Source organism: uncultured Brevundimonas sp. (assembly GCF_963974615.1).
GTDB lineage: Bacteria > Pseudomonadota > Alphaproteobacteria > Caulobacterales > Caulobacteraceae > Brevundimonas.
In genome coordinates, this window is sequence record NZ_CAXBDH010000009.1 from 55760 (window position 1) to 111931 (window position 56172).

A 56172-nucleotide genomic window follows, 5' to 3' on the forward strand; every position below is an offset into this window, starting at 1 on the left:
GACGCTGCGGTATCCGCCGCCTGCGAGGAGGCCGTGGCCCAGCTCGAGGCTGCCGGTCGTGACGTATTGTACGACGACACCGACGAACGCCCGGGCGGCAAATTCGCCACCGCCGACCTGATCGGCATACCGTGGCAGCTGACCATCGGACCCAAGGGTGTGGCCGAGGGCATGGTCGAGCTGAAGCGCCGTGACACCGGCGAGAAGATAACCCTGCCGCTGTCGCGAGCGATGGAGCTGATCGGCTGATGACGGATACGATCCCGGCCGCGCGGCCATCGAAACCCGCCGGGGCCTTCTCTTCATGGGAGATCGGGCTGGCGCTCCGCTATCTGCGCGCCCGGCGCAAGGAGGGCGGGATCGCCCTGATCGCCATCATCAGTTTCGTCGCCATCAGCCTGGCGGTCATGGCGCTGATCATCGTCATGAGCATCATGGCCGGGTTCCGCAGCGAACTGCTGAGCCGGATGCTGTCGTTCAACGGCCATATGTATGTTCAGGGTCAGGTGCTGGCCTCACCGGATCGGGACGCCGCCGTGGCGCGGCTGAAGGCCCAGCCGGGCGTGGTCAGCGTGACGCCGTTGATCGAGTCGCAGAGTCTGCTGCGTGCGGCGGGTCAGACCACCGGAGCCATGGTGCGCGGTGTGCGGGCCGGGGACCTCGGGTCCATGGCCTATGTGTTCCAGAGCCTGACCCCGGAGGCCCGGGCCAGTTTTGGTCAGGGCGACTGGGGCGGCGACAAGGTGCTGATCGGCAAGTCGCTGGCGGAATCGCTGGGCATCGGCGTCGGCGATCCGGTGACCCTGTATTCACCTGACGGCGCCGGTTCGGCCTTCGGCAATCTGGGCGGTCTCGAGAAGACCTATACGGTCGGGGGCGTGTTCAGTTCGGGCACCGCCGATTTCGACCGGCTGTTCGTGTTCATGCCGCTGGAACAGGCACAGCTGTTCTTCGGCAAGGAAGGCCTCTGGGACGTGATCGAGATGAAGGTCGACGAGCCCGACAATGTCGCAAACTACCTCGAGCCTGTGCGGCAGGCGGCCGGGCCCGGCGCGATCGTCACTGACTGGCGTGACCGTCTGGCCGCCTTCTGGGGCGCGCTGAAGGTCGAGCGCGTGGCGATGAGCATCATTCTGGGGCTGGTGGTCGCCATCGCCGCCCTGAACATCATTTCCGGCATCGTCATGCTGGTGAAGAACAAGACGCGTGACATCGCCATCCTGCGCACGGTCGGGGCCAGTCAGGCCTCGATGCTGCGGGTCTTCTTCGTGGCCGGGGCCGCTATCGGCATCGCCGGGACCGCGACCGGCCTGTTTTTCGGTCTGGTCTTCTGTCTGAACATCGGCGCGATCCAGCATTTCCTCGAAGCCCTGCTGGGTGTGCAGCTGTTCAACCAGGAGGTCTATATGCTGGACGCCATCCCGGCGCTGGTCGATCCGGTCGACGTCTTCTGGGTCGCGATCTGGTCCCTGTTCATGTCCTGTGTCGCCTCGCTGTTGCCGTCCTGGCAGGCGGCCAAGCTCGACCCCGTGGAGGCCCTGCGTTTTGAATAGTCCGCGCAAGAAGACCGCGGTCGCGCCGGCCGTGGCCGGGACCCCCGTGCTGTCGATCCGCGACATGACCCGCACCTATGACACCGCCGGCGGCGGCCTGACCGTGCTGAAGGGGGTCAATGTCGATGTCATGCCGGGCGAGATCGTCGGCCTGATCGGGCCGTCGGGCTCGGGCAAGTCCAGCCTGCTGCACGCGGCGGGTCTGCTGGAGCGGCCGACCGGTGGCCATATCCTGATCGACGGCGAGGACGTCGGTGGTCTGGACGAACGGGCCCGGACGCGGCTGCGCCTGTCGCGCATCGGCTTCGTCTATCAATTCCACCATCTGCTGGCCGAGTTCGACGCCCGCGACAACGTCGCCCTGCCGATGCGGATCGCCGGCTATTCGCTGTCGGAGGCGCGACGTCTGGCTGAAAATGCCCTCGGGGACCTGGGTCTGGCCGAACGCATCACGCATCAGCCGGGCCAGATGTCGGGCGGTGAACAGCAACGCGTGGCCCTGGCCCGGGCCCTGGCCAACCGGCCGCGCCTGCTGCTGGCCGACGAACCGACCGGCAATCTCGACCCGACCACCAGCCAGGCGGTGTTCGAGGCGCTGCGGGTGATGGTGCGCGAGACCGGGGTCGCGGCCCTGATCGCCACCCACAACATGGAGCTGGCCGGCCATATGGACCGGGTCTTCGCCCTGAAGGACGGCCATCTTGAAGAGCGCCCGGCCGAGAGCCACGCCTATTAAGCCGCCGCACGCCGGGGTGTCCCGGCAGCAGGACCTGACATGACCGAGGCGATCGAGAGTCAGCTGGAGGCGGGGCGACAGGCCCGGGCCGACGGCCGGATGATGGACGCCCGCAACGCCTTTGCCAGGGCCACGGCCCTGAGCCGTGAGTCGGGCGCGCCTTCGCTGCAGGTCCTGGGCCTGCGCCATCTGGCCGAGATCGATCTGGGCGCGCGCCGACCCGAGGCCGCCCTGGCCCATGCCGACCAGGCCGCCGCCCTGTACCGGGCCCATGGCGACAGCGACCCGCTGGATCTGGCCATGGTGCTGAAACTGGCGGCGCTGGCGCTGGATGAGTTGCGCCGCAGTCCCGAGGCCGCCGACCGCTGGAACGCGGCGCGCGACCTGTATCAGGCAGCCGGGGATGCCCAAGCCGCCGCTGAGTGCGATGGCCAGCCCGAGGGCCGGGGGCAATAGGCACCCGTCAGGCGCGTTACCCCCGGTCCGGGCTGGAAATTCGGGGTGCCAACCCTGCCACCCTGCCAACACAGAAACGTCTCTGGAATCCGACCTTTACGGAACTGTCGCCGGTCGGATTCCTGAAAACCCTGCCAGATTATCGGAAATTGACCCGCCAAAACGCCGCTGATGTCGCCACGTCCGTCGTTCAATTGTCAAAGACCGACACGAGGTCAGTCGACCCCCGTCGCCCTGACATGGGACCGGCGGGAGCCGAAACAAGACCACAAGCGGAATAAATTCCTAAGACGGTGCCGGAGTCCCATCCGATGGCTGGCCGTCGGTGCGGCTGGAGCCTGGGCGCGCCTATTTCTTGCCGGGCGGGGTGGTGAAGGGCGAGGCCCCGGCGGCGACGGCCGGCTTGGGCTTCTCCGCCTTGGGTTTGCGGGTTTCCTTGTTGCTGCGCACTTGACCCTTGGCCATGACCGCTCTCCAGACGCCGCCCGCCGGAACGGCGGGGGAGGGACGTCAGTCGCCAGGATACAGCATTCGCGGGACCGGGGGCGGACATTCCGATGGCACTTGGGTGGATCTGGAATGGCAAGGCGTGGAGCCCGCCGGCGCACCTGAACTATCGGATCGGAGTGGGGTAAGATATGGTGGTCGACGCCATCGTCGACACACCACATATTGTGCCAATGACCCAGTTCGAACTACCATTTGAAGGGCCGTTTTCGGTCAGCGACGTGCCAGCCCTTTGGACGCCGCGGGAGATTTGGGTGCGCTTAACCGCCCATATGATGCAGCACTTCGCGGAAAGCCGGCGCATCGATTACAAGGGCGGAAGCCGTATCGATTTCAGTGATATGGCGAAGTATCTTAGCGCTTTTTCGAATACCCCGGACGGCGGAGTTCTTCTGTTTGGTGCGGATAGTAACGGCGCGCCCACCGGATGTTCCACCCTGTCCTCCGACCAGCAAAATCGTATTGAGTCGTGCCACACTTCGTTGTGCCCAGAAGCTCGACCGCAGTTCCGTCGAATCGAGGTCACCGTCGACGATAGGCGCGACTTCTGCATCGCAGTGTACATCCCGTACATTGGCCGACTGGTCGAGACGAACAAACAAGAAGCATGGATCCGGTACGGTGACTCGATCCACAAAATGAGCGACGAGGAGAAACAAGACTTTCGTTCGACGCGGCAGGAGCTGACATTCGAACTAGGCTCGGCACCCTATCTCTACCCCGATGAGTTCGACGCTTCGCTCATTCAAGATTTCTGTGATGGTTTCCGCAATCGTGAGCGCCGCGAGGATTGGGGGAACGAGGAAATCCTCAAGGACCGCTTCTTACTGGCGGAGGTCGACGGCAAGGTTGTCCCGACCAACGCGCTTGTGCTTCTTGCGGCAAAACAACCACGAAAAAGTATTCCTGGATGCAGGGTCAGGGTCCAGCGTTTCGCCAACGAGACCGAGGGCACAGGCAACGAGTATGCGCCCCTTCGTGATAGGTTTTTCGAGGGCAATGTCGTCGCTGTAATCAAGGCTGCCGCCCAAGAACTTGATGAGCTGGTCTATGACGTGACTTGGCTGAACAAGGACGGAAAGTTCGAAACGACGCCAGAGTATCCCCGCTGGGCTTGGTTCGAAGCCTTGGTCAACGCCTGTGTGCACCGATCCTATAGCTTTTCCGGAACCGAGATTACGGTGAAGCTCTTTGCAAATCGCATGGAAATTGAGAGCCCCGGCGGCTTCGTTCCTCCGGTGAACGAGCGGAACTTGTACCAGACTCGTGCTGCCAGAAATCACCACTTTATGGATGCGATGCGGTACCTCGGCTACGTCCAGATGGCACGAGAGGGAACACGCCGGATCAAAGAGAGCATGGAGAAATACAGCTTGCCGGAGCCGCAGTTCCGACAGGAGGCGCTGCATGGAGTAGTTGTTCGAGTCACGCTCTTCAATGATCATATAACTAGGAAGCGGGCCTCAGACCGTGATGTTGCGCTGTTTTTCGGCGTGGAGGTCTGGAAGACTCTTCAAGAGCACGAGATCGCTCTGGTGGCTCACGCCTACAGAAACCGCAGCATCCACGTTTCTGATGCGTCCCGCATTACGGGCCGGACGTGGGCGACCTCCAAAAAAGACTTAGAGCGATTGGTCCGTAAGGGCGTCCTGGAATTTGTGACGGGCAAATACGCTCGCGACTACAAGTCTCACTATGTCTTGAAGGAAAAGCCGGATGCTGGGGCGACCCAGCCCCCAGCCTGATAGGTTCCCCGACCTACCCCTTGCATCAGCGTCTGAGGAGAACGAAGCCGTGTACGAGAACAGGGTGCTTAAGGCGGCGATTACGCCGGAACCCGACTATGGCAAGTCCTCCTAAAGTGACGGCCTTCGCCCTGATCTATGTCGTAGGCGTCGTTGTGGTGTTTGTAGTCCACCTCATCATTGTGCCCAGTCGAGACTTTGCGTTGATCAATTACGCGTTCTGGACGGCTGCAGGCTGGCCGATATTCGCGCTGGGTTTGGCTCTAGGATTTGTCCTCTCGCGATTGATGCCGGACAAAACACCGTAGTTTGTCAAATGCGGATATGCCGTGGCTTGACGGGAACAAAACAGCAACATAGAACATACCCGGAACAAGCTAGATGGGGATAAGGTCATGGCGCGTTGGGTTCGGGATATGCTGTCGCTTGCATCATGCGGCGGCTTTGTCTGGATGGTCTGGCATGCGGCGCTGCTGGTCGCCTGAGCGCCGGATCGCCGGTTCCTGCACAGGCGGGGGCCGGAATTCGCCACGAAGGCGCGGGTGACGGCCAGAATCCCTGCATAGTCGGTGGCGGTCGCGTTTGCGGCCAAGCCATGGTGTCCCCGTCGTCGCGGGGATGAGCGGAGTTTGATTTGGCCGACCCGGTATCCCCCGAAGCTCCGCTGAGCGCCGACGGTTTCGTGCATCTGCGCGTGCGGTCGGCCTATTCGCTGCTGGAAGGCGCGATCAAGGCGGGCAAGGTCGGGCGGATGGCGGCCGATAACGGCATGCCGGCGGTGGCCGTGGCCGACCGGGCCAATCTGTTCGGGGCGCTGGAATTCAGTCAGGCGGCGCGTGACGCCGGGGTGCAGCCGCTAATCGCCTGCGCCCTGCCGGTGCTGGGTCTCGGCGGCAAGATCGCCGACCGCTGGGCCAAGACCCCGACCGTGGTGCTGATCTGCCAGAACGAACAGGGCTGGCTGAACCTGTGCGCCCTGTCGTCGGCGGCGTTTCTCGAGTCGGCTGAACTGCCCGAGCCGGGCGTGCCCTGGACGATGGTGGTGGAGAAGGCCGAGGGACTGCTGCTGCTGTCCGGCGGACCGGACGGACCGGTCGACCCGTTGTTCGTGCAGGGCAAGGCGGCCGAGGCCGGGGCGGCCCTGGCCGAGATGCAGGCGGTCTTCGGTGACCGTTTCTATGTCGAGCTGCAGCGCCACGGCCTGCCCAGCGAGGGCGCGGCGGAACGCGGGCTGGTCGACTGGGCCTATGGGGTCGATGTGCCGCTGGTGGCGACCAATGACGTCCACTATGCCCGGGCCGCCCAGGCCAAGTCGCACGACGCCCTGCTGTGTATCGCCGACGGGGCCTTCACCGGTCAGGAGGATCGCCGCCGCATCACCGGCGAACACTGGTTCAAGACGGCCGAGGCGATGCGGACCCTGTTCGCCGACCTGCCCGAGGCCTGTGACAACACCATCGACATCGCCCGTCGCTGTGCCTTCATGGTCCAGACGCGGGCCCCGATCCTGCCCAGTTTCGACACCGGTGACGGCCGTTCCGAGGCCGACGAACTGGCCTGGCAGGCGCGTGAGGGACTGAAGGCGCGGCTGAAGACCGTGACCCCGGCCTTCCCGGAAGAGGACTACTGGACCCGGCTGGAGTGGGAGGTGTCCATCATCCAGCAGATGGGCTTCCCCGGCTATTTCCTGATCGTGTCAGACTTCATCAAATGGGCCAAGTCGCACGGCATTCCGGTGGGGCCGGGGCGGGGCTCCGGGGCCGGGTCGCTGGTCGCCTGGGTGCTGACCATCACCGATCTGGACCCGCTGCGGTTCGGCCTGCTGTTCGAGCGCTTCCTCAATCCCGAGCGGGTCTCCATGCCCGACTTCGACATCGACTTCTGCCAGGAGCGGCGCGAGGAGGTGATCGACTACGTCCAGCAGCGCTATGGCCGTGACCGGGTGGCCCAGATCATCACCTTCGGTACCCTGCAGGCGCGGGCGGTGCTGCGTGACACTGGCCGGGTGCTGCAGATGCCGCTGGGCCAGGTCGACCGTCTGGCCAAGATGATCCCGGCCAATCCGGCCAATCCGGTGACCCTGGCCCAGGCCATCGCGCTGGAGCCGCGCCTGCGCGAGGCGCGCGACGACGACAAGGCCGTGGCCACCCTGCTGGAGACGGCGCTGGAGCTGGAGGGGCTGTACCGCAATGCCTCGACCCACGCCGCCGGCATTGTCATCGGCGACCGGCCGCTGGTCGAGCTGACGCCGCTGTACCAGGACCCGCGCTCGGACATCCCGGCCACCCAGTTCAACATGAAATGGGTCGAGGCCGCCGGGCTGGTGAAATTCGACTTCCTCGGTCTGAAGACGCTGACGGTGCTGGACCGGGCGTCGGGCTATCTGAAGCGGCGCGGGGCCGATCAGGACTTCAACCTGCTGCCGCTGGACGACGCCCGCACCTATGAGCTGATGGCCTCGGGGCAGACGGTCGGGGTGTTCCAGCTGGAATCGCAGGGCATGCGCGACACCCTGCGCAAGATGCGCTGTGGCGCGATCGAGGAGATCACCGCCCTGATCTCGCTCTACCGGCCCGGGCCGATGGAGAACATCGACGTCTATATCGACCGCAAATTCGGCCGCGCCGAGGTCGACACCCTGCACCCGTCACTGGCCGGCGTGCTGAAGGAGACCTACGGCGTCATCATCTACCAGGAACAGGTGATGCAGATCGCCCAGATCCTGGCCGGCTACAGCCTCGGCGAGGCCGACCTGCTGCGCCGGGCCATGGGCAAGAAGAAAAAGGAGGAGATGGACTTCCAGAAGGCCCGCTTCCTCAAGGGCGCGGCCGAGAAGGACGTCCCCGAGGCCCAGGCCGACTTCATCTTCGAACTGGTGGCCAAATTCGCCGGCTACGGCTTCAACAAGTCGCACGCCGCCGCCTATGCGATGATCAGCTATCAAACCGGCTGGTTGAAGGCGAACCACCCGGTCGAATTCTTCGCCGCCTCGATGAGCCTGGACCTGTCGAACACCGACAAGCTGGCGGTGTTCTATCAGGACGCGCGCAAATTCGAGGTGCCGGTGCGGGCTCCTGACGTCAACGCCTCCTCGGCCGATTTCGACGTGGCCTACGAGGACGGTACCGGCGCGGTTCTCTATGCGCTGGGGGCCATTCGCAATGTCGGGCTCGAGGCCATGCGCCATGTGGTCGAGGAGCGCGAGACGGGCGGGCGGTTCGCCGATATCTTTGACTTCCTGGAGCGGGTCGATCCGCGCGCGGTCAACAAGCGGGCGCTGGAGGGACTGGCCAAGGCCGGGGCCTTCGACAGTATCCACCCCAACCGCGGCCAGCTGTTCGAACAGGCCGATGTGCTGATGGCCTATTGCCAGAGCGTGGCGGCCGAGCGGGCCTCGGCCCAGGTCAATCTGTTCGGCGGTGACCAGGTCGGGGCCGGGCGGCCGCGGCTGAAGACCCGTGAGCCGTGGGTCGGTCCCGAGAAACTGGATCACGAATTGTCGGCGGTCGGCTTCTATCTGTCCGGCCACCCGCTGGAGGACATGACCCCGGCGCTGAAGCGCAAGCGGGTCACCTTCGTGGCCGAGGCGGCGCAGCTGGCCGAGAGCGGCCATGAGGCCTTCATGATGGCCGGGGTCGTGCGTCGCCGTCAGGAACGGGCCAGCCAGCGCTCGGGTGAGAAATTCGCCTTCGTCACCTTTTCGGACCCGACCGGCGAATTCGAATGTCTGTTCCCGCCGGAGCAGTTGCGGCGCTGTCGCGAGGTGCTGGAGGTCGGGGCCTCGGTGCTGGTGCGGGTGCGGGCCAAGAGCGCCGACGGCGAAGTGCGCTTCTTCGGCGACGACGCGTCACGGCTCGACACCCTGCTGGACGACACCAGTATCGGCCTGCGCATCCATGTCTCGGCCCGGGGCGCGGACCCGGTGGCGCTGAAGGCGCGGCTGGACCGGGCCAGGGCGTCCGGGAAGGGGGGCGAGGTTTCGCTGGTCGCCTCGCTGGAGGGGCGGCGTGAGGTCGAGCTCAAGCTGCCCGGTCGCTACCGGCTCGACGGGGCCCTGCGCGGGGCGCTGAAGTCGGCCCCGGGCGTGTTGATGCTGGAAGACGCCTGACGCTGACCCGGTTCCAGCCTTGGGTCCTTGCCTTTCGGGCCGATCCCGACTAGAAGCCGCGGCACTTCTCACGCAGGCGTGGTGGGGTTCGGGGAGACATCCCGTTCCGTGCCGTTCCGAGGAGCCATCCGGCTCTTTCACCGCCTGCGCAAGGTTGATCGGAAAAAGGACTTCCAAACATGGCTCTGCCAGAATTCTCCATGCGTACCCTGCTCGAAGCCGGCGCGCACTTCGGCCACCAGACGCACCGGTGGAACCCGAAGATGGAGCGCTACATCTTCGGATCGCGCTCGAACATCCACATCATCGATCTGTCGCAGTCGATGCCGCTGATGCACCAGGCGCTGGTCGCCGTGCGTGAAGTCGCGGCCAAGGGCGGTCGCGTCCTGTTCGTCGGCACCAAGCGCCAGGCCGCCGGCCCGGTCGCCGAGGCCGCAACCCGCTGCGCCCAATACTATATGAACAACCGCTGGCTCGGCGGCACCCTGACCAACTGGCGCACCGTGTCGGGCTCGATCGCCCGCCTGCGCGAGCTGGACGGCCTGCTGGAGTCGGGCGGCGAAGGCCGGGTCAAGAAGGAACTGCTGAACCTCGAGCGCGAGCGCGACAAGCTCGAGCTGAGCCTCGGCGGCATCAAGGACATGGGCTCCGTGCCGGATATCATGTTCGTGATCGACACCAACAAGGAGGCGATCGCCATCCTTGAGGCCCGCAAGCTGAACATCCCGATCATTGCCATCCTCGACACCAACTCCGATCCGGACGGCATCACCTATCCGATCCCGGGCAACGATGACGCCGCGCGCGCCATCCAGACCTATTGCGACCTGATCGCCGACGCCGTCCTCGACGGTCTGGCCGCCGGTGCCTCGCAGCAGGGCGTGGATCTGGGTGCGTCGGAAGCGCCGGTCGAGCCGATGCTGGCCGAGGCTGCCGCCCCGGTCGCCGCTGACGCCGCTCCGGCCGGTACGGAAGCCGTGGCTGAGGAAATGATCGCTGCTGCGGAAGCTCCGGCTGCCGAAAAGCCTGCGACTGAAAAACCTGCTGCCAAGAAGCCTGCGGCCGAGAAGCCGGCGGCTGAAAAGCCTGCTGCTGAAAAAGCTGCGGCCGAAAAACCCGCCAAGGCCAAAACCAAGGCCAAGGTGGACGCTGAGGCGACCGAAGCTCCGGCCGCCGCCGAGACGACTGAAGAGCCGGCCAAGGCCGAGGACGCGAAGGCCTAAACAGCCCCGCATTCTACCGCCGGCAAAATGACTATGCGGCCGGGCCTCAACGGGTCCGGCCGTTCCCGCATACAAATACTCAGGAGCCCAAAATGGCCGAGATCACCGCCGCCCTCGTCATGGAACTTCGCGCCAAGTCCGGCGTCGGCATGATGGATTGCAAGAAGGCCCTTCTCGAGAACGACGGCGACATTTCCGCCTCGATCGACTGGCTGCGTGCCAAGGGTCTGTCCAAGGCCGCCAAGAAGGCCGACCGCGTCGCCGCCGAGGGCCTGGTGGCCGTGGCCTCCAAGGAGGTCGGAGCCGGTGAAGTCGGTGCCGCCATCGAGTTCAACTCGGAAACCGATTTCGTCGCCCGCAACGACCTGTTCCAGAACGCGGCCAAGAAATTCGCCCAGCTGGGCCTTGAGCACGCCACGCTGGAAGGCCTGCACGGTGCCGAGCTGGAAGCCGGCAAGTCGGTCCAGGATGAAGTGACCAGCATGATCGCCACCATCGGCGAGAACATGCAGCTGCGCCGCGCCGCCCGCCTGTCGGTCGACGAGGGTGTGGTCGCGTCCTACGTCCACAATGCCGTGACCCCGGGTCTGGGCCGCATCGGCGTGCTGGTCGCGCTGCACGGCGGTGGCGACAAGGACAAGCTGCGTGAACTGGGTCGCAAGATCGCCATGCACGTCGCCGCCACCGCGCCGCTGTCACTGAACACCGACGACCTGGACCCGGCCGCGATCGAGAAGGAACGCGCTGTCCTGACCGAAAAGGCCAAGGAAGAGGGCAAGCCCGAAGCCATGATCGACAAGATCGTCTCGGGTCAGATCGCCAAATTCCAGAAGGACGTGGTGCTGTCCAAGCAGCCGTTCGTGATGAACCCGGACGTGACCATCGAGCAGCTGGTCGCTGACGCCGGCAAGGAACTGGGCGCGCCCGGCCTGCACCTGGCCGGCTTCGTCCGCCTGGCCCTGGGTGAGGGCGTGGAAAAGGTCGAAGGACCCGATTTTGCGTCCGAAGTGGCCTCGATGACCGGTGGTCAGGCCTAAATCAGACCAAAAGACGTGACTATCCGGGCGCGTTCGGCTTTGAAGGCCGGCGCGCCCTTCGTCTATGATGCGTCGAATCCCTGAACGCCCAGCCCGCTGAAAGTTCCGCCATGCCCGCAGCCAGCTCTCCGCCGAAATACAAGAAGGTGCTGCTGAAGGTGTCCGGCGAGGTGCTGATGGGCGAGCAGGGCTATGGTATCGACATGAATACGGTCGATCTGGTGGCCCAGTCGATTGCCAAGGCGGTCAAGGACGGGACCCAGATCGCGCTCGTCATCGGCGGCGGTAATATCTTCCGGGGCCTGTCGACGGCAGCCAAGGGCATGGAGCGCGCCAGCGCCGACTATATGGGCATGCTGGCGACGGTGATGAACGCCCTGGCCATGCAGAACGCGCTGGAAAAGATCGGCGTCGACACCCGGGTGCAGAGCGCCATCCCGATGGCAGCCATTGCCGAGCCCTACATCCGTCGCCGCGCAGTACGGCACCTCGAGAAGGGGCGGGTGGTGATCTTCGCCGCGGGCACCGGCAACCCCTATTTCACCACCGATACCGCCGCCGCCCTGCGGGCCGCGGAAATGGGCTGCGACGCCCTGCTGAAAGGCACCAGCGTCGACGGCGTCTATTCGGCGGATCCCAAGAAGGACAAGTCGGCGACCCGCTATGACCGCCTGACCTATCAGGACGTGCTGTCGCAGAACCTGCGGGTCATGGACGCCGCCGCCATCGCCCTGATGCGCGAAAGCGGTATCCCGATCGTGGTGTTTTCGATCCGCACCGAAGGGTCGCTTCACAAGACACTGAACGGCAAGGGCGTCTTCACCGTTATCAGCGACGACAAAACCGCCGCCTGACCGGCTGGCTCACGACATTCCGGAGAAACCACCATGGCTCAACCCGACCTCAAGACCTACCGCGACCGTATGGAGAAGGCCGTCGTGGCCCTGAAGGAAGAGTTTGCGGGCCTGCGCACCGGCCGCGCCAACGTCGGCCTGCTGGATCCGGTGCAGGTGCAGGCCTACGGCTCGACCTCGCCGCTGAACGCCGTGGCAGCGATCAGCGTGCCCGAGCCGCGCATGATTTCGGTCAATGTCTGGGACAAGACCATGGTGGCAGCGGTCGAGAAGGCCATCCGGTCGGCCAGCCTGGGCCTGAACCCGATCGTGGACGGCCAGACCCTGCGCATTCCGGTGCCGCCCCTGACCGAGGAGCGCCGCAAGGAACTGGCGAAACTGGCCGGGAAATATTCCGAACAGCAGAAGATTTCCGTGCGCAATGTGCGACGCGATGCCAACGATGACCTCAAGAAGGCCGAAAAGGCCGGTGAGATCAGCCAGGACGATCAGAAAAGACTGGAAACAGAGGTCCAGAAGGACACGGACGCCGCCATCAAGCGGATCGATGAAGCCTTGAGGGTCAAGGAAGTCGAGATCATGCAGGTCTGACGGCGCACGACAGATTGGAACAATCATCCGCCATGACGGTCGAACCGACGACCATGCCGCGTGTTGCCGACGGGTCGATCCCGGGCGGGCCGCGGCATGTCGCCCTGATCATGGATGGAAACGGTCGTTGGGCCCAACAGCGCGGTCTGCCCCGCACCATGGGACACCGGGAAGGCGTCAGGGCGCTCAAGCGAACCATCCAGGCGGCCCCCGACTTCGGTATCGAGTGTCTGACCGTGTTCGGCTTCTCGACCGAGAACTGGAGCCGCCCGGCCGAGGAAGTCTCGGACCTGATGGGGCTGGTGCGCACCTATGTGGCCAATGACCTGAAGCGGCTCGAGCGGGCGGGGGTTCGCCTGCGGGTGCTGGGTCGCCGTACCGGTCTGCCGGACGATATCGCCGCGATCGTCGAGCGCGCCGAGCAGACGACAGCCCATAATGACCGTTTCCTGCTGCAGGTCGCCTTCAACTATGGCGGTCGTGCCGACATCGTCGATGCGGCCCGGAAACATCTGGATCGCGTCCTTGCCGGCGAGACCGGCGAGGCCCTGACCGAGGACATCCTGGGGGCGGGCCTGTCGACCGTCGGTGCGCCGCCGGTCGATGTCATCGTCCGCACCTCCGGCGAGCAACGCCTGTCCAATTTCCTGCTGTGGGAGGCGGCCTATGCCGAGCTGATCTATCAGAACGTGCTCTGGCCGGACTATGGTCCCGAGGCACTGGCGGATGTCGTGACCCAGTATCGCAATCGCGACCGCCGGTTCGGCGGGGTGGAGAGTGCAACGGCTCGGGTGGTCGGCTGATGGCAGTCAAGGTCGGTGACATCGGTATCAGGGCCGCCTCGGCCTTTGTTCTGGGGCCCGCGGCCGTGCTCGCGACCTGGGCCGGCGGAATCTGGTTTCTGGGCCTGATGTTGCTGGCCTCCGGTCTGCTGGCCGTCGAATGGGCGGCGATGAGCGCGGCCCGGACCTGGCGGGTGATGGCCGGAGCCGTCGCCTTCGGCCTCGTGGCCGCCGCCGTCACCGCCTTTGCCGGACAGCTGTCCCTGGCCCTGCTGATGCTGGTGTTCGGCTCGTTCGCGGCGGCCCTGTTCGCGCGCAGCCGAGGCGAGGAGGCGCTGGACGCCGCCTATGGGGTTCTCTACCTGGGCTGGCCCATCGTGCTGCTGATCTGGTTGCGGGATCTGGGTCCGACCGTGGGACTGTACTGGACCGTGCTGGTCTTCGCTGTGGCCTGGTCGTCCGACATCATGGCCTATTTCGTCGGCAGTCTGATCGGCGGACCCAAGCTGTGGCCGAGATTTTCACCCAACAAGACCTGGTCCGGGTTTGTCGGCGGCCTGATGGCCGGCACGATCGCCGGTGCCGTGATGGCGGCATGGCTCGATATGGGGATATTGACCGCCTTCTGGGGCGGCGTGCTCGGCCTGGCCGCGGCCCTGGCCACCATGGCGGGCGACCTGTGGGAATCGGCGTTGAAGCGGCGGTTCGGGGTCAAGGACGCCGGGACATTGATCCCCGGACACGGCGGGCTGCTGGATCGGGTCGACGGGCTGATGTTCGCCGTGGTGGTGATCGCCGCGGGCCGACTGATCGTGATCTTGCTGGAGCGGGCGGGATGATCCGCCGGCGTGTCAGTATCCTGGGGTCGACGGGGTCGGTCGGTACCTCGACGCTCGCGTTGATGGACGCGGCCGAGACCACCGGGAGCGGACGCTTCGAGGTCGAGGTGCTGACCGGTGGAGCCAATATCGGGCGTTTGGCGGAACAGGCCCGACGCTGGCGTCCGGCCCTGGCGATCACAGCCTATCCCGAACGCCTGGCAGATCTGAACGACGCCCTGGCGGGCACCGGCATCGCCACTGCGGCGGGCGATGCGGCAGTGGTCGAGGCGGCGCAGCGGCCGGTCGACTGGGTCATGGCCTCGATCGTCGGTGCGGCCGGGCTGCGCTCGGCCTGGGCGGCGGCGGGTACCGGAGCGACCCTGGCCCTGGCCAACAAGGAGAGTCTGGTCTGCTGTGGTTCGGCCCTGATCGAGCGTGTTCGGCGTTCCGGCGGGCAGTTGATTCCGGTGGATTCGGAACATTCCGCCATCTTCCAGGTATTTCCGGCCGGGGCCCCCGAGCGCGTGGCCCGGCTGATCCTGACAGCATCCGGGGGCCCGTTCCGCACTCTGACCCGGGCGCAGATGGCCAGAATCACGCCCGAGCAGGCCATCGCCCACCCGAACTGGAGCATGGGCTCCAAGATTTCGGTCGACAGCGCGACCATGGCCAACAAGGGGCTGGAGGTCATCGAGGCGGCCTATCTGTTCGACATGCCGTCCGATCGCATCGATGTGGTCGTTCACCCGGAATCGATCGTTCACAGCCTGGTCGAATATATCGACGGCTCGACCCTGGCGCAGCTGGGTCCGCCGGAGATGAAGACACCGATCGCCTGCGCCCTGGCCTGGCCTGACCGGCTGGCCTGGCCGGCCCCGCGACTGGATCTCGCGGCCCTGGGACGTCTGACCTTCGAGGCCCCCGATCCGGTGCGTTTTCCGGCCCTGGATCTGGCCCGGCAGGCGCTGCAGGCCGGGGATGGTGCGCCGACGATTTTCAACGCCGCCAACGAGGTCGCGGCCATGGCCTTTCTTGACCGACGTCTGGCCTTTCTCAATATTGCCGCAGTCATCGCCGACACCCTTGATGGCGTGACGAACTCGGGGGTGGGTTCCGGATCCGACAATGCCTGCGACGCGGCCCTGGCCGTGGATGCCGAGGCGCGGCGGGTCGCGGAGACTATCATCGGCAGGCTCGCCAGGGCGGCCTGATCCTCAGACTGCGGCTACGGAACGGGAGACACCATTGCGATGCTGAATGTGCTGGGTCAGGTGCTGATCTATGTCGTGCCGTTTCTGCTGGTGCTGACGATCGTCGTCACCATCCACGAGCTCGGCCATTTTCTGGTGGCCCGGGCCTTCAAGGTGAAGGTCGACCGGTTCTCGATCGGGTTCGGCCGCGCCGTGCTCAGCCGGACGGACCGGCACGGGATCGAATGGCGTCTGGGCTGGCTGCCGCTGGGCGGTTACGTGAAATTCTCGGGTGACCTCGACAGTTCCGCAGTGCCGGACCAGGCTGGTCTTGACGACCTGCGCCAGGAGATCGTGGCCGAACAGGGAGCCGGGGCCGAAAAGGCCTATTTCTATTTCAAGCCGATTTGGCAGCGCGCCCTGATCACCGCGGCGGGACCGTTTGCCAATTTCGTGCTGGCGATCACCATCTTCACCGTCCTGTTCAGCGCCCTGGGAGTCAGCGTCGTTCCCGCCCGCGTCGCCGAGGTTTTTCCCGACAGCGCGGCATCCCGGGCCGGGTTCCAGGTTGATGACCGGGTGATCAAGGTCGGGGGTCGAGAGATCAGCGACTTCCGCGACGTCGGTCAGTTCGTGGCTCTCAGCTCTGGCTCTCCACTGGACTTCGTGGTCCTGCGCAACGGGCATGAAATCACTCTGACCGCGACCCCGGTGCGCACTGTTCGTGACGATCCGATCTCGGGCCCGGTGCGTGTCGGCTATCTGGGGCTGGGCTGGAACCCTCGGCCGGGCGAGGTCGCCTATATCCACTATCCGCCCCATAAGGCGCTGGGTCAGGCGGTTATGCAGACCGGTGACATCCTGGGTACGACCCTGACCTATCTGGGACGAATCGTTACCGGCAAGGAGTCCGGCGATCTGCTGAGCGGACCACTCGGCATCGCCAAGGCGGCCGGAGGCGTCACCAAACGTGCGGCGGCGGCCACGACCGACCGCGGATTGCAGCTGGCCAACGTCAGTCTGATGCTCATTCAGTTCGCCGCCATAGTTTCGATCGGAATTGGCTTTCTAAATCTGTTGCCGATCCCCGTGCTCGATGGTGGCCACCTGCTGTTTTACGGCTATGAAGCTGTTGCCCGCAGGCCAGTCCCCGCCAACGTTCAGGAGGTCGGGTACCGAGTCGGCCTTGCTTTGCTGGTAGGTTTGATGTTGTTCGCAACGTGGAACGACTTGCAAAAGCTGAGCCTGTTCAAATTCCTCGGCGGGCTCGCCTCATGAGCCAACGCCAGCCCCCGATGGTTTCCCGTATGATCCGAAAAGATGCAAACCTCGTTTCCCGCCTGGGTGCTCGTGTTCTGAGCTCTCGACGCTGGGCTCCCAGCCTGGCCGCCCTGGCCGTGGCGGCGGGCCTTGGCGGGCCTGCGCTGGCCCAGACCGAGCCCGAGGTTGCCCCGGCTGCCGGAGCCCCCGCCCCGGAAGAGCGGGCGGTGATCAACCGCATCATCGTGCGCGGCAACCAGCGTATCGATCAGTCGACCGTCCTGTCCTATCTGCCGATCCAGCCCGGTGATGCCGTCGATCCGGTGATGCTGGACGTCGCCGTCCGGACACTGAACCGCACAGGCCTGTTCGCCGACGTTCAGCTCGGCGTGGCCCAGAACGGCGATCTGGTGGTCGAGATCGTCGAAAACCCGATCATCAACCAGGTGGTGTTCGAGGGAAACAGCGCCTTCGCTGAAAAGAAGTTGCGCGACGAGGTCACCATCCAGCCGCGCGGTATCTATACGCGCGCCAGAATCCAGGAAGACGTCGGCAAGCTGGTCGAGCTCTATCGCCTGTCGGGCCGGATCTCGGCGACGGTGACGCCCAAACTGGTTCAGCTCGAGCAGAACCGGGTCGATGTCGTGTTCGAGATCAATGAGGGGCCGGTCACCGGTATCCGGGCCATTACCTTCCTCGGCAACCGCGCCTTTTCCGACAATGACCTGCGCGAGGTCATGGTGACCCGGCAGTCGGTCTGGTGGAATTTCTTCAATACCAACGACAACTACGATCCGAACCGGCTCGAATACGATCGCGAGCAGCTGCGGAAATTCTATACCAACCGCGGCTATTATGATTTCCGCGTCCTGTCCTCGGTGGCCGAACTGGCCCCGGACGACAGCGCCTTTGGCGTGACCATGTCTGTTGACGAGGGTGATCGCTACAATTTCGGCGAGGTCAAGGTCGTCACCGACAGCGACCGTCTGAACGGCGACTTCCTGAAGCTGCTGGTGCCGATCCATACCGGCGACCTCTATGAGAGCGACAAGATCGAGACGGCGGTCGATGCCCTGACCTTTGCCGCGGGATCCGCCGGCTACGCCTTTGTCGAGATCAATCCCAGCTACCAGACCAATCCGGATACGGACACGGTGGATGTGACCTTCCACGTGTCCGAAGGTCAGCGCGTCTATGTCGAGCGTATCAATGTTCTCGGCAATACCCAGACCATCGATCCGGTCATCCGCCGTGAGCTGGCCCTGACCGAGGGGGATGCCTTCAATCGCACCCTGCTGGAACGGTCGCGCAACAATCTGCGGGGCCTCGGCTTCTTCAAGGACGTGACGGTCGAGGAGGTGCGCGGTTCCGAGGCGGATCGCTCCGTCGTCAACGTCACCGTCGAGGAGCAGCCGACCGGCGAGCTCTCGGTCGGAGCCGGATTCAGTTCGGTCGACTCCTTTGTGGTCAACCTGGGTGTCACCCAGAGGAATTTCCGTGGCCGCGGCCAGAATGTGGTGGGCCGGGTCGAGTGGGGCTCCCTGCGGCAGCAGGTCGACTTCCGCTTCACCGAACCCAAATTCCTCGGTCGTGATCTGCGCGCCGGCTTTGATGCCTTCCACTCGCGCTATGATCTCAGCAAATATTCATCCTATGACTACCGTTCGACCGGCGCAGGCCTGCGGATGACCTATCCGCTGAACGCCTATACGTTGTTCAGCACGCGATACTTCATTAAAGCTGATGAAATTATTGTTCCGACAGGCTTTTGTGCCGGAACGGGATCGTCGGCTCTCTGTGATCAGGTCGGATCGTACATCAACTCCTCGGCCGGCTATACCTTGCTGGTCAACCGCACCAATGACCCCGTGCGTCCGACGCGGGGCTGGTCGGGGTCGCTGCGGCAGGATTTCGCCGGTATCGGCGGTGACGTGAACTATGTGAAGACCGAGGCCGACGTTTCGGCCTATTACGGCATCACGCCGGACTGGGTCGTTACGGCCCAGGCTTCGACCGGTTATGTCTCGGGCTGGGCCGGTGATCCGATCCGGATCAACGACCGCTTCTTCAAGGGCGGTAACAGCTTCCGCGGCTTCAAGACGGCGGGTATGGGCCCACGGGATCTGAACACGACGGATGCCCTCGGGGGCAATTTCTACATGATCGGCACGGTCGAGCTCACCGTGCCCAACTTCCTGCCGGAACAATACGGTATCCGCACCTCGCTTTTCGCCGATGTCGGTACCCTGGGCCTGCTGGATAATCGCTATTCCATCAATCCGGACGGCACACCGTCATCGCGCATCGTTGATGACCTGGCACTTCGGGCCTCGGCTGGTGTGAGTATCCACTGGAAATCACCGATGGGACCGATCCGCTTCGATCTCAGCCATATTCTCAGCCGGGAAGATTACGACAAGACCGAGACTTTCCGCTTTTCGACCTCGACCCAGTTCTAACCACGGCTCAGTCCGTTCGCTTTAGTAAGGCCTCAGATGAAACTGTTCGCTATCGGCGCTTTCGCCCTCGCTTCGCTCACCGCTTCCGCCGCTGTCGCCCAGAGCGCCGGCCCGGCCAATCCGGGTCCCGTGATTCCCGGCGTCTGCGTCTATTTCAACCAACGTGCCCAGGCACAGTCCACCGTCGGCCAGGCCGTCCAGGCCCGGATGATGCAGCTGTCCCAGGAGGCCGAGGCTGAACTCGCGCCTTACGGAACCTCGATCCAGGCTGAAATCACGGCCCTGCAGCAGGCCGGTGCCAGTCTGTCCGAGGCCGAGCGTAATCAGCGCAGCCAGGCCCTGCAGCAGCGTATCCAGGAAGCGCAGCAGCTCGAGCAGACTCGCGAGGCCGAGCTTCGCTATACCCAGGCGGAACAACGTCGCCTGATGTCGGTTGCGATCGAACCTATCATGGTGGCTTTGTACCAGGAGCGTGGTTGTGGCCTGCTGCTGAGCCGTGAAAGCGTGTTCATCATGAACCCGGCCATGGATATCACCGACCAGGTGATCCAGCGTCTCAACACAGCCCTGCCGACGCTGCGATTCAACCGCCTGCCGGTGCCGGTCCAGCAGCCGGCCCAATAGAGCCCGGTGCGGGCGCCCTGTGATGCCCGACCCGCGCTTCTTTGAAGCCATGCCTGCCCTGACGGTCGCCCGGCTGGGCGACCGGATCGGGGCAACCGTCGCACGTGGCGGTGACGCTCTGCTGCAGGCCGTGGCCCCTCTGGCCGCGGCCGGCGGCTCCGATCTCGCCTTTCTGGCGGACCGGAAATTCCTTGAGGCCCTGAAAGCCACGGCTGCCGGTTGCGTGATCGTGCCGGCCGCCGCGGTGGACCATGTTCCGGCCAGTACAGCCGTGATCATCTCGCCCGAGCCCCAGGCGGCCTGGGCGCGCGCCTCTCTGCTTCTTCATAGTCCGATCGGTATCGGGGCCGGTCCCCGGGCCCTGCTCGAGGACGATGATGTCATCGTCGAGCCCGGCGTGGTGCTGGGCCAGGGCGTCAGCATCGGCCGCGGCACCCGGATCGGAGCCAATACGGTCGTCGGCCCCGGGGTCCAGATCGGTCGCAACTGCCAGATCGGATCCAATGCCACGATCGGCTTCGCCCTGATCGGTGACCGGGTCCGCATCATGGCCGGAGCGCGGATCGGCGAGCCGGGCTTCGGCGCGGCCGGGTCCAGCGCCGGACCGGTCGATGTGCCCCAGCTGGGTCGGGTCATCCTGCAGGACGGGGTCAGTGTTGGGGCCAATACCTGTATCGACCGCGGGGCCTATGACGACACCGTCATCGGCGAGAACACCAAGATCGATAATCTGGTGATGATCGGCCATAATTGCGTGATCGGCCGCAACTGCCTGATGGCCGCGCACACGGGCATTTCCGGCTCGGTGACGGTCGGGGACAATGTGATGTTCGGCGGCAAGGCCGGGATCGGTGACCACATCCGTATCGGTGACGGTGCACGCGTGGCCGGGGGAGCCGGGGTCCTGGCTGACATCCCGGCGGGCGAGACCTGGTCCGGATATCCGGCGAAACCGATCCGCCAGTCCTTGCGCGAGGCGGTCTGGCTCGCCAGACAGGTATCGCGCAAGGCGAGTCCCGCGCCAAAGGACCAGGCGGAATGACCGAAGAAACCCCTATCTCGATCGACTATGCCGAAGTCATGCGGCGCCTGCCGCACCGCTATCCCTTTCTGCTGATCGACAAGGCCGAGGATTTCGTCGCCAATACCTCGATTACCGGCATCAAGAACGTCACCCACAACGAGCCCTACTTTCCGGGGCATTTCCCGATTGATCCGGTCATGCCCGGGGTGATGATCGTTGAGGCCATGGCCCAGACCGGCGCGCTGCTGATGTCCAAGACGCTGGATGTGGCGGTCGAGGGCAAGGTCATCATGTTCATGTCGATCGACGGCGTGCGCTTTCGCAAGCCGGTGCGGCCGGGCGACCAGCTGCGGATGAAGGTGGTGGTCACGCGTCAGCGCGGCGACATCTTCAAATTCCGCGGCGAGACCTTCGTCGATGGAAAACTGACCGCCGAGGCCGATTTTGCTGCGATGGTCGTCACCGTGGCTGAGCCGTGACCATCCATCCGACCGCCATCGTCGACGCCTCGGCGATTCTGGCCGATGGGGTGAAGATCGGTCCCTGGTGTCTGGTCGGCCCGGGCGTGACCCTGGCCGAGGACGTGCATCTGCTCAGCCATGTGGTGATCCAGCAGGACACGACGGTTGGCGCGCGTAGCGTCATCCATCCGTTCGCCGTGATCGGCGGCGATCCGCAGCACGGCGGCTACAAGGGTGAGCCGGTACGGCTGGAAATCGGGGCCGACGCCCTGATCCGCGAACATTGCAGTTTCAACCGCGGCACGCCCCAGGGCGGCGGCGTCACCCGGATCGGCACCAACGGCCTGTTCATGACCGGGGCCCATGTCGGCCATGACGCCGTGGTCGGCGACCATGTGACCATGGCCAACAACGCCACCCTGGGCGGCCATGCGAAGATCGGGGACAAGGTTTTCCTCGGCGGCCTGTGCGCCATCCACCAGTTCGGTCGGGTCGGGCAGGGGGCCATGATCGGCGGTCTGGCCGCGGTGACCCGCGACGTTATCCCCTATGGCTCGGCCTGGGGCAATCATGCGCGGTTGCACGGGCTCAATCTCGTGGGACTGAAGCGCAAGGGCTACGGCAAGGACCAGATCCGTCGCCTGCTGGCCGCCTTCCGCGACCTGTTTGAGGCCGATGGCGTGTTCGCCGAGCGTCTGGATCGGGTAGCCGACACCTATGCCGATCTGCCCGAGATCATGGAGATCGTCGCTTTCATCCGTGAGGACGCGCGGCGTCCGCTGTGCCTGCCGGGCGAATGACCGGCCGGGTCCCGGCACCGGTTAGCCGTCTTGGCCTGATCGCGGGCGGCGGGGCCTTGCCGCTGGCGCTGGCAGCCCGCTGCGAGGCCGAGGGCCGCCCGGTGTTTGTGGTCCGGCTGAACGGCTTCGCCGACCCGCATCTGGCCCGCTATCCCGGGGTTGAGGCCGGTCTGGCCGAGATCGGCCGCATCCTGTCGGCTCTGAAGGCGGCGGAATGCCGCTCGGTCTGTTTCGCGGGCATGGTCAACCGGCCGGATTTCAAGACTTTGAAGCCTGATCTCAAGGGCGCGACCCTGTTACCCGGGATCATCGCGGCGGCGACGCGGGGGGACGATGCCCTGCTGCGCAAGATCCTGTCGGTGTTCGAGGCCGAGGGCTATGCCGTCGAGGGGGCGGACGACATTCTGGGTGGCGAGAGCCTGCAGGCGGGGGCGCTGGGTGCCGTTACCCCGACAACGGATCAGATGTCAGACCTCAGGAAAGCTCTACACGTAGCGGAAAAGGCCGGAGAACTCGATATCGGCCAAGGGGCGGTCGTTTGCGACGGTCTGGTGCTGGCCGTCGAGGCCCAGGAGGGCACTGACGCGATGCTGATGCGCGTGGCCGGGCTGCCTGCCGATCTGAGAGGACAGGCCAATGCGCGGCAGGGAGCCCTGGGCAAGGCCCCCAAGCCGATCCAGGATCTGCGCGTGGACATGCCGGTGATCGGGGTCCGGACGCTGGAGCTGGCGGCGGCGGCGGGACTGGCCGGCGTCGGCGGGGTGGCGGGAAAATTGATCCTGATCGACCGGCCGCGCCTGATCGAGACTGCGGATCGGCTGGGTCTGTTCGTCTGGGGCGAGGACCGGGGGTGACCCGGCCGCTGAAGATCATGCTGGTGGCGGCCGAGGCCTCGGGCGATGCGCTGGGCGCAAGTCTGGGCGTGGCGCTGAAGGCCCGGCTCGGGGACAGGCTGACCCTGGTCGGGGTTGGCGGGCCGAAGATGACCGCGTTGGGGATCGAGAGTCCGTTCGACATCGCCGAACTGTCGATCCTGGGCTGGCTCGAGGGACTGAAGGCCTATGGTCTGGTCCGCAAGCGGGTCACGGACACCGTGGCCCACGCCCTGCGCGAACGTCCGGACGCCGTGGTGCTGATCGACAGTTGGGGCTTCACCATCCGCGTGGCCGGGGCGTTGAAAACTGTCCTGCCCGGCGTGCCGCTGATCAAATATGTCGGGCCCCAGGTCTGGGCCTCACGGCCGGGCCGGGCGAAGACCCTCGCCGCGTCCGTCGACCATCTGCTGGCCCTCTATGCCTTTGACGCCCCGTGGTTCGAGCGCGAGGGATTGCCGACCACCGTGGTCGGATCCCAGGCCCTGCACGTCGACATGGGCCGGGCTGACGGCGCGCGGTTCCGGAAGGCGCGCGGGATCGCCGCCGACGCGCCCCTGCTGCTGGTGCTGCCGGGCAGTCGGCCGTCCGAGATCAACCGGATGACGGAGGTGTTCGAACAGGCTGTGGCACGGCTGAAGACCGGTCGGTCGGGGTTGGAGGTGGCCGTGGTGGCGGCGGGTACCGTCGCCGATGATGTCGCCGCCCGTATCGCCGCCTGGCCGTTTCGCGCCCATCTGGTGCAGGAGGCCGACAAATACGACGCCATGCGCGCCTGTGACGTGGCCCTGGCGACCAGCGGCACGGTCTCGACCGAACTGGCCCTGGCCGGGGCCCCGATGGTCATCGCCTACCGCTTTACCCCGCTCAGCTATGCGATCATGAAGCCGTTCTTCACCGGCAAATACGCGACCCTGTTCAACCACGCCGCCGACGCGGAGATCGCGCCCGAACTGATCCAGAACGACGCCACGCCGGACAAGCTGGCGGCGGCGGTCGGACGATTGCTCGATGACCCCGCCGCCCGCGCGGATCAGGCCGCGCGGCAGACGGCGGCGCTGGATTTGATGGGCCGGGATGCGGCCGACCCGTCCGAGCTGGCGGCGGATGCAGTGCTGCAGGTGATCGCGGGCAGGGCCTGAGCCGGATTACAAAGGTGCCATCCCGCGCGTACGCTGTTGGCGCTCCGGCCTGCGACGGCCATACTTGGTTCGAACCGGAGCCAGTCTTTCACTGGCCCATCCGAACGGGACCTGACGCGATGACCCATCTGAAGCCGCTGAAGAAGAGCGAAACCATCGAGGTCCGGCTGCCGCATGCCACCAAGACCGCTTTTATGGCCCGCTGCCGGGACGAGGGACGGACGGTGAGCGAGGCGATGCGAGCCTTCATGGAGTGCGAGATCGGCGGAAATGGTCGCTCAGCGCGCACGCGTGGGTGGCACGCGCTGGCGGCCCTCGTCGCCGGTTTGGCGTTGGGTGCGGTCGCGGTGCCTTCGCTGGCGCAGTCGCAGCCGGCGTCGCGCGCCGCCTTTGATCGCCTCGACCGTAACCAGGACGGCGTGGTCAGCTTCGACGAGTTCCGGCGCTAGCGCACCGACCTGAAGAACCGGCCGGGTTGAAGATTGAGCCAGGTCCAGGGTTTGAACAGGCCTGCGCCGGGCTTCCACGATGCGACCACCAGTTCGGCCTTGCCGACGATGTTCTCTGCCGGCAACAGGCCGACGCCGACCGAGGCCGGCCAGCGGCTGTCCAGTGAGTTGTCGCGATTGTCGCCCATCATGAAATACTGTCCTGCGGGCACGACGAAGACGTCCGTGTCGTCTCCGGGCAAGCCGGAACCGCCGTCATAGGTGACCCAGGCGTGCCCGTCCGCCAGGGTCTCGCGAACCTCCAGCACCCGGCGGGACGGCATGTCGTGATCCCCAACGACCGCCAGCGGCGTGCGCGGGATGACGCGGCCGTTGATGGAGACCACGCCGCCCAGGACCTGCACGTGGTCGCCGGGCAGGCCGATGACGCGCTTGACCCATGTTTGCTGCGGATCGCTGGGTCGCCGGAAGACAACCACGTCGCCGCGCGCGGCGGCACGACCGAACAGGCGACCATCGGGCAGGGGGGGATTGAAGGGCAGGGACGCGCGGCTCCAGCCGTAGGCGAATTTCGACACCACGACATAGTCGCCGATCACCAGCCCGGGCTCCATCGAGGAGGACGGAATGGTGAAGGGCTGAAAGGCGACGGTCTGGAAGGTGATTGCGGCCAGCAGGCCGATTGCGATCACCTTCGCGTTTTCCACGACCTCCTGCACCAGATTACGGAACGGTGGGGTGGACGGGGTTTCGGCGGGTGGAGTGGCTTCCGGGGCGTGGGTCATGGGATCAGCAGAGCGGGGTCCGCCGGCCGGTGCCAGCGAAGAGCTGTCTGGACAGTCGGAAATCGTGTCCGGACATGACCAACGCCGAAGCGGGGGGCTCCGGGGTTGGTCATTCGGGTGATCGGATTGATCAGCCCCGCGACTGGATTGGCGTGTAGTCGCGTTCGGTCGGGCCGGTATAGAGCTGGCGCGGGCGGCCGATCTTCTGGGTCGGGTCGCCGATCATTTCCTGCCACTGGGCGATCCAGCCGACGGTCCGGGCCAGTGAGAACAGCACGGTGAACATCGAGGTCGGGAAGCCCATCGCCGACAGGGTGATGCCCGAATAGAAGTCGACGTTCGGGAACAGCTTGCGCTCGATGAAATACTCGTCGTTCAGCGCGATCCGCTCCAGCTCCTTGGCCACCTGGAACAGGGGGTCGTTGGGGTCGCCGACGGCGGCCAGCACTTCGTCGGCCGATTCCTTCATCACCTTGGCGCGCGGATCGTAGTTTTTGTACACGCGGTGGCCGAAGCCCATCAGTTTGTATTTCTTGGCCTTTACGCCCTCAATGAACTCCGGGATCTTGTCCGGAGTGCCGATCTCTTTCAGCATGTTCAGCGCTTCTTCGTTGGCCCCGCCGTGCGACGGGCCCCACAGGCAGGCGATGCCGGCGGCGATACAGGCGAACGGGTTGGCCCCCGACGAACCGGCCAGACGCACGGTCGAGGTCGAGGCGTTCTGCTCGTGGTCGGCGTGCAGCATGAAGATGCGGTCCATGGCCTTGGCCAGTACCGGATTGACCACATAGTCCTCGGCCGGAACGGCGAAGCACATGCGCAGGAAATTCTCGGCATAGCTGAGGTCGTTGCGCGGCGACACGAAGGGCTGGCCGACGTGATATTTATAGGCCCGCGCGGCGATGGTCGGCATTTTGGCGATCAGGCGGATGGCCGAGATGTTGCGCTGGACCGGATCATGGATGTCTAGGCTGTCGTGATAAAACGCCGACAGTGCCCCCACGGTCCCGACCATGATCGACATCGGGTGGGCGTCGCGACGGAAGCCCTCGAAGAAGCGGTCGAACTGTGAATGCAGCATCGTGTGCATGGTGATGCTGCGTTCGAAGGCCTCGAGCTCGGCGGCCGTCGGCAGCTCGCCGCGCAGCAGCAGGTGGCAGACCTCGATGAAGTTGGACTGTGACGCCAGCTGGTCGATCGGATAGCCGCGGTGCAGCAGGGTACCCTTGTCGCCGTCGATGAAGGTCAGGGCACTTTCGCAGGCCGCCGTCGAGGTGAAACCGGGATCATAGGTGAAGGCGTCGGTCGCCCCGTAGAGCTTACGGATGTCGATCACGTTGGGACCGGTGGACCCGGCCAGAACCGGCAGTTCGACGTTCACGTCGCCGTAGGTGAGTGTCGCGGTTCCCGCGGGTTTGGCTTGTTCAGTCATTGCAGCCCCTTTGTGCAGTCCGGCTCGCGAGGGGTGTCGCGCGCCGGATTCAATTGTTCAGTGTCAGATAGTGTGTTGCAACGCATCATCCAAGCGCCCGAGGCTTTCCTCGCGCCCGAGGGCGGCCAGAATTTTGGCGATGTCGGGTGCGGAATGGCCGCCGGTCAGGGCAGCACGGGCCGGCGGGCCGATCTTGCCGAAGCCGACACCTTCCTCTTCGGCGAAAACCTTGAGCTCGGCCTCGAGGGCGAAGACGTCCCAGCTTTCGAACAGGGCCAGCCGGGTGCGCAACCGCCCGATTCGCTCGCCGGCCTCTCCGGCCAGCTGGGTCCGGCCGCGGTCATCGATCACCAACGGCCGGAGCTTCAGCACGAAGGCAGTCTGGTCGGCCAATTCAAGCGTGGTTTTGGCGCGATCCTTGATGAAGGGCAGGGCCCGGACCAGGCGGTCCTCGTCGTGTTCGGACAGGACGTGGTCGCGCGCCAGATGGATATCCAGCGTCAGCTTGGCCAGTCGCTCGTCGTCGGCCAGGCGGATCCAGTGGGCGTTGACGTGGGCCAGTTTGTCGAAATCCAGACGGGCCGGGGCCTTGCCGACGCCGGGCAGGTCGAACCACTCCAGGGCCTGGGCGTCGCTGAAGAGTTCGTCGTCGCCATGGGCCCAGCCCAGTCGGGTCAGATAGTTGCGCATGGCCTCGGGCAGATAGCCCATTTCGGCATATTCATGCACGGCCTGGGCCCCGTGCCGCTTGGACAGCTTGGCTCCGTCGGGACCGTGGATCAGCGGGATATGGGCGAACACCGGCCGGGGCCAGTCCATCGCGTCATAGATCAGTGACTGGCGCGCGGAATTGTTCAGGTGATCGTCGCCGCGAATGACGTGGGTCACGCCCATGTCGTGGTCATCGACGACCACGGCGAGGTTGTAGGTCGGTGCACCGTCGGAGCGCAGCAGTACCAGATCGTCGAGATCGCTGTTGGCCCAGCTCACCTGACCCTGAACCTGGTCCTCGACCGCGACCGAACCGGGCAGGGGGCGGCGGAACCGCACCACGTGGGGCAGGGCGGGGTCGCCTTCGGCCGCTTCGCGATCCCGCCACGGCGATTCGAAGGTGCGGCGTTCGGCCTTGGCTGCATCGCGCAGGGCACCGGTCTCTTCGGCCGTGGTCCAGTCGCGGTAGGCATGACCGGTTGCGACCAGTTGTGTCACCACTTCGCGGTGCCGGTCGGCGCGGCTGAACTGGAATACGGGGTCCTCATCCGGGAACAGGCCCAGCCAGCTGAGACCGTCGAAAATGGCTTCAACGGCGGCGTCGGTCGAACGCTCGCGGTCGGTGTCTTCCACACGCACAAGAAATTTCCCGCCACGACTTTTCGCGTAAAGGTAGTTGAAAAGTGCCGTGCGCGCGCCGCCTATATGCAGATAGCCGGTCGGCGAGGGCGCGAAGCGGGTGACGATGGCAGGGGAAGAGGTCATTCAGGGCGTATCCAGCAGAGCCGTCCTTATAGCGCCGGAAGCCGGAAATCACAGGGCCGGTTCCCGGATTCACGCGCTGTTGAGCGCGCAGGTCGAGGCCCAGGCCCAGCGTTGGCGACTCTGGGCCCCGGTCGCTTTCGGCGGCGGTTGCGCGATCTATTTCACCCTGCACCGGGAGCCGGTCCTGTGGCTGACGGTCGTTCTGGCTGTCGCAGCCTCGGGCCTGTGGCTGGGCGCGCGCCGGGTCGGTCTGGGGCGGGTCTGGAGCGTTCCCCTGATGCTGCTGGCCTGTCTGTCGCTGGGGCTGACCACAGCGCGGATACGTACGGAACGGGTGGCCGCCCCGATCGCGCCGGCCATGTCGGAACCGACCGTGATCGAGGCCTGGGTCGTCGATGTCGACAGTCCCGGCGAGCGCGGAGCCCGGATCGTCATCGCCCCCGTACGGGTGCGGGGGCTGGCCGCTGATGCGACACCGGTGCGGATGCGGGCCACGGTTCGGGGCGAGCCGCCACCACCGGGGGCGGCCGTCCGGCTGTTCGCCATCCTCAATCCGCCGCCGGCACCGGTCAGCCCGGGGGCCTATGATTTTGGACGCAACGCCTGGTTCCAGGGGCTGGGTGGTGTGGCCTTCGGGCTGGGCGAGACACGACCGGCGCGGTTGGACGATGCCCCGTGGCGGCTGCGCCTGACCATGGCGATCAACGGCATGCGCTACCGACTGGCGCAGCGGATCGTGGCGCGGCTGGGTGAGCGGACCGGTGGGGTGGCGGCGGCAATGACCACCGGCCACGAGACCTGGATCCGGCGTGCCGATCTGGACGTGATGCGCGACTCCGGCCTGGCCCATATCCTGTCGATCTCGGGTCTGCACATGGCCATCGTCGGCGGCTTCGCCTTCTTTCTGGTCCGGCTCCTCGTCGCGGCCTGGCCGTGGCTGGCGTTGCGGGTGTCGGGCAAGAAGGTGGCGGCGGTGGCCGGTCTGTGCGCGGTCGGCACCTATCTGATCGTGTCCGGGGCCCCGCCGCCGGCCGAGCGGGCGGCGATCACCGCGTCCATCGCCTTTGCCGCCATCCTGCTGGACCGTCAGGCCATCACCATGAACGCCCTGGCCGCCGCTGCCTTCGTGGTGCTGATGCTGCAGCCCGAGGCCATCGTCACGCCCGGGTTCCAGATGTCGTTCGCCGCCACCGCCGCCCTGGTGGCCCTGTCCGAGGTCTGGCCGCGGCGGATCCGCGAGCTGTCGGCACCCTGGATTATTGTGACGGCCCAGCGGGCGGGGTCGTGGATCGTCGCCGCCTGTGCCGCCAGTCTGGTCGCCGGAATGGCCACGGGGCCGTTTGCCATGCAGCATTTCAACCGCACGGCCATCTATGGCCTGCTGGCCAATCTGCTGACATCGCCGATCGCCGACTTCCTGATGATGCCGACCCTGGCCATGGGGGCGGTGCTGGAGCCACTGGGGCTGGGTGGTCCCTTTCTGTGGGTCGCGGGCCGGGGCATCGATCTGATGCTGGAGATCGGTACCCGGGTTTCAGACCTGCCGGGGGCCGTGCAGACCGTGGCCAGTGCGCCGGACGTGGCTCTGCCGGTGGCCTTTCTGGGCGTGCTGTTCATCTGCCTGTGGCGCGGGAGGCTGCGCTGGCTGGGTCTGCCGCTGGCCTCGGCGGTGCTGATTTGGCCGCGGGCCCCGGTGCCGGACATCTGGATCGGCGACGGGGGTACCAATGCCGCCTTCGTACAGAACGGAACCGCGGTGATTATGCGACCCGGTATCCGTCCGTTCGGCACCGACCTGTGGTCGCGGCGGCGCGGGCTGGTTCCGGTCGAACGACCCGAGGAGGGCTGGCAGTGCGATCGCTATACGTGCCGCCCGGAGATCAGCGGGCCCCTGGCCCTGAGCTGGGGTCGGCGACCTTCGGATACAGCGACGCTGGAAGCCCTGTGCCGTTCAGCCGAAGTGGTTAGCCTGCGGGCGGTGGCGGCCCGGCTGCCGACGGCGTGCGGCGGGCGGCTGGTGCTGGACGGCACCGACTATGGGCGCGGTGGCGCGGTTGAACTGTGGCGCGAGGGGGCACCGTCAGACGGTCGCTGGCGGGCCGTGTGGTCGGCGCAGGTGCGGGGCCGGCGGCCGTGGAGCGCGCGGCCGGATCCCGACTTCAGTGATAGCGGCGGATGAGCCCGACCAGCTTGCCCTGAACCTCGACCTGGTCGGGACCGAAGATGCGGGTCTCATAGGCGCGGTTGGCGGGTTCCAGGGCGATGGACTGGCCCTTCTTTCTCAAGCGCTTGAGGGTCGCCTCCTCACCTTCAACCAGAGCCACGACGATCTCACCGGACGAGGCGGTATCGACCGATTTGATGATGACCAGATCGCCATCGAGGATGCCGGCCTCGATCATCGAGTCCCCCTCGATTTCGAGCAGATAGTGTTCACCGGCTCCCAGCAGGGATTCGGGCACCGGATAGCGGGCGGTCTCATGCTCGATGGCGGCGATGGGCGTGCCGGCGGCGATCTTGCCCATCAGCGACAGTTCGCGGACGTCGTTGGCGACCTCGAGCGACTGGGGCCGGCCGCCGCCCTCGATGACGTCGGGACGGAAGGGGGCGCGGCCGCGCACCGGGGCCCCGGTCGTGGCCTGTTCCGGCATCTTGACCACTTCCAGCGCCCGGGCGCGGTGGGCCAGGCGGCGGATGAAGCCGCGTTCCTCCAGCGCAGTTATCAGCCGGTGAATGCCGGATTTCGACGCCAGATCAAGCGCTTCCTTCATCTCGTCGAAGGAGGGCGAGACGCCCGTTTCCTTGATGCGTTCATGGATGAACATCAGGAGTTCGTGCTGTTTGCGCGTGAGCATGGAGGCGAATCGTCCAGAACAAGGCGTGAACCGTTGCCGATGTTCTGTAAGTGTTCTTGCCTAATGTCAACTTAACGGGGGGACGGGGTCGTGGCGGCCGTTGTCAGGCCAGCAGCGCCCGCGTCGCGGCTGTCACGTTCGCTTGACGCATCAGGCTTTCGCCGACGAGGATGGCGCGGGCACCGTCGGCGGTGACCCGGGCGACGTCGTCGGGGGTGAAGATACCGCTCTCGGCCACCAGCAGGGCCTGTGGCGGCGCGAGAGTGGCCAGACGGGCCGTCGTGTCCAGATCGACCTCGAAGGTCCTCAGCGAGCGGTTGTTGATGCCGACCAGATCGCCGCCCAAGGCGACGGCCCGGGCCATTTCGGCTTCGTCATGGGTCTCGATCAGGGCGTCCATGCCGAAGTGGCGGGCCTCGGCCAGCAGGTCGGCGGCGAGGCCGTCGTCGATCATGGCGAGGATGATCAGGATGCAGTCGGCTCCTAAGGCGCGGCTCTCGGCCACCTGCCAGGGATCGACGAGGAAGTCCTTGCGCAGACAGGGCAGGGTCACGGCGGCGCGGGCGGCGACCAGACAGGCGTCATCGCCCTGGAAGCTGGGGCCGTCGGTCAGCACCGAGAGGCAGGCGGCCCCGCCGGCCTGATAGGCGCGGGCGAGGGCGGGCGGATCAAAGTCGGCGCGGATCAGGCCCTTCGAGGGGCTGGCCTTCTTGATCTCGGCGATCAGGGCAGGGCGGCCGGGCGCAGCGGTGCGGGTCAGGGCGGCGCGGAAGCCGCGTGGGGGCGAGGCGGCGGCGGCGCGGGCCTCGATCTCTGGCTGGGGCGTGGCGGCCATACGGGCGGCCACGTCGTCGCGCTTGTAGGCGGCGATCCGGTCCAGCACGTCGGTCATGCCGGTTCGTCGGTCTCGATCGGGGTGTTGGTGATCCGGGCCAGGGCCTCAAGGGCGGCAGCTGCGCGGCCGTCGTCGATGACGGCGGCGGCCTGACCCACGCCGTCGGCCAGATCGGCGGCGCGGTCGGCGACCACGAGGGCGGCAGCGGCGTTCAGCAGCACGATGTCGCGATAGGCCCCGGCCTGTCCGTCGAGCAGGGCGCGCAGGGCTGTGGCGTTGGTTTCGGGGTCACCGCCGCGCAGGGCCGCGATGTCGGCGCGGGGCAGGCCGGCATCCTCGGGCGTGACGGTGAAGCGGCGCACGGCCCCGTCCTTCCACTCGGCCACCTCGGTCGGGCCGGTCGTGGTCAGCTCGTCCAGACCCTGTCCGTGCACGGTCCAGGCCCGGGTGGCCCCCAGACGACCCAGCACCTCGGCCAGCGGCTCAAGCAGGCGCGGATCATAGACACCCATGACCTGACGCCTTGCAGACGCAGGATTAGAAAGTGGGCCCAGAAGATTGAAAACCGTGCGGAAGCCGATCTCGGCCCGGACCGGCCCGACGTGACGCATGGCCCCGTGGTAGGCGGGGGCGAACAGGAAGGCGATATTGGCCTCATCGAGCGACAGACGCTGCTGGGCCGGGGTGGCGGCGAGGTTGACGCCCAGCACAGACAGCACATCCGATGACCCGGAGCTCGAGCTGAGAGCCCGGTTGCCGTGTTTGGCCACCTTGAGCCCGGCTCCGGCCAGAACCAGGGCGGCGGCGGTGGAAATGTTGAAGGTGTGCTGGCCGTCGCCGCCAGTGCCGCAGGTGTCGATGACATCATACGGATGGTCCAGCGTCAGGGCCGCGTCGCGCATGGCCCCGGCGAAGGCGGCGATCTCGCCCACCGTCTCGCCGCGCATGCGCAGGGCGGTGACAGCGGCGGCGACCTGGGCCGGGCTGGGCTCGCCTCTCAGACAGGCGGCGAAGAAGGCATGAGCCTCGTCGGTCGACAGAATCTGGCCGTCGACCAGTTTCGCCAGCAGCGGCTTGAACCCGTCGGCCATCGCGTCAGACCACGGCCAGGCGTTTGACCCCGGCGAGGTCGAGGAAATTGGCCAGCAGGTCGTGGCCGTGTTCGGTGGCGATCGATTCCGGGTGAAACTGCACCCCGTGGATCGGCCGGGTCTTGTGAGCCAGGCCCATGATCTCGCCGTCGGCGGTCCAGGCGGTGACCTCGAGCACGTCGGGCAGGGTGTCCCGGCGCACGGCGAGGCTGTGATAGCGGGTGGCAGTGAAGGGGGAGGGCAGGCCGCGGAACACGCTCTGTCCGGCGTGTTCGATCGGCGAGGTCTTGCCGTGCATCAGGCTTTTGGCGCGGATCACCTCGCCTCCGAAGGCCTGACCCATGGCCTGATGGCCGAGGCAGACGCCGAAGATCGGCATGGTGTCGGGGGCCGAGGTCAGTAGGGACAGGCAGATGCCGGCCTGGTCCGGCGCGCAGGGGCCCGGTGACAGCAGCACCGCCTCGGGTTTCAGGGCCCAGGCCTCGTCGACGGTCAGATCGTCATTGCGCACGACGCGCGTCTCCGCGCCCAGTTCCGCGAGGTAGTGGACGAGGTTGTAGGTAAAGCTGTCGTAGTTATCGACGACGAGGATCATCCCGCGCTTCTAGACCATTTTTGTTTCAGGTCGAATCGATCTGAATCCAAAAAATGGTCCAGATTCAAACTGGAGCGAAATCTGAGCCGAGTTGGACTGCGTCCAACTCAGCCGATTTCGCTTCAGGGCTACAGGGGCGCGTCGCCAAGCGTCTGGGTGGCCGGTAAGGCTTCGTTAACCGTCCCGGGCTGCAATCAGGGCACAGGAACGGGGGTAATCATGGCTGATTCCAAGATCAACAAGGCGCGCGGCCTGCTGCAGCCGGCGACGGCGTCCCACAACCCCTGGGCCACATTCATTGCGGCCGCGCTGGCGGCGACGGCGGCGGTGCTCATGGCCGGCGTGGTGGTTCTGGGACCGGGCGTCCAGTTCACCGATCCGGCGATGCTGCAGGACACTGTGCGCTAGACCCACCGCCGACCCGTCACCACACGGGGCCTATCGATTACCCGAGGTATAGCGCCAGGCGTCGGCGGCGGCGTTCATCGGGGCCCGCGCCTTGGCCAGGGTTTCGGCATATTCGGCGGCCGGGTCGCTGTCGGTGACGACCCCGGCCCCGGCCTGGACGAAGATCCGGTCGTCGGTGAACATCGCGGTGCGCAGGACGATGCAGATGTCCGCCTCGCCCCCGGCCGAGATATAGCCGACCCCGCCGCCGTAGCCGACGCCGCGCTTTTCGCTCTCCAGCTCGTCGATGATGGCCATGGCCCGCACCTTGGGCGCGCCGGACAGGGTGCCGGCGGGCAGGGCGGCCAGCAGGGTGTCGACCGCGTCCAGCTTCGGATCGGCCCGGCCGCGCACGTCCGAGACGATATGCATGACCTGGCTGTAGCGTTCGACGGTGAAGCTCTCGGTGACCTCGACCGTGCCGGGCACCGAGACCCGGCCGACGTCGTTGCGGCCGAGATCCAGCAGCATCAGATGCTCGGCCCGTTCCTTGGGGTCGGCCAGAAGTTCGGCCTCCAGCGCCTTGTCCGCCTCGGGCGTCGCCCCGCGCGGACGGGTGCCGGCCAGCGGGCGGATGGTGACCGCCCCGTCCTTGAGCCGCACGAGGATTTCCGGGCTCGATCCGGCCAGCTGGAAATCGACGAAGTCGAGATAGAACAGATAGGGCGACGGGTTCTGGCGACGCAGCGAGCGATAGAAGGCGAACGGATCCCGGGTCCATGGGGCCGAGAAGCGGTGGCTGAGCACGACCTGGAAGATGTCGCCGGCCTCGATATAGGTCTTGGCCGCAGCTACCATGCCGGTGAAGGCGCTTTCGTCGACCGGGGAGTGAAAGTCCGGTGCCGGGACCTCGACCGGCGTCGCGCGCGCAGCCAGCGGAGCGCGCAGTTCGGCCTCGAAACCGTCCAGCCGGGCGACCGCGGTATCATGCGCCTCGCGCGCCGTCTGGCCGCTGTCGGGATAGGCGGCCGAAACCAGCACGATTTCGTGCCGGACTGAGTCGAAGATGGCCACCAGGGACGGTCGGGTCAGGACGGCGTCGGGCAGGTTCAGAGGGTCCGGATTGGCGGCACCCAGCGGTTCCAGCAACCGCACCAGGTCATAGCCGAACACGCCGAACAGGCCGGCCGCCATCGGCGGCAGGTCGTCGGGCAGGTCGAAGCGGGACGCGGCGATCAGGGCCCGCAGGGAGTCCAGCGCCGGTCGGGTGTCGCGGGTAAACCGGCCGTTGGCGAGCGCCTCGCCACGGGCACTGTCGGCCTGACCGTCGCGGCAGCGCCAGACCATGTCCGGATCCCGGGTGACGATCGAATAGCGGCCGTTGACGGCTCCGCCTTCGACGGATTCGAGCAGGAAGGCATAGGGCCGGCCGTGCCCGACCTTCAGATAGGCCGAGACCGGGGTCTCGAGGTCATCGACGAGCCGACGGACCACCACCTGTGGCGACCCGGCCTCCCACCCGGCGACAAAGGTCGTGAAACCTTCCGCGCCTGTTCCGGTGGTCATTGCGCCGGGACGGGGGTCGCAGCGGGGGCGGGCTCGGCCGGAAGACCCAGAGCCAGACGGGCCTGGGCCACGTCATAGGTCGCCTTCGAGCGTTCCGCCGCAGCTGTGAAGGCCTGTTCGATCATGGCCTGGACCAGTTCCTGGGTCATGCGCGGGCGGACCTGTTCGGCGACCGGAGCTGCGAGCGCGGCGACAGCGGCGTGGATCTGGTCGACCCGGCCGACGACATAGGTCGATTCCGTCTGCGGCAGGGCGTAGACCTGACCGCGCCCCTGACCGAACAGGCCGGACATACCGCCCTGGCCGAGGGCTTCCTGGCTCTGACGGTCCTGTTTCATGCCCGCGTGAGTCCGCAGTGAGGCCCCGGCTGCGCTGGCCACGGCGGCGATATCCTCACCGGCCCGAATGCGTCCGGCCAGTTCCTCAGCCTTGGTCACCAGCAGACGATTGTTTTCCCGCAGGATCCACTGGGTTTCCAGCGGACCGCGGATTTCGGCCAGGGGGGGCATGGCCGCCGGGCGGATGTCGTCGAGACGCAGAACGAAATACTGACCCTGACCGGCATCGATCACGTCGCTTTCGCCGCCCTTGGACAGCGTCCAGGCTGCGGTGAAGATCTGCGGCGGGGCGTTCAGCGGCTGACCATCCGGCAATTTGCCGTCCTGGGTGAAGGGCGGCAGTTGGACCATGCGGGCCCTCACTTCTTCGGCCGCGGCCTCGAGGGTCTTGCCGGCACTGCGGGCCTTTTCATAGCGTTCGACACGATCATAGACGGCGCTCTTGGTGTCTTCCTCGCGGAGCTCGGCGACGATGGCGTCACGTACGCCGTTGAGCGTCGCCGCGCGGCCGGGTTTGATCGCGGTGACGGTGACCACGGTAAAGCCGACCCGGGCCTGGACCGGATCGGAAACGGCGTTGGCCGTCAGACCGAATACGGCCGCCGCGACGGCAGGGTCGCCGATCGCCGAGCGCGGGGTATCCGTGTAGGGCGCGAGCTGGGCTCCGTTTGCGGCTCCGGCTTCCGCAGCCGTTTGTCCGGCGCGCAGGGCCGCGGCAACGCGGTCGGCTGCAGCGCGGGTCGGGGCGGTCAGGGTAACGAAGGTACGGGTCTCGGGCTCGGACAGGGCGTCCTTGCGGAACTCGAAGCGTTCGAGGATGCGGGCTTCGGTGATGGCGGGCGGGTTGGCGGCCGGACCATTGAAGAGGAAGAGGGCGACCATGCGATATTCCGGCTGACGCAGACGGTCGGCATTCTCGTTCATGAAGGCCGTCAGCTGGGCATCGGTGGGCTTGGCGGCCGAGCCGGCCATGGCCTGGGTGACGATGAATTGACGACCGTCGCGGGTTTCCAGCGCCTGGCTGGCCAACAGGGCACCGTAAATACGGGGCAGGCGGGCTCCGGCGAATACCGCGGCTCCGAAATGGTTGGTTGCGTATTCGTCGCGGAATTCCTGCTCGAGCTGGTGAGGTGTCATGTTCTGGGCCGCCAGGGCCGAACGGTAGGCGGTTTCGTCAAATTGACCCGTGACCTGGTTGAAGAAGATGGGAGCCTGACGGATTTGCTTCAGGATCAGCTCCTTGCCCGGACGCACGCCGGCCTTCCAGGCCCAGGCCACGAAGCCCAGCCGCTTGGACTGGCTGTCGAGATAGCGCAGGTGAATATTTTCGTTGATCATGTCTTCGATCGACACGGGCCGCCCGGTCTGTTCCTGCAAATTGTTGCGGACACGATCGAAATCGGCGCGGAATTTCTGCTGGTCGACGCTGCGGTCGCCCGCAGAGATCACATGCCTGGGCCCCAGGTTGGCGAACACATCGATCTGGGACCCGCCGGTCACAAGCAGGCCGAGAGCAAGCAGGACCAGCAGGGCGATGGCCCATTTGGACTTGGCGAAATTGCGGAACACGGAGATCATCGAAAGTACCTGTCGGGCCGACGTCGGGAGGGGCTCCTGTGGCGTATAGGGCCCGTCTGGCCTGTCCGGCAAGCGGCCGGTGTGTGACGACGGCTTGGCTTGGACGTCGCGGCTGCCTAAACAGGGCCTATGAAACAATCCGTGAAGCTGATCGTCGGCAACTGGAAAATGAACGGACTCGGGGCCAGTCTGGCCGAGGCCGAGGTTCTTAAGGACGCGCTCGAGGCCGACCCGGCGGCCTGTCGGGTGGTTCTGTGCCCGCCGGCGACCCTGATCGAGCGGATGGCGCGTCTGCTGGGCGGCGGTGCCGTCGAAACGGGCGGTCAGGATTGTCATGACGAACCATCGGGGGCCTTCACCGGCTCTGTCTCGGCCGAGATGCTGGCCGACGCCGGTGCCAGGCTGGTCATATTGGGTCATTCCGAAAGTCGGGCCAGTTTTGCCGAAACCGACGCCGGAGTCGCCGCCAAGGTGGAGACCGCCCTGGCGGCGGGCCTGGAACCGATCATCTGTGTCGGTGAAACCCTGGAACAGCGTGATGCCGGCGAGGCGATTGATGTGGTTAGTCGGCAGATCGCCGGCTCCCTGCCGGTGAGCCTGACGGGCCAACCCTTTGCCGTGGCCTATGAACCGATCTGGGCCATCGGCACCGGACGGACACCGACCCTGGAAGAGATCGAGGCGATGCATCGCGCCGTTCGCGCCGCCATGCTCAAGCGTCTGGGTGCCGGCGGAGCCGCGGCCCCGATCCTGTACGGTGGCTCGGTCAAGCCGGGGAACGCGGCTGAAATCCTGGCTGTGCCGGAGGTCGGCGGGGCGCTCGTCGGCGGGGCCTCCCTGAAGGCGGAGGATTTTCTCGGCATAATTCGGGGCACCTGACCCGGTCATCTCCAACCGAAGGTTTGCTCCCCGGACACATCAATGTTAGACGCCGCCGCTTGATCGGCGCAGCTGCGCGCCCACATGATTGACACCATGCTCCAGACCATCCTCCTCGTTGCCATGATCCTGATCTCGATCTCCCTCTCGGGGGTGATCCTGCTGCAGCAGTCTGAGGGCGGTGCCCTGGGCATGGGCGGCGGGCCTTCGGGCTTCATGACGGCTCGCGGAGCCGGCAATCTTCTGACCAAGGCGACCTCGATCCTGGCCATCCTGTTCTTCCTCTGCGCGCTCGGCCTGACCGTCACAGGAAACATGTCGCGGGCCAATGAATCGGTCATCGACGCCGCGGCCGTTGGGGCGATCGCTGTCGGAGGCGATACGCAAACCCAGGCTCCGGCTGCGCCGGCACCGGCGACCCCGGCCCAGCCGGCGGCTCCGTCGCTGGATGACCTGGAAGCCAGCCTACCGTCGGCGGCCGGCACTCCGGCCCGATAGGATATGGGACGGGCGGTCTTTCCCGCCTCCCGCTCCCGCCCTCAAAGTCTCCACGATGCGAGCGCACGAAAGTGCGCTCGTTTCATTTTTAACAGACAGGTCGCACGCGACCCGTCCCGTTCGTCCGAATCGGCGATAAGGTAAGCTCCCATGGCTCGTTATGTGTTCATCACTGGCGGCGTGGTTTCCTCACTGGGAAAAGGCCTCGCCTCCGCTGCTCTCGGTGCGCTGCTCCAGGCGCGCGGCTACAAGGTGCGCCTGCGCAAGCTCGACCCCTATCTGAACGTCGATCCGGGCACGATGAGCCCCTATCAGCACGGCGAGGTGTTCGTGACGGACGACGGGGCCGAGACCGACCTCGACCTGGGTCACTATGAGCGGTTCACCGGCGTCTCGGCGGCCAAGTCCGACAATATCACCACCGGACGGATCTATTCGACCATCCTTGAGAAGGAACGGCGCGGCGACTATCTGGGCGCGACGGTCCAGGTCATTCCGCACGTCACCGACGAGATCAAACGCTTCGTCCGGACGACGGCCCTGACCGACGCCGGCGAAGATGTCGACTTCGTGCTGGTCGAGATCGGCGGCACGGTCGGCGACATCGAGGGGTTGCCCTTCTTTGAGGCTATCCGGCAGCTGGGGCAGGACCTGCCGCGCGGCGAGTCGTGCTTTGTCCACCTGACCCTGCTGCCCTTCATCAAGACCGCCGGTGAGATGAAGACCAAACCGACCCAGCATTCGGTCAAGGAGCTGCGTTCGATCGGTATCCAGCCGGATATCCTGCTGTGCCGTTGTGAACAGCCGATCCCGGCCGAGGAGAAGCGCAAGATCGGCCTGTTCTGTAATGTGCGCGAAAGCAGCGTCATCCAGGCGATGGATTCGAGCGACATCTACGCCGTGCCGCTGGATTACCATCGCGAGGGGCTGGACGCCGAGGTGCTGGCCCATTTCGGACTGACCGACGCCCCCGCGCCCGATTTGGCGATGTGGGAGGAGATCGCGCGTCGCCGCCTGCATCCGGACGGTGAGGTCACTGTGGCCGTGGTCGGCAAATACACCGTGCTCAAGGACGCCTACAAATCCCTGATCGAGGCCCTGCAGCACGGTGGCGTGGCCAATAACGTCAAGGTCAACATCGACTGGGTCGAGGCGGACACGTTCGAGGGCGATCCGGAAGCCTGTGAGGCGCGCCTGCAGGGGGCTCACGCCGTCCTGGTGCCGGGCGGCTTTGGTGAGCGCGGGGCCGAGGGCAAGATCGAGGCGGCCCGCTTCGCCCGCGAACGCAAGATTCCCTATTTCGGCATCTGTTTCGGCATGCAGATGGCGGTGATTGAGGCGGCCCGGAACCTGGCCGGCCTGCCCCAGGCGTCCTCGACCGAATTTGGTCCCACTGCGGAACCGATCGTGGGCCTGATGACCGAATGGACCCAGGGCAACCAGCGGGTCCAGCGCCAGCAGGGCGGGGACCTCGGCGGCACGATGCGTCTGGGGGCTTATGACTCGGTGCTGGACGAAAATTCCAAGATCGCCGAAATCTACGGCACGACGACAATCAGCGAGCGGCATCGCCATCGCTATGAGGTCAACATCAACTATCGCGAACTGATCGAGATCCGGGGCGGGTTGAGATTTTCCGGCCTTTCACCGGACGGGGTCCTGCCCGAAACGGTCGAGCGTGAGGACCATCCCTGGTTCATCGGCGTCCAGTATCATCCGGAACTGAAGAGCCGCCCCTTCGCACCACATCCGCTGTTCGCCGGGTTCATCGGGGCCGCGAAGGTGCAGAGTCGGCTGGTCTGATCAGGCTGATCGGGCCGGGCTTCCGGCCTGTTTGTCGCCGAAGGCGGACGCAGGTCATCAGGCTGGTCGCACTGTGGCTGTCGATCCAGTGATAGCTCCGGATCAGGCAACGTAGACAACTCAGAAACCGGACCCTACAGCCCTCTCGTTCGTCAATGTTTCGGCACAAGACGAGTCGACATAAGGCGTTATAAATTCAGCTTATTACCGGCGAACTCGCGTGTATTTTTGCTGTTGCCGAGCGCCTATTCGCAGCGCCGGCCGATCCTGGAAATTGATCCGGGTCAAGGTCGTTCAGAACCGGGACTGGCATAGGTAGGTATCGCTGCCAGCGCTCAGTAGGTAGCGGCTTTGTGTCGTGCGGAAATGATGAAGGCCGCCTATCGTGCTTCGAGCCTCGGGAGGAAATGGGATCCGCAGCCATCCGTTCATCGGGGGCCGTGAGACCGTTCGAGGAGACGCCAGGTGACCAGACCAAGAAAAGTTTTGTTCGTAGTCAGCGACGGTGGCCGTGCACGGCTGATCCGACGCAAGACCGGGGGCAGTGGTTATGTGACTGTCGAGGAAATCGACAATGCAGACACCTTGCGCGAGCTGAAGGTCAGGCGTCAGGCCAATCCGTCAGGTCGGGTCTTTGAAAGCGTTGGCCGCTTGCGGCACGGCATCGGCACGGACGACTCTGCCCGACTGGCCAAGGAAACCTTCGTTGCCGGTGTGGCCGACCGCGCCGCTGCCTTGGCGAGGCGCGAGGGTTTGGACGAAGCCTATCTGGCGGCCCCCCCTGCGCTCATGGGCGTACTGCGGGACCGGCTGGCCTCGCAGATGACTGTGTGCGGGACGGTGAACAAGGATCTGACCAAGGTGGTCGACCAGGATCTGGGTGTGTGGCTGGATGAGGCCAGATACCATCGAGCGTCGACGGACTGAATGTCGCCCTGAAAAATAGTTGCAGCGCGGCCGGGAATTGCTCGCCGCATGGCGGGCCTGAAATTTCAGCGGAGAATAAAGTTGTCCGCATTATGTAACTTGCGAACAAGTTTTGTTGCCTCTGAGCTGTTATGAGGCAAGAACTGTAAGTAAAATGGCATACATCTGGCACCACTTTCTACGCGGCGGTGTAAATTATATGTAACGATTACATTGTTACTTGTTGGAAATAATTAAAATGGATTTTATAGATCGTCGAAAAACTAAATAGCTATATTTGTGTTGAAAAAATCAATTGTTCATGTCATGATTAAGCCATGAGGGATGTTTGAGTGTTTTTTGATGAAATGAACGGCGTCGGTGATCGGGCGCGTGAACCGTACTCTGAATATTGTGAGTGGTTCGATCGGCAGGATAGATCCGTTCTTCAACGCAAGTCCAAAGATGCCGAAGTGTTTTTTCGGCGTACTGGCATTACTTTCAATGTGTACGGTCAACAAGAAGCCAACGAGCGGCTGTTACCGTTCGATATTGTGCCGAGAATTATCTCTGCCCGGGAGTGGTCCCGACTGACAAAGGGCATTGAGCAACGCGTTCGGGCCATCAATGCTTTTCTGCACGACATCTATCACCGGCAGGAAATTCTCCGGGCCGGTCGGGTTCCGGTCGAGCTGATCGCGCAGAACGACGCCTTCGTGCCCCAGATGATCGGGATGTCGCCACCGGGAGGCATCTATACCCACATCGTCGGGGTCGACATCGTCCGCACGGGTGAGGACGAGTTCTTCGTGCTTGAGGACAACGCGCGTACGCCGTCGGGTGTGTCGTACATGCTCGAAAATCGCGAGACCATGTTGCAGATGTTCCCGGAGCTGTTCTCCCGGGTTTCGGTCCGCGAAGTCGCCGACTACCCCAAGATGCTGCGACGATCGCTCGCTGCCTGCGCGCCTGAAGGCTGTGCCGGGAAGCCAGTCATCGCCGTGCTGACGCCGGGCATCCATAACTCGGCCTATTTTGAGCATTCCTTTCTGGCCGACCAGATGGGGGTCGAGTTGGTGGAGGGGGCGGACCTGCGGCTGGTGGACGGTCGGGTGGCGATGCGGACGACCGAGGGCTACACGCCGATCGATGTGCTCTACCGGCGAATTGACGACGATTATCTGGACCCGTTGAACTTCAATCCCGACTCGATGCTGGGCGTTCCGGGAATCCTCGACGCTTACCGCGCCGGCAAGATCACCCTGGCCAACGCCCCCGGAACCGGGATCGCCGACGACAAGGCGATCTACAGCTACATGCCGGAAATCATCGAGTTTTATACGGGCGAAAAGGCCATTCTGAAGAATGTGCCGACCTGGCGATGTTCCGAGCCGGACGCCTTGGCCTATGTGCTGGAGCATCTGCCGGAACTGGTGGTCAAGGAAGTCCACGGATCGGGAGGCTACGGGATGCTGGTTGGCCCCGCCGCGAGCAAGCGCGAGTGCGCTGACTTTGCGGCCAAGCTGAAGGCCAGGCCGTCCAACTATATAGCCCAGCCGACGTTGGCCCTGTCGACAGTGCCGGTGATCACGCGGTCGGGGCTGGCTCCGCGCCACGTCGACCTGCGCCCTTTCGTACTTGTGTCGCCGAACCGGATCGACATCACCCCCGGCGGTTTGACCCGCGTGGCGATGAAGGCCGGGTCTCTGGTCGTCAATTCCAGTCAGGGCGGCGGGACCAAGGATACCTGGGTGCTTCAGGAATGAACCGAACTGACGGGGGCACCCAATGCTAGGCAAGACCGCAGGCGGCCTGTTCTGGATGTTTCGCTATCTGGAGCGCAGCGAGAATACCGCCCGGCTGGTCGATGCGGGATTCCGTATCGCCCTGACCCGCTCGGTCGCGGCAGAGGCTGAGTGGGCGTCGGTCATTGCGACGGCCGGAGTCCGCGACGCCTATCTCCAACGATACGATACGTACGGGGCGAAGAGCGTCATCGACTTTCTGCTGCGCGATCCCGCGAACTCGTCCAGCGTCATGTCGGTCATCGACTCTGCTCGCAGCAATGCCCGTCTGGTCCGAACGGCCCTGACCCGCGAGGTCTGGGAGGCGACCAACGAAGGCTGGATGAGCATCAAGGCCATCCTCAAACGGCCGGTATCGGAAAATGACCTGCCCGATGTTCTGGCCGACATCCGTCGCCAGAACGCGCTGGTCCGCGGGGCGCTCACGGGTACGATGTTGCGGAACGACGTCTACAATTTTGCGCACCTCGGGACGTTCGTTGAGCGTGCCGACAACACCGCGCGGATCCTTGACGTCAAATACTATGTCCTGCTGCCATCAGTCTCGTTCGTCGGTTCGTCACTCGACAATGTGCAATGGGAAACCATCCTGCGCTCGGTTTCGGCCCAGCGCGCCTATCGCTGGCTGAGCGACGGCAACGCCAACCCGCGGCAGATCGCCAATCTGGTCATTCTCGATCAAAGATTGCCGCGCTCGCTGGCCTATTGCGCGGGACAGATTTGCGAGAATCTGGATTGTCTCGCTGCTACCTACGGGAACCGGCTTGCGTCTCACGATCTGGCCAAAAATGTGGGCAATAGCCTGGCCGAAAATACCGTCGAGTCCATTTTTGACACCGGCCTTCACCAGTTTCTGTCGGCGTTCATCGCAAGCAATACGGCGCTCGGTCATCAGATCGAGCGGGATTACCGCTTTTCCGGATGACATCATGCGCGTGAAAATTCGCCACCAGACTGAATACCGCTATGACGCGCCGGTGCCGTACGGGCTGCAGCAATTGCGCATGACCCCGAAATCGTCGGCCGGGCAATCGATCATTGAATGGCGCACCGAGATCGAGGGCGGCCACAAGGAGCTTGCGTTCAGCGACCACAACAACAACCAGGTCGAATTGCTGGCTGTCTCTCCGGGCAGTCGTTCGGTGACGATCCTGTCTGAGGGGGAGGTCGATACGGCCGATACAGTGGGGGTTATCGGTCGTCACTCGGGGTTCACGCCCCTCTGGTATTTCAGCCGGAGCACGCCAAGCACCAAGCCCGGACCGCAGGTTCGCGGGCTGGTTCGGGCGCTGCCGTCAGGGTTCGAGAGTGATGCCGCCCGGCTGCACGCGCTGTCGGCGCAAATTCTAGAGACCGTCCCCTATCAGGTGGGTGAGACAGATTTTTCGACAACCGCGGAACAGGCCCTGACCTCCGGTCGCGGCGTTTGTCAGGACCACGCCCACATCTTCATCAGTGCGGCGCGTCTTCTGGGATATCCGGCCCGCTATGTCAGCGGCTATCTGGTGATCGACGGTCGGGTCGAACAGGAGGCCGGCCATGCCTGGGCCGAAGCGCACGTGGATGGACTGGGCTGGGTCGGCTTCGATATTTCCAGCGGGGTCTCACCCGACGAACGTTATGTCAGGGTGGCGACCGGACTCGACTATGGCGAAGCCGCGCCGATCTCTGGTATCATCTTCGGCGGACAAAAAGAGTCGATGGTCGTGCAGTTGCAGGTTCAACAGTAGCGATTCCGGCGTCAGAATTAATTTCAAAGAGACCCGGATGACCTATTGCGTCGGACTGCGCCTGAACAAGGGGCTGGTGTTCATGTCGGACACCCGAACCAATGCCGGGGTCGATAATATTTCGACATTCCGGAAGATGGTTAGCTGGCACCGGCCCGGCGAGCGTCTGATCACCCTGATGACTGCCGGGAATCTTGCGACCACCCAGGCCCTGGTCAGCACGCTGGACGAACGGACCAAGGTGCCGGCCGAGCGCAATCCCTCCCTGCTGGAGGCCCCGACCATGTTTCAGGCGGCCCAGATCGTCGGCGAGACCTTGCGCGAAACCATTCAACAGAACCGTGGCAGCGGTCAGAACGCCGACACACAATTCGGCGCGACCCTGATCCTGGGCGGTCAGATCAAGGGCATGCCACCCCGGCTGTTCATGATCTATCCAGAGGGAAATTTCGTCGAGGCCTCTGAGGACACGCCATTTTTTCAGATCGGCGAGGCGAAGTACGGTCGGCCCATTCTGGTTCGGGCCTATGATCCGGACATGGATTTCGAGAAGGCTGCCAAGCTGCTGATGCTGTCCTTTGACTCGACCCTGAAGGCCAATCTGTCCGTCGGGTTGCCGCTGGATCTGCAGATCTACGAGACGGATGAGTTCGCACCGAAGCTGGAGCGCAGGATCGAGGCCGATGATCCCTATTTCCAGACCATGACCGTGGACTGGGCCGATGCCCTGCGGGGCGCGTTCAACTCGCTTCCCGATCCGGTCTTTTGAGGTCCGCCGTATCGCAAGGTGCGGCGGCGGTATCGTCGGTCCGGGTCGTGGCCCTGTACCGATTTGCGCCGATCAAGGATTGCGTCGTCGTTCGCGACCGGCTTGAGACGCTGGCGTCGCCTGCCGTGCGCGGCACGCTTCTGGTCGCACATGAAGGACTCAACGGGACCATCGCGGGATCGGTCGAAGCGGTTGAGCGCGTGCTCGAAGGTATTCGCGCCGTGCCGGGTTTCGCCGACCTGGAGGTCAAGGAGTCGACGGCCGCGACCATGCCGTTTCATCGGCTCAAGGTCCGGATCAAGCCCGAGATCGTGACTATGGGGCGCACCGATCTGGACCCGGTGTGCAATGCCGGCACCTATGTCTCACCGGCCGACTGGAACGCCCTGATCGCCGATCCCGACACGGTGGTGATCGACACGCGCAACGATTATGAGGGCGCGATCGGGGCCTTTGCCGGGGCGATCCAGCCCAATACCCGCAGCTTCCGTGACTTTCCTGACTGGTTCGAGCGGGAAGGGCGGGCCCTGCTGGACCGTCCTGTGCCGCCGAAGGTGGCGATGTACTGCACCGGCGGCATCCGTTGCGAGAAGGCGACGGCCTTCCTCAGGGCCGAGGGCGTCCAGAACGTGCACCATCTCGAGGGCGGGATCCTGCGCTACCTTGAGACGACGGTCGAGACCGAAAGCCTGTGGCAGGGCGAATGTTTTGTGTTCGACGAACGGGTCGCCATCGGTCACGGGCTGAGCCCGGGCAGCCACACGCTGTGCCGGGGCTGCCGTATGCCGCTGGGGCCCCGGGAGCGCGCATCCGACCGCTATGTTGAGGGGGTCTGCTGTGAGCGCTGCCACGACAGCCGTACCGAGGCCCAGCGCGAGGGCTACGCCGAACGCCAGCGGCAGATGGAGATCGCGGCCCGTCTGGGCATTGAGCACGTCGGGGCCAGGCTGAACGGCGACGGACCGGCTGGCGACGGCACAGACCGGAACTGACTACGTCTGGACAGGCCTGCCTGTGACTGTGTGCTTGACAACGTTTTGTCATTTAGCTAAACGTCTGTGCATGAACAAGGTCTTTAAAGCCCTGGCCGATCCGACCCGCCGTCGTGTGCTGGAATTGCTGCGTCAGCGGCCGATGTCGGCGGGGGAACTGGCCGATGAATTCGCTTTCGCCAAGCCGACCATGTCCGCCCATTTTTCCGTGCTGAAAGAGGCCGGTCTGGTCGAGGCGGAGAAGGACGGCAAACAGGTCATCTATCGTTTGAAGCTGTCGGTGCTGGAAGATGCGCTGTTCGGTTTCGCCAAAACCTTTGGCATGGGTGGCGAGTCCGCCAGTGCCGGAGAGACTCAGGAAAAGGACACCCAATCATGACCCTGTCACAACGGATTCACGGGCAGATCGCCCTGGTTGCCGCTCTGGTCTGGGGGCTGGGGATCACCAACTGGGTGCTGGAAGCGGACAAGGCCGGGGCCTGGATCGCGGCGATGGGCGGGATGGCTGCGATCTGGATCGCCGTTTTCCTGATGGAGCGAGGGCGGTCATTTTCCAGATACACCGATTCCGAACGTCGCTACTTCCGGATGTCAGTCATGGTCGGTGGCCTGATGCTGGCGGGATCCTTGTCCGTGTCGCTGGCAGAGACCCTCGGGATCGCGGACGGTCCGATTGTCCAGCGAGGGCTCGGCATCGGTATCGGGCTGGTGTTGATCCTGATCGGCAATGTCATGCCGAAGGTCCTCGGACGCCGGGGCGAAGGAAGCTGTCCGTCGGAGCGCAGCGAGTCGATGAAGCGCTTTGCCGGCTGGGCCCTGGTCATCGCCGGACTCGTCTATGTCGCGGCCTGGTTCGTTCTGCCCGTGCCGCTGGCCGGCGGGGTGGCGACGGCGGCGACGGCCCTGGCCCTGGGACTGATTATCGCCCGGGGTGCCGGGTTTCTGGTCTCAAGGCGCGGATCGGCTCAGCCGCCCGTCACATAGATGGTGCAGGTCGACTCCGCGCCGGTCAGGGGGTTGGGGAAGGTGACCACTTCGGCCTTCGGGTTGGGAAACACCGCCTCCAGCAGGGTCATGAAGCCGGGATCCGGCGCATCGTCGGACCACATGGCGAACACCCCGTCCGGGGCCAGCCGGGCCCGCAACCGGGTCAAGCCGTCCAGCGTGTAGAGCCGGGCATGCGCCGGGTTCAGCAGCCGGGAAGGGGAGTGGTCGATATCGAGCAGGATCACGTCCCAGACCGTCCCATCCTGACCGTCCCCGTCGAACAGACCGAAGAAGTCCGCGTGGGTCAGGGTGCAGCGCGGGTTGCTGCCGAGGCTTTCGCCCAGTGGCACCAGACCGGTTCGATGCCAGTCGATCACCGCCTCGATGGTGTCGACCACCTCGACCGACCCGACCCTCGGCTCGGCCAGCGCGGCCTGCGCCGTATAGCCGAGCCCAAGACCGCCAACGAGCACCTTCAGTCCGGCCCCCGGATGACGCGCCAGACCGAGGTTTGACAGCTCGGTCTCGCCGACGGTGAACAGGCTCGACATCAGATGTTCGTCGCCGAGAATGACCTCGATCACATCGAGGTCGAGGGCCGAGACCCAGCGCCGTCGCAGGGCGATCGGCCCCATCGGCGTGAGGCGATAGTCGAGTTCTTCGATCAGGCGGGGCAATCGGGGACTCCGGGGGCGCGCTTGCGCATCAGGGCGTTGCGCCCTGTTGAACCTGACCGGATGCTTTCCGCAAGGCGCGGATGCAGGATTTGCCCAACGGGGTTGCAAATGGGAAACCGGTGTCGGCCCCATCCTGACCGACCGGAGACAATCGATGACTGACACTGCGCGCGAATTCTGGGACGGCCGCTATGCCGGTGAGGCCTATCATTTCGGCGAGACCCCCAATGTCTTTCTGGAGCGGCAGGCGGACCGGTTGCGGCCCGGGGCGCGGGTGCTGGTGGTGGCCGACGGCGAGGGGCGCAACGGGGTGTGGCTGGCCGGACGGGGGCTCGATGTGGTGACCACCGATCTGTCCCCGCGGGCGGTGGAGAAGGCCCGGGCCCTGGCGGCCCGGCGGGACGTGACCCTCGAGACGCTGACGGTCGATCTGGACGCATGGGACTGGCCGGTGGCGACCTTTGACGTGGTGGTGGCGATTTTCATCCAGTTCGCGCCGCCGGCCCAGCGCGACCGGCTGTTCGCCCGGATGAAGGCGGCCCTGAAGCCCGGGGGGCTTTTGTTGCTCGAAGGCTATCGGCCCGAACAGCTGACCTACGGCACCGGCGGGCCCGCCGAGACGGATAATTTCTACACCGAAGACCTCTTGCGCGAGGCCTTTGCCGATTGCGACGTCATCAGCCTCGAGGCCTATGACGCCGAGATCCACGAGGGGCCCGGCCATGCGGGCCGTTCGGCCCTGATCGATCTGGTCGCCCGGGTCCGACCCTGGAGCGAAATCGGTTGAGTTGGACGCAGTCCAACTCGGCTCAGATTTCGCTCTAGTTTGAATCTGGACCATTTTTTGGATTCAGGTCGATTCGACCTGAAACAAAAATGGTCTAGGGATTCAGCGTGTAGCCCTGCTGTTGCAGCAGGGCGAAGGCCGTCATGGCCGACAGGGACATGCCGATCCCCGGCAACAGGTCGGGCTTCGTTATTTCGTGAGCCGCGGCGGACTGGCCGCACAGCCAGATGTCGACGCCGTGGGCCGTCAGCTCCGCGATCGCCGCGGCGCTGCCGTTGATGGCCCCGTCGTTGCGGGCGGCATAGGCCGTCTGCGCCAACACGTCGACGGACGCACCGCCGTGGACGACGACCGCGACATGGATGTCGGCGATCGGGACCCCGGCCTCGACATGCATGTTGATGAAGCGGGCGGCCGAGTCGAATGTCCGGTTCAACTGACCGGGCGTGGCCTTGTCGGTCACGTCGAACACTACCCGGAAGACCGTACCCTCGGGAATGGGCAGGTCGCTCTGGACCGTGGCGATGTCGCCGAAGGTCGTGAACACCGGCCCCGCGTGGAAACCGGCGCGCGGTTCGGCGACCGCCTGCAACGGAATGAGGAAAAGGGCGACGGCGACGGCAACGATTTTCAGCATGGGGTCCTCGGCTTTCCCGCCATTGTTAGCAGACCGGTCGCGCCGCGACGAGGCCGCGCCGCGGACGGGGGATGAGCGCCGACCTGACAGTCGACAGGCGCGTGTTCGAAAACACCTACCTAGGCGGCGGGTCGCGGTGCCCGCGCGGAGGAATGGTAGCTGACGATCCGCCACACACCACCCCGACGTTCCAGCACGCTTGTCGCGACGCCACGGCGCTCGACATCAGGGCGAGCCGCGTCCTTGAAGGCGATCCGGTAGACATAGGTCTCGGTCGCATAGGCGACGTCGCCGGCCACCGTGACCTGACTGGCGTAGTCGTTGAAGCTGAAGGCCGAAAATACCTTGAGCTCCGGGCCGAGATGGTGCGCCAGATAGTCGCCGTAGGTCCCCTCGACGCCACCCTGTTCGTAGACCCGGCCGTCCGGCCAGAAGAAGGCGGCACCGGCGTCGCCGTCCAGCGCTTCGATCGCCGCCCGGTAGCCCCGGAGCACCGCCGTCACGTCCGCCTGCGGAGCGGGGGCGATCGCCTGGGGGGCTTCACTGAAGGCCGAGGCGGAGCCGACGGGAAGGCCGAGGGCGATCACGGCCATCATGAGGGTTCGGGTCATCATGGGGACTCTCCAGCGAGGTTGTGAACGGGGTGAGGCCGCGCGGCGGACGCCGGGATGTCGGGAAGTGTGGGATGCCTAGAAACGGAGATGATTGGCCCCATGTGTCAACATGCCCCCAAGATAGGCGTTGACCAGCACGGCGGTGACGATGGTCGCCAGAAGGGCGGCGTACAGTCGTCGTGCAGCCTGACCGGCCCCCGGCCGGAACGAGCGTTCCTTGGCCCACCAGGTGGCGAGGCCGAGCAGGGCGATGGCGGTGCCGATCCAGCGGTGCAGGGTGTGGGTCAGATCCGCGGTCGGGCCGGGCAGGCCCATCGCCAGCCAGCCGAGACCGGCCGCGACCAGCGCCGACACGGCCGCCAGACCGATCAGCACCCGGGTGCCGTCCGTCAGCCAGGCGCGACGCCCCAGCAGGGCGACGGCCTCGAGGATGCCGGTGACCAGAAACAGGGCGATGGGAAAGTGGACAACTGCCGGGTGCCAGCGTCCGAGCCAGCTGTACAGACGCTGGGGCATGGGTTTGGGCGCGGCCATCTCCATGTCGCCATGGTCCATTTCCGCCGTCATATCCGTGATCAGGCCAGGGGTGCCCGGATGGACCGCCGCCGCCGCCGGACGGGCTTGGACCTTGTCATGATCTTCGTGCGCCAGCGCCGGGACTGACGTCAGAATGGTGCCGATTGCCAGCGTGATCGCGATCCAACGCCACATCATGGTTTTCCCCTCCGGATGAATGCCTGTTACCCAGTGCTACGCGCGCGCGGCATGATCCCCTCGTCCCGAGGGGGTCATCCCCCGGTCTTCGGTGCGGCAGCGCGTGTCATCCCTTTGCCCCGGACGCCGGCATGGCCGTGATCTCGATCGTCGTGCTGCCGAACTCCAGCTTGTCCCGGTGCTGTTCGAACCCGATCAGCAGCGCCCGGGAAATCGCGTCCTTGGTCGCCCGCCGACGCCGGTAGTCGACGACATAGCGGGCAGTGAATTCGATCCAGTTGTCGGTCACGGCCAGGGTGACCATCGGGGTCACGCGGGCCTCCTCGATCAGGAATTTCCGGACCAGTACGTCCCACTGCTTGCTGGCGAGGTCCTGGAATTCCGCGACGTTGTCTGCGACGGCCTTTTCAATGACCTGCTGGGCCAGTCGCCAGTCAGAGCCGCTGCGGACCGGAACCTTGATCTCGTCCCACAGGAAGGGGAATTCGCCGGAATAGTTGTAGACCGGCTCCTTGAAGACGAAGCTGTTGGCCACCCGCACGATGCGGCCATTGTAGATGTCGCCGCCGACCCAGTCGCCGATCTCCATCAGCGTGGTCCGCAATACACCGATGTCGATGACGTCGCCCTTGATGCCGCCGACCTGGACCCGTTCGCCCGGTCGGTAGAAGCCGCCGAGCGAGATGGCGATCCAGCCCGCGACGCTGGCGATGACCTCCTGCAGCGCGAAGGCGATACCGGCCCCCGCGACACCGAAGACGACGGTGAGCTGGCCGAGGCGTTCGCTGAACATGGCCAGCAGGATCAGAACGAGGACGATGTAGCCCAGAAAGCCGATGAATTTGCGGATCCGGTAACGGGCGCTCATCTCCTTCACCGAGCGGGACACCACGGTCTGGAGCATGCGAATGCCGATCAGCACCGCGATGATGGTGATGACGACCACCCCGACCCTGCCGACGATCGGGTTCGAGGTCAGTCCGGTCAGCAAGCCGTTCAGTTCAGTCATGTCCAGCCCGATCCAGCGGACCCATCCCGCGATGGGTTTCGCCGGTACCTAAGCAGACTGGCTCAAAAGCGCATCCGGAATCGTGCGTGAGGCGGCAGACGATCGGGAGGTGGATGGTGGCCCCCTTTGGGTCTGGCTCTGATCGTGGCCGGCACAATCGCGCAAGCTGCGGCGATGCGCGGGGTCGTCATCGGGGCGGGAGAGGCGCAAAATGGCAATTTCGGTGGAGTCTGCCACGCTGCCCCCCGACCCGACGGAGCCATAACCCTGATGACGCGCACCTTCTCCCTGCTGGCCGCGACCGGTCTGATTGCGCTCGGTGCCTGTCAGACCGCCCCCGAGGCACAGTCCGGGTTTCTCCAGTCCTATGCGGGGCTGGCGGTGCCGGGGCAGAGCCTGCGCGCCTCGGTGCTGCAACGGCGGGACGACGACGGTGCCGCCCGGATCGAGCGGGTCTTTATCGCCCCGAGCGTGCTGATCGATGGTGCCGGCGCGGGGCTCGCCGAGGTTGATCGCGCCCGTGTGCTGCGCGAGGTCGACCGTCAGGTCTGTTATGAGGTCAGTGAACGTTTCACTGTCATCGCTGCCCCGGCTGCCGATGCCGCGACGATCCGGGCGGCCGTGGTGCGGATCGGTGCCACGGGGCAGGCCGGTTCGGTGGCGGCGGCGACGGCCAATTTCTTCATTCCCGGTCCTGTCGGCGTCAGGGTGCCGGGGGCTACCGGAGGCTTGGCCGCCGAGGCTGAGCTGCTGGGACCGGATGCGTCCCAGGTCGCGGCAATCCTCTGGGCCCGTAACGCCACCGTGGTTGGCATGGACGCCCCGTCCCTGTCCCGGGTCGGCGATGCGCTGCAGTTCGCCGAGCCTTTCGGGGACGCTGTCGGCGATGCCTTCTCACCGCCTGACCGCAAACCCCGATCCATCGCCCAACCGGACCCCTGCGAGGCCTTCGGTCCGCGGTTCAGTCCCGCCGGACTGGTCGCCGGCTTTGCGACCGGACTCTATGTGCCGGAACTGTCGGGTGGGAAGACACCCGATGAGACGCAGTAGAGGGGCCCCAGGGACCGCTATGGCGGTGTAACCCGATGCGAAGGCTCCCCCGACCCGGCACGATGATACATCCCGCGCCGGTGGGACGCAGGGGGATGGGAGGCTGGGCGGAGCGTCCGGGTCTTCGCCCGGATGCAGGAAGTTGAATACCGTTTCGACGAAGACTGGCGCTCCGCGCGGAGGGGGCTTCCACATGCCCGGGGCTACGCCTCGCTCTTAACGAGTTCCCCTTCTGCACACGACGGGCAGCGGCCGCGACGACGGCCTGCTGGTCCGGACGGATACTCGATCACCGCCCCTGGCCGACTGGACGTTGCAGCCCCGTCAGCCCGCGTCCCGGTCTCCGAGGATCCCGGTCGCGGCCCGCTCCCTTCCGCTCCCGCCGCCGCTTCGGATCGCCGGCCGAGCGAGCCTCCCGGTGCGACGGGACCCAAACAGTCTGGCACGGCGCTGGACCCGGGCGGGTTTTTGCCGGTGTTTTTTCTGGAAGGTGAGGGGAGTCAGTCGGTTGGCAGCGCGGGAAAGGATGGAAGAGGGCGATTTGTCAGCAGGGAGACGGGGGCGTTCACCCGCCGATCCGACGAAAATCCGTTTGAGGGTATCGTCTTTTCGTCCCTGTCGGGCCTGCAGGGCCTGGTAGCTCGAGAGCCGGCCGCGGACAGGGTGGGATTCGAACCCACGGTAGGCTCACACCTACGGCGGTTTTCAAGACCGCTGCCTTAAACCACTCGGCCACCTGTCCTGCGGACCGGATTCGCAAATCCGGGGCGGGCGAGGGGGCATAGCAAACAAACGGCTGATTAACCAAAGCGGAAATGTCTTGCCGCATTATCGACGGGTCCCGAAGGCCGGATTCGATGGAAATGACGACAAGACTGATCAAGGGGGCCGTGGTCCTCGCCCTGATGTCGCTGCTGGCGGCCTGTGCCAGCGCCGGGCGTGGCGATGCGCCGTTCGGCGGGGCGGGCAGCCTGCCCGTGGTTAATGATCCGGCCCCGATCGTGTCCGGCACCATGCGGCCCTATCAGGTGCGCGGGCGCTGGTATCAACCGGTCGAGGATACCGACTATGACGTGGTCGGCATGGCCTCCTGGTACGGCGACCAGTTCAACGGCCGCCCGACCGCGACCGGCGAGATCTTCGACATGTATGCGATGACCGCGGCCCACAAGACCCTGCCGCTGCCGGGTCTGGTCGAGGTCACCAATACCGCCAACGGCCGCCGGGCGATCCTGCGGGTCAATGATCGCGGACCGTTCGTCGACGGCCGAGTCATCGACCTGTCGCGCGGGGCCGCCGAGGCCCTGGGCCTGTTGTCGCAGGGGGTGGGCGAGGTGCGGGTGCGCTATGTCGGCCGGGCTCCGCGGCTGGGCGGTGGAGCCCGCCAGCTTCAGGCCGCCGCGGCCCCGGTCGAGACCGGAGCCTACTGGGTCCAGGCCGGGGCCTTCTCTGACCGGCGCGCGGCGCGGCGAATCGCCGGGCGTCTGGGCGACCGGGCCACGGTCGACGTTGCCGAGGCCGGCCGGGGCCGGCTGTACCGGGTGCTGGTCGGGCCGTGGAGCGACGCCAACAGCGCTGAACAGGCCCGTCAGGCCGTCGTCGCCCGCGGCTTTGCCGACGCCCTGTTGATATCCTCGCGCTGATCACGACCAAGGCTTTGCTTGGCGGCTCCGGCCCGCCATGGTGCGCCCGTGACCCATGGACGATTCATCACCCTTGAAGGCGGCGAAGGCACCGGCAAGTCGACCCAGACCCGGCGTCTGGTCGAACGGCTGCGTGCGCGCGGCGACACCGTCGTGCAGACGCGCGAGCCGGGTGGCTCGTCCGGGGCCGAGGCGATCCGCAATCTGGTCGTGGCCGGGGACGCCGAGCGCTGGTCGCCGCGTACCGAAATCCTGCTGATGTATGCGGCGCGTTCCGACCATCTTGAGCGCACCATCCGTCCGGCCCTGGCCGAGGGCAGCTGGGTGGTGTGCGACCGGTTCGCCGATTCCAGTCGTGCCTATCAGGGCACGGGCGGCGGGGTGGCGTCGGATTTCATCGAGCAGCTGGACGCTGGCATTGTCGGCACCGACCAGCCCGACCTGACCCTGATCTTCGACCTGCCGGTCGACGTCGGGCTGGAGCGGGCCTTCGGGCGCGGCCTGTTCGAGACCCGGTTTGAGTCCAAGGGTCAGGCCTTTCACGAGCGGTTGCGGCAGGGCTTTCTCGACATCGCCCGGCGGTTTCCGGACCGCTGTGTGCTGATCGATGCCGACGGCAGCGAGGACGAGGTCGAGGTGCGGGTCTGGGCCACGCTGCAGGCCCGGATGTCATGAGTGACCATCCCCGCGACCGTTTCGACCTGATCCCGCACGCGGACGCCGAAGCCGCCTTTGTCGAGGCCCTCGATCGCGGGCGTCTGCACCACGCCTGGCTGCTGTGCGGGGTCGAGGGTACCGGCAAGGCCAGTTTCGCCTTTCGCGCCGCCCGCCGTCTGCTGGGAGCCGCGCCGGACCCGGCTCGCGGCCCGTTGGGGACCCGGCCGGACGATCCGGTCAGCCAGCTGGTCACGGCCCAGTCGCATCCTGACCTGATGGTGCTGGAACGGCTGGTCGAGGGCGGCAAGACCAAGAAATCCATCTCGGTCGATCAGGCGCGGGAGCTGCCGGAGTTCTTCTCCAAGAGCCCGTCGCGGGCGAAG

Annotated in this window: 54 protein-coding genes, 1 tRNA gene and 1 pseudogene (2 of these 56 only partly in view); 40 read left to right on the forward strand and 16 right to left on the reverse strand. The window is 65.5% G+C overall.

Annotation, left to right across the window (positions count from 1 at the left end; all coding sequences use genetic code 11):
• The 4 genes from proS to AAC050_RS07650 form a co-directional block, all read left to right on the forward strand.
• Positions 1 to 249, forward strand: the end of a protein-coding gene (proS, locus tag AAC050_RS07635) for a proline--tRNA ligase (protein WP_339914477.1). It extends 1065 nt beyond the left edge of the window; only the last 249 of its 1314 coding nucleotides appear in the window; the start codon falls outside the window, past its left edge; it ends in the stop codon at positions 247 to 249.
• Positions 249 to 1553, forward strand: a complete 1305-nt coding sequence (locus tag AAC050_RS07640; RefSeq protein ID WP_339914478.1) for a lipoprotein-releasing ABC transporter permease subunit — start codon at positions 249 to 251, stop codon at positions 1551 to 1553. Before proS ends, AAC050_RS07640 begins: the two co-directional genes overlap by 1 nt.
• 64 nt (positions 1554 to 1617) lie before the next feature.
• On the forward strand, positions 1618 to 2289 hold the full coding sequence (locus AAC050_RS07645) for an ABC transporter ATP-binding protein (RefSeq protein ID WP_339914568.1): 672 nt from the start codon (positions 1618 to 1620) through the stop codon (positions 2287 to 2289).
• Between the two features lie 39 nt (positions 2290 to 2328).
• Positions 2329 to 2745, forward strand: coding sequence for a hypothetical protein (locus tag AAC050_RS07650; protein WP_339914479.1), 417 nt, complete (start codon positions 2329 to 2331; stop codon positions 2743 to 2745).
• A gap of 348 nt (positions 2746 to 3093) precedes the next feature.
• On the opposite strand, the gene AAC050_RS07655 is transcribed toward AAC050_RS07650, so the two are convergent.
• Positions 3094 to 3210, reverse strand: coding sequence for a hypothetical protein (locus AAC050_RS07655; RefSeq protein ID WP_339872765.1), 117 nt, complete (start codon positions 3208 to 3210; stop codon positions 3094 to 3096).
• A gap of 173 nt (positions 3211 to 3383) precedes the next feature.
• On the opposite strand from AAC050_RS07655, the gene AAC050_RS07660 reads away from it, so the two are divergent.
• The 18 genes and pseudogenes from AAC050_RS07660 (at position 3384) to AAC050_RS07745 (ending at position 24694) form a co-directional block, all read left to right on the forward strand.
• Positions 3384 to 4997 (forward strand): ATP-binding protein, encoded by a 1614-nt coding sequence (locus AAC050_RS07660; RefSeq protein WP_339914480.1) that lies wholly within the window; start codon positions 3384 to 3386, stop codon positions 4995 to 4997.
• A gap of 664 nt (positions 4998 to 5661) precedes the next feature.
• Positions 5662 to 9105 (forward strand): DNA polymerase III subunit alpha, encoded by a 3444-nt coding sequence (gene dnaE / locus AAC050_RS07665; protein ID WP_339914569.1) that lies wholly within the window; start codon positions 5662 to 5664, stop codon positions 9103 to 9105.
• A 179-nt stretch (positions 9106 to 9284) separates the two neighbouring features.
• Positions 9285 to 10067 (forward strand): annotated as a pseudogene (rpsB, locus tag AAC050_RS07670) (30S ribosomal protein S2); the annotation flags it as partial.
• 353 nt (positions 10068 to 10420) lie between these two features.
• Complete coding sequence (gene tsf, locus AAC050_RS07675; RefSeq protein WP_339914481.1) at positions 10421 to 11365, forward strand: translation elongation factor Ts; 945 nt, start codon at positions 10421 to 10423, stop codon at positions 11363 to 11365.
• A gap of 110 nt (positions 11366 to 11475) precedes the next feature.
• The gene (gene pyrH / locus AAC050_RS07680) at positions 11476 to 12219 is read left to right on the forward strand and encodes a UMP kinase (RefSeq protein WP_339914482.1); all 744 of its coding nucleotides are present in this window, start codon (positions 11476 to 11478) and stop codon (positions 12217 to 12219) included.
• A gap of 33 nt (positions 12220 to 12252) precedes the next feature.
• Complete coding sequence (gene frr / locus AAC050_RS07685; protein ID WP_339914483.1) at positions 12253 to 12810, forward strand: ribosome recycling factor; 558 nt, start codon at positions 12253 to 12255, stop codon at positions 12808 to 12810.
• Positions 12811 to 12863: 53 nt separating this feature from the next.
• Positions 12864 to 13613: a polyprenyl diphosphate synthase gene (gene uppS, locus AAC050_RS07690; RefSeq protein ID WP_339914570.1), complete on the forward strand. Its 750-nt coding sequence runs from the start codon at positions 12864 to 12866 to the stop codon at positions 13611 to 13613.
• Positions 13613 to 14431: a phosphatidate cytidylyltransferase gene (locus tag AAC050_RS07695; RefSeq protein ID WP_339914484.1), complete on the forward strand. Its 819-nt coding sequence runs from the start codon at positions 13613 to 13615 to the stop codon at positions 14429 to 14431. Before uppS ends, AAC050_RS07695 begins: the two co-directional genes overlap by 1 nt.
• Entirely contained in the window at positions 14428 to 15624 is a 1197-nt protein-coding gene (gene dxr / locus AAC050_RS07700; protein ID WP_339914485.1) for a 1-deoxy-D-xylulose-5-phosphate reductoisomerase, read from the forward strand. The genes AAC050_RS07695 and dxr overlap by 4 nt, the downstream gene beginning before the upstream one ends.
• 39 nt (positions 15625 to 15663) lie before the next feature.
• Positions 15664 to 16881: an RIP metalloprotease gene (locus AAC050_RS07705; RefSeq protein WP_339914486.1), complete on the forward strand. Its 1218-nt coding sequence runs from the start codon at positions 15664 to 15666 to the stop codon at positions 16879 to 16881.
• A 29-nt stretch (positions 16882 to 16910) separates the two neighbouring features.
• Complete coding sequence (gene bamA / locus AAC050_RS07710) at positions 16911 to 19322, forward strand: outer membrane protein assembly factor BamA (protein ID WP_339914487.1); 2412 nt, start codon at positions 16911 to 16913, stop codon at positions 19320 to 19322.
• A 36-nt stretch (positions 19323 to 19358) separates the two neighbouring features.
• Positions 19359 to 19946, forward strand: a complete 588-nt coding sequence (locus AAC050_RS07715; protein WP_339914488.1) for an OmpH family outer membrane protein — start codon at positions 19359 to 19361, stop codon at positions 19944 to 19946.
• Positions 19947 to 19968: 22 nt separating this feature from the next.
• A complete protein-coding gene (gene lpxD, locus AAC050_RS07720) occupies positions 19969 to 20988 on the forward strand; it encodes a UDP-3-O-(3-hydroxymyristoyl)glucosamine N-acyltransferase (RefSeq protein ID WP_339914489.1) in 1020 nt (339 codons plus the stop codon).
• Entirely contained in the window at positions 20985 to 21449 is a 465-nt protein-coding gene (fabZ, locus tag AAC050_RS07725; protein WP_339914490.1) for a 3-hydroxyacyl-ACP dehydratase FabZ, read from the forward strand. The genes lpxD and fabZ overlap by 4 nt, the downstream gene beginning before the upstream one ends.
• The gene (lpxA, locus tag AAC050_RS07730) at positions 21446 to 22231 is read left to right on the forward strand and encodes an acyl-ACP--UDP-N-acetylglucosamine O-acyltransferase (protein WP_339914491.1); all 786 of its coding nucleotides are present in this window, start codon (positions 21446 to 21448) and stop codon (positions 22229 to 22231) included. The genes fabZ and lpxA overlap by 4 nt, the downstream gene beginning before the upstream one ends.
• Positions 22228 to 23085, forward strand: coding sequence for a UDP-2,3-diacylglucosamine diphosphatase LpxI (lpxI, locus tag AAC050_RS07735; protein ID WP_339914492.1), 858 nt, complete (start codon positions 22228 to 22230; stop codon positions 23083 to 23085). Before lpxA ends, lpxI begins: the two co-directional genes overlap by 4 nt.
• A complete protein-coding gene (gene lpxB, locus AAC050_RS07740; protein WP_339914493.1) occupies positions 23082 to 24245 on the forward strand; it encodes a lipid-A-disaccharide synthase in 1164 nt (387 codons plus the stop codon). Before lpxI ends, lpxB begins: the two co-directional genes overlap by 4 nt.
• A gap of 119 nt (positions 24246 to 24364) precedes the next feature.
• Entirely contained in the window at positions 24365 to 24694 is a 330-nt protein-coding gene (locus AAC050_RS07745) for an EF-hand domain-containing protein (protein WP_339914494.1), read from the forward strand.
• On the opposite strand, the gene lepB is transcribed toward AAC050_RS07745, so the two are convergent.
• The 3 genes from lepB to gltX all read right to left on the reverse strand — a co-directional run bounded on the left by lepB (position 24691) and on the right by gltX (position 28387).
• Entirely contained in the window at positions 24691 to 25479 is a 789-nt protein-coding gene (lepB, locus tag AAC050_RS07750) for a signal peptidase I (RefSeq protein WP_339914495.1), read from the reverse strand. The two genes, AAC050_RS07745 and lepB, sit on opposite strands and share 4 nt — an antisense overlap.
• Before the next feature lie 130 nt (positions 25480 to 25609).
• Positions 25610 to 26911, reverse strand: coding sequence for a citrate synthase (gene gltA, locus AAC050_RS07755; protein ID WP_339914496.1), 1302 nt, complete (start codon positions 26909 to 26911; stop codon positions 25610 to 25612).
• A gap of 63 nt (positions 26912 to 26974) precedes the next feature.
• A complete protein-coding gene (gltX, locus tag AAC050_RS07760; RefSeq protein WP_339914497.1) occupies positions 26975 to 28387 on the reverse strand; it encodes a glutamate--tRNA ligase in 1413 nt (470 codons plus the stop codon).
• Positions 28388 to 28466: 79 nt separating this feature from the next.
• Between gltX and AAC050_RS07765 the strand changes: the two genes are divergently transcribed.
• Complete coding sequence (locus AAC050_RS07765; protein WP_339914498.1) at positions 28467 to 30566, forward strand: ComEC/Rec2 family competence protein; 2100 nt, start codon at positions 28467 to 28469, stop codon at positions 30564 to 30566.
• On the opposite strand, the gene lexA is transcribed toward AAC050_RS07765, so the two are convergent.
• From lexA to AAC050_RS07785, 4 genes are all read right to left on the reverse strand, one after another.
• Complete coding sequence (gene lexA, locus AAC050_RS07770; RefSeq protein ID WP_339914499.1) at positions 30547 to 31242, reverse strand: transcriptional repressor LexA; 696 nt, start codon at positions 31240 to 31242, stop codon at positions 30547 to 30549. The two genes, AAC050_RS07765 and lexA, sit on opposite strands and share 20 nt — an antisense overlap.
• 103 nt (positions 31243 to 31345) lie before the next feature.
• Positions 31346 to 32134: an indole-3-glycerol phosphate synthase TrpC gene (gene trpC, locus AAC050_RS07775; protein WP_339914500.1), complete on the reverse strand. Its 789-nt coding sequence runs from the start codon at positions 32132 to 32134 to the stop codon at positions 31346 to 31348.
• Positions 32131 to 33168: an anthranilate phosphoribosyltransferase gene (gene trpD / locus AAC050_RS07780; RefSeq protein WP_339914501.1), complete on the reverse strand. Its 1038-nt coding sequence runs from the start codon at positions 33166 to 33168 to the stop codon at positions 32131 to 32133. Before trpD ends, trpC begins: the two co-directional genes overlap by 4 nt.
• 4 nt (positions 33169 to 33172) lie before the next feature.
• On the reverse strand, positions 33173 to 33763 hold the full coding sequence (locus tag AAC050_RS07785; RefSeq protein ID WP_339914502.1) for an aminodeoxychorismate/anthranilate synthase component II: 591 nt from the start codon (positions 33761 to 33763) through the stop codon (positions 33173 to 33175).
• A gap of 219 nt (positions 33764 to 33982) precedes the next feature.
• Here AAC050_RS07785 and AAC050_RS07790 point away from each other — a divergent pair, with 219 nt between their 5' ends.
• On the forward strand, positions 33983 to 34171 hold the full coding sequence (locus tag AAC050_RS07790) for a peptidoglycan-binding protein (protein WP_339914503.1): 189 nt from the start codon (positions 33983 to 33985) through the stop codon (positions 34169 to 34171).
• 30 nt (positions 34172 to 34201) lie between these two features.
• Here AAC050_RS07790 and trpE read toward each other — a convergent pair whose 3' ends face one another.
• Together trpE and AAC050_RS07800 are read right to left on the reverse strand one after the other, a co-directional pair.
• On the reverse strand, positions 34202 to 35716 hold the full coding sequence (trpE, locus tag AAC050_RS07795) for an anthranilate synthase component I (RefSeq protein WP_339914504.1): 1515 nt from the start codon (positions 35714 to 35716) through the stop codon (positions 34202 to 34204).
• Positions 35713 to 37632: a peptidyl-prolyl cis-trans isomerase gene (locus AAC050_RS07800; protein WP_339914505.1), complete on the reverse strand. Its 1920-nt coding sequence runs from the start codon at positions 37630 to 37632 to the stop codon at positions 35713 to 35715. Before AAC050_RS07800 ends, trpE begins: the two co-directional genes overlap by 4 nt.
• 129 nt (positions 37633 to 37761) lie before the next feature.
• On the opposite strand from AAC050_RS07800, the gene tpiA reads away from it, so the two are divergent.
• The 11 genes from tpiA (at position 37762) to AAC050_RS07855 (ending at position 47998) form a co-directional block, all read left to right on the forward strand.
• On the forward strand, positions 37762 to 38511 hold the full coding sequence (tpiA, locus tag AAC050_RS07805; RefSeq protein ID WP_339914506.1) for a triose-phosphate isomerase: 750 nt from the start codon (positions 37762 to 37764) through the stop codon (positions 38509 to 38511).
• A 96-nt stretch (positions 38512 to 38607) separates the two neighbouring features.
• Positions 38608 to 39009, forward strand: a complete 402-nt coding sequence (gene secG / locus AAC050_RS07810; RefSeq protein ID WP_339914507.1) for a preprotein translocase subunit SecG — start codon at positions 38608 to 38610, stop codon at positions 39007 to 39009.
• Positions 39010 to 39159: 150 nt separating this feature from the next.
• Entirely contained in the window at positions 39160 to 40812 is a 1653-nt protein-coding gene (locus AAC050_RS07815) for a CTP synthase (protein ID WP_339914508.1), read from the forward strand.
• A gap of 465 nt (positions 40813 to 41277) precedes the next feature.
• On the forward strand, positions 41278 to 41739 hold the full coding sequence (locus AAC050_RS07820) for a host attachment protein (RefSeq protein WP_339914509.1): 462 nt from the start codon (positions 41278 to 41280) through the stop codon (positions 41737 to 41739).
• 332 nt (positions 41740 to 42071) lie between these two features.
• Entirely contained in the window at positions 42072 to 43484 is a 1413-nt protein-coding gene (locus AAC050_RS07825; RefSeq protein WP_339914510.1) for a circularly permuted type 2 ATP-grasp protein, read from the forward strand.
• A gap of 22 nt (positions 43485 to 43506) precedes the next feature.
• Entirely contained in the window at positions 43507 to 44448 is a 942-nt protein-coding gene (locus tag AAC050_RS07830) for an alpha-E domain-containing protein (RefSeq protein ID WP_339914511.1), read from the forward strand.
• 4 nt (positions 44449 to 44452) lie between these two features.
• Positions 44453 to 45253 carry a transglutaminase family protein gene (locus AAC050_RS07835; protein WP_339914571.1) on the forward strand — a complete coding sequence of 267 codons (801 nt, stop codon included), beginning with the start codon at positions 44453 to 44455 and terminating at the stop codon, positions 45251 to 45253.
• Between the two features lie 37 nt (positions 45254 to 45290).
• Positions 45291 to 46022 (forward strand): proteasome-type protease, encoded by a 732-nt coding sequence (locus AAC050_RS07840; protein ID WP_339914512.1) that lies wholly within the window; start codon positions 45291 to 45293, stop codon positions 46020 to 46022.
• A complete protein-coding gene (locus AAC050_RS07845; RefSeq protein WP_339914513.1) occupies positions 46019 to 47014 on the forward strand; it encodes a rhodanese-related sulfurtransferase in 996 nt (331 codons plus the stop codon). The genes AAC050_RS07840 and AAC050_RS07845 overlap by 4 nt, the downstream gene beginning before the upstream one ends.
• A 34-nt stretch (positions 47015 to 47048) precedes the next feature.
• Complete coding sequence (locus tag AAC050_RS07850) at positions 47049 to 47393, forward strand: autorepressor SdpR family transcription factor (protein WP_339914514.1); 345 nt, start codon at positions 47049 to 47051, stop codon at positions 47391 to 47393.
• The gene (locus tag AAC050_RS07855; protein WP_339914515.1) at positions 47390 to 47998 is read left to right on the forward strand and encodes a hypothetical protein; all 609 of its coding nucleotides are present in this window, start codon (positions 47390 to 47392) and stop codon (positions 47996 to 47998) included. The genes AAC050_RS07850 and AAC050_RS07855 overlap by 4 nt, the downstream gene beginning before the upstream one ends.
• On the opposite strand, the gene AAC050_RS07860 is transcribed toward AAC050_RS07855, so the two are convergent.
• A complete protein-coding gene (locus AAC050_RS07860) occupies positions 47980 to 48678 on the reverse strand; it encodes a hypothetical protein (protein ID WP_339914516.1) in 699 nt (232 codons plus the stop codon). The two genes, AAC050_RS07855 and AAC050_RS07860, sit on opposite strands and share 19 nt — an antisense overlap.
• A gap of 154 nt (positions 48679 to 48832) precedes the next feature.
• Here AAC050_RS07860 and AAC050_RS07865 point away from each other — a divergent pair, with 154 nt between their 5' ends.
• Positions 48833 to 49465: a class I SAM-dependent methyltransferase gene (locus AAC050_RS07865; protein WP_339914517.1), complete on the forward strand. Its 633-nt coding sequence runs from the start codon at positions 48833 to 48835 to the stop codon at positions 49463 to 49465.
• A 94-nt stretch (positions 49466 to 49559) separates the two neighbouring features.
• On the opposite strand, the gene AAC050_RS07870 is transcribed toward AAC050_RS07865, so the two are convergent.
• The 4 genes from AAC050_RS07870 to AAC050_RS07885 all read right to left on the reverse strand — a co-directional run bounded on the left by AAC050_RS07870 (position 49560) and on the right by AAC050_RS07885 (position 52439).
• Positions 49560 to 50102 carry a DsrE family protein gene (locus AAC050_RS07870; protein WP_339914518.1) on the reverse strand — a complete coding sequence of 181 codons (543 nt, stop codon included), beginning with the start codon at positions 50100 to 50102 and terminating at the stop codon, positions 49560 to 49562.
• Positions 50103 to 50221: 119 nt separating this feature from the next.
• Positions 50222 to 50716 carry a nuclear transport factor 2 family protein gene (locus tag AAC050_RS07875; protein ID WP_339914519.1) on the reverse strand — a complete coding sequence of 165 codons (495 nt, stop codon included), beginning with the start codon at positions 50714 to 50716 and terminating at the stop codon, positions 50222 to 50224.
• Between the two features lie 75 nt (positions 50717 to 50791).
• The gene (locus AAC050_RS07880) at positions 50792 to 51430 is read right to left on the reverse strand and encodes a DUF2231 domain-containing protein (protein WP_339914520.1); all 639 of its coding nucleotides are present in this window, start codon (positions 51428 to 51430) and stop codon (positions 50792 to 50794) included.
• A gap of 106 nt (positions 51431 to 51536) precedes the next feature.
• Positions 51537 to 52439, reverse strand: a complete 903-nt coding sequence (locus AAC050_RS07885; RefSeq protein ID WP_339914521.1) for a mechanosensitive ion channel domain-containing protein — start codon at positions 52437 to 52439, stop codon at positions 51537 to 51539.
• A gap of 144 nt (positions 52440 to 52583) precedes the next feature.
• Here AAC050_RS07885 and AAC050_RS07890 point away from each other — a divergent pair, with 144 nt between their 5' ends.
• Positions 52584 to 53489 carry a DUF3313 family protein gene (locus tag AAC050_RS07890; RefSeq protein ID WP_339914522.1) on the forward strand — a complete coding sequence of 302 codons (906 nt, stop codon included), beginning with the start codon at positions 52584 to 52586 and terminating at the stop codon, positions 53487 to 53489.
• Between the two features lie 655 nt (positions 53490 to 54144).
• On the opposite strand, the gene AAC050_RS07895 is transcribed toward AAC050_RS07890, so the two are convergent.
• Positions 54145 to 54231: transfer RNA gene (locus AAC050_RS07895), tRNA-Ser, on the reverse strand.
• Positions 54232 to 54352: 121 nt separating this feature from the next.
• On the opposite strand from AAC050_RS07895, the gene AAC050_RS07900 reads away from it, so the two are divergent.
• The 3 genes in view from AAC050_RS07900 to AAC050_RS07910 are tightly spaced (at most 48 nt apart) and all read left to right on the forward strand, a layout consistent with a single transcriptional unit that may run on beyond the window.
• Positions 54353 to 55132: a septal ring lytic transglycosylase RlpA family protein gene (locus tag AAC050_RS07900; RefSeq protein ID WP_339914523.1), complete on the forward strand. Its 780-nt coding sequence runs from the start codon at positions 54353 to 54355 to the stop codon at positions 55130 to 55132.
• Between the two features lie 48 nt (positions 55133 to 55180).
• Positions 55181 to 55807: a dTMP kinase gene (gene tmk, locus AAC050_RS07905; RefSeq protein WP_339914524.1), complete on the forward strand. Its 627-nt coding sequence runs from the start codon at positions 55181 to 55183 to the stop codon at positions 55805 to 55807.
• Positions 55804 to 56172, forward strand: partial view of a DNA polymerase III subunit delta' gene (locus tag AAC050_RS07910; protein WP_339914525.1) — the start only. The gene runs 618 nt beyond the window's last position; the window shows 369 of its 987 coding nt (coding positions 1-369); it begins with the start codon at positions 55804 to 55806; its stop codon lies beyond the right edge, outside the window. The genes tmk and AAC050_RS07910 overlap by 4 nt, the downstream gene beginning before the upstream one ends.

What these genes read in the sequence shown, in the direction of transcription:
- AAC050_RS07640 (WP_339914478.1), top strand. Translation starts at nt 249, where the DNA reads ATGACGGATACGATCCCGGCCGCGCGGCCATCGAAACCCGCCGGGGCC.
- AAC050_RS07645 (WP_339914568.1), top strand. Translation starts at nt 1,618, where the DNA reads ATGACCCGCACCTATGACACCGCCGGCGGCGGCCTGACCGTGCTGAAG.
- AAC050_RS07650 (WP_339914479.1), top strand. Translation starts at nt 2,329, where the DNA reads ATGACCGAGGCGATCGAGAGTCAGCTGGAGGCGGGGCGACAGGCCCGG.
- AAC050_RS07655 (WP_339872765.1), bottom strand. Translation starts at nt 3,210, where the DNA reads ATGGCCAAGGGTCAAGTGCGCAGCAACAAGGAAACCCGCAAACCCAAG.
- AAC050_RS07660 (WP_339914480.1), top strand. Translation starts at nt 3,384, where the DNA reads ATGGTGGTCGACGCCATCGTCGACACACCACATATTGTGCCAATGACC.
- tsf (WP_339914481.1), top strand. Translation starts at nt 10,421, where the DNA reads ATGGCCGAGATCACCGCCGCCCTCGTCATGGAACTTCGCGCCAAGTCC.
- pyrH (WP_339914482.1), top strand. Translation starts at nt 11,476, where the DNA reads ATGCCCGCAGCCAGCTCTCCGCCGAAATACAAGAAGGTGCTGCTGAAG.
- frr (WP_339914483.1), top strand. Translation starts at nt 12,253, where the DNA reads ATGGCTCAACCCGACCTCAAGACCTACCGCGACCGTATGGAGAAGGCC.
- uppS (WP_339914570.1), top strand. Translation starts at nt 12,864, where the DNA reads ATGCCGCGTGTTGCCGACGGGTCGATCCCGGGCGGGCCGCGGCATGTC.
- AAC050_RS07695 (WP_339914484.1), top strand. Translation starts at nt 13,613, where the DNA reads ATGGCAGTCAAGGTCGGTGACATCGGTATCAGGGCCGCCTCGGCCTTT.
- dxr (WP_339914485.1), top strand. Translation starts at nt 14,428, where the DNA reads ATGATCCGCCGGCGTGTCAGTATCCTGGGGTCGACGGGGTCGGTCGGT.
- AAC050_RS07705 (WP_339914486.1), top strand. Translation starts at nt 15,664, where the DNA reads ATGCTGAATGTGCTGGGTCAGGTGCTGATCTATGTCGTGCCGTTTCTG.
- bamA (WP_339914487.1), top strand. Translation starts at nt 16,911, where the DNA reads ATGATCCGAAAAGATGCAAACCTCGTTTCCCGCCTGGGTGCTCGTGTT.
- AAC050_RS07715 (WP_339914488.1), top strand. Translation starts at nt 19,359, where the DNA reads ATGAAACTGTTCGCTATCGGCGCTTTCGCCCTCGCTTCGCTCACCGCT.
- lpxD (WP_339914489.1), top strand. Translation starts at nt 19,969, where the DNA reads ATGCCCGACCCGCGCTTCTTTGAAGCCATGCCTGCCCTGACGGTCGCC.
- fabZ (WP_339914490.1), top strand. Translation starts at nt 20,985, where the DNA reads ATGACCGAAGAAACCCCTATCTCGATCGACTATGCCGAAGTCATGCGG.
- lpxI (WP_339914492.1), top strand. Translation starts at nt 22,228, where the DNA reads ATGACCGGCCGGGTCCCGGCACCGGTTAGCCGTCTTGGCCTGATCGCG.
- AAC050_RS07745 (WP_339914494.1), top strand. Translation starts at nt 24,365, where the DNA reads ATGACCCATCTGAAGCCGCTGAAGAAGAGCGAAACCATCGAGGTCCGG.
- lepB (WP_339914495.1), bottom strand. Translation starts at nt 25,479, where the DNA reads ATGACCCACGCCCCGGAAGCCACTCCACCCGCCGAAACCCCGTCCACC.
- gltA (WP_339914496.1), bottom strand. Translation starts at nt 26,911, where the DNA reads ATGACTGAACAAGCCAAACCCGCGGGAACCGCGACACTCACCTACGGC.
- gltX (WP_339914497.1), bottom strand. Translation starts at nt 28,387, where the DNA reads ATGACCTCTTCCCCTGCCATCGTCACCCGCTTCGCGCCCTCGCCGACC.
- lexA (WP_339914499.1), bottom strand. Translation starts at nt 31,242, where the DNA reads ATGCTCACGCGCAAACAGCACGAACTCCTGATGTTCATCCATGAACGC.
- trpC (WP_339914500.1), bottom strand. Translation starts at nt 32,134, where the DNA reads ATGACCGACGTGCTGGACCGGATCGCCGCCTACAAGCGCGACGACGTG.
- trpD (WP_339914501.1), bottom strand. Translation starts at nt 33,168, where the DNA reads ATGGCCGACGGGTTCAAGCCGCTGCTGGCGAAACTGGTCGACGGCCAG.
- AAC050_RS07785 (WP_339914502.1), bottom strand. Translation starts at nt 33,763, where the DNA reads ATGATCCTCGTCGTCGATAACTACGACAGCTTTACCTACAACCTCGTC.
- AAC050_RS07790 (WP_339914503.1), top strand. Translation starts at nt 33,983, where the DNA reads ATGGCTGATTCCAAGATCAACAAGGCGCGCGGCCTGCTGCAGCCGGCG.
- trpE (WP_339914504.1), bottom strand. Translation starts at nt 35,716, where the DNA reads ATGACCACCGGAACAGGCGCGGAAGGTTTCACGACCTTTGTCGCCGGG.
- AAC050_RS07800 (WP_339914505.1), bottom strand. Translation starts at nt 37,632, where the DNA reads ATGATCTCCGTGTTCCGCAATTTCGCCAAGTCCAAATGGGCCATCGCC.
- tpiA (WP_339914506.1), top strand. Translation starts at nt 37,762, where the DNA reads ATGAAACAATCCGTGAAGCTGATCGTCGGCAACTGGAAAATGAACGGA.
- secG (WP_339914507.1), top strand. Translation starts at nt 38,608, where the DNA reads ATGCTCCAGACCATCCTCCTCGTTGCCATGATCCTGATCTCGATCTCC.
- AAC050_RS07815 (WP_339914508.1), top strand. Translation starts at nt 39,160, where the DNA reads ATGGCTCGTTATGTGTTCATCACTGGCGGCGTGGTTTCCTCACTGGGA.
- AAC050_RS07830 (WP_339914511.1), top strand. Translation starts at nt 43,507, where the DNA reads ATGCTAGGCAAGACCGCAGGCGGCCTGTTCTGGATGTTTCGCTATCTG.
- AAC050_RS07835 (WP_339914571.1), top strand. Translation starts at nt 44,453, where the DNA reads ATGCGCGTGAAAATTCGCCACCAGACTGAATACCGCTATGACGCGCCG.
- AAC050_RS07840 (WP_339914512.1), top strand. Translation starts at nt 45,291, where the DNA reads ATGACCTATTGCGTCGGACTGCGCCTGAACAAGGGGCTGGTGTTCATG.
- AAC050_RS07855 (WP_339914515.1), top strand. Translation starts at nt 47,390, where the DNA reads ATGACCCTGTCACAACGGATTCACGGGCAGATCGCCCTGGTTGCCGCT.
- AAC050_RS07865 (WP_339914517.1), top strand. Translation starts at nt 48,833, where the DNA reads ATGACTGACACTGCGCGCGAATTCTGGGACGGCCGCTATGCCGGTGAG.
- AAC050_RS07870 (WP_339914518.1), bottom strand. Translation starts at nt 50,102, where the DNA reads ATGCTGAAAATCGTTGCCGTCGCCGTCGCCCTTTTCCTCATTCCGTTG.
- AAC050_RS07875 (WP_339914519.1), bottom strand. Translation starts at nt 50,716, where the DNA reads ATGATGACCCGAACCCTCATGATGGCCGTGATCGCCCTCGGCCTTCCC.
- AAC050_RS07880 (WP_339914520.1), bottom strand. Translation starts at nt 51,430, where the DNA reads ATGATGTGGCGTTGGATCGCGATCACGCTGGCAATCGGCACCATTCTG.
- AAC050_RS07885 (WP_339914521.1), bottom strand. Translation starts at nt 52,439, where the DNA reads ATGACTGAACTGAACGGCTTGCTGACCGGACTGACCTCGAACCCGATC.
- AAC050_RS07900 (WP_339914523.1), top strand. Translation starts at nt 54,353, where the DNA reads ATGACGACAAGACTGATCAAGGGGGCCGTGGTCCTCGCCCTGATGTCG.